General features: G+C 70.1%; 52 protein-coding genes and 4 pseudogenes (1 of these 56 only partly in view). 22 read left to right on the top strand and 34 right to left on the bottom strand.

The window, feature by feature from the left end; translation table 11 throughout:
- The 3 genes in view from phnE to IEJ02_RS00260 are tightly spaced (at most 3 nt apart) and all read right to left on the bottom strand, a layout consistent with a single transcriptional unit that may run on beyond the window.
- Positions 1–1,286, bottom strand: partial view of a phosphonate ABC transporter, permease protein PhnE gene (gene phnE, locus IEJ02_RS00270; RefSeq protein ID WP_317985682.1) — the 5' portion only. It extends 493 nt beyond the left edge of the window; only the first 1,286 of its 1,779 coding nucleotides appear in the window; it begins with the start codon at positions 1,284–1,286; its stop codon lies off the left edge, out of view.
- 3 nt (positions 1,287–1,289) lie between these two features.
- A complete protein-coding gene (phnC, locus tag IEJ02_RS00265; RefSeq protein ID WP_317985681.1) occupies positions 1,290–2,147 on the bottom strand; it encodes a phosphonate ABC transporter ATP-binding protein in 858 nt (285 codons plus the stop codon).
- Positions 2,144–3,082 carry a phosphate/phosphite/phosphonate ABC transporter substrate-binding protein gene (locus IEJ02_RS00260; protein WP_191062760.1) on the bottom strand — a complete coding sequence of 313 codons (939 nt, stop codon included), beginning with the start codon at positions 3,080–3,082 and terminating at the stop codon, positions 2,144–2,146. Before IEJ02_RS00260 ends, phnC begins: the two co-directional genes overlap by 4 nt.
- Positions 3,083–3,228: 146 nt before the next feature.
- Here IEJ02_RS00260 and IEJ02_RS00255 point away from each other — a divergent pair, with 146 nt between their 5' ends.
- Positions 3,229–3,495: a LysR substrate-binding domain-containing protein gene (locus IEJ02_RS00255; RefSeq protein WP_191062759.1), complete on the top strand. Its 267-nt coding sequence runs from the start codon at positions 3,229–3,231 to the stop codon at positions 3,493–3,495.
- 171 nt (positions 3,496–3,666) lie between these two features.
- On the opposite strand, the gene IEJ02_RS00250 is transcribed toward IEJ02_RS00255, so the two are convergent.
- The 4 genes from IEJ02_RS00250 to IEJ02_RS00235 form a co-directional block, all read right to left on the bottom strand.
- Complete coding sequence (locus IEJ02_RS00250) at positions 3,667–6,093, bottom strand: beta-glucosidase H (RefSeq protein WP_317985680.1); 2,427 nt, start codon at positions 6,091–6,093, stop codon at positions 3,667–3,669.
- A 99-nt stretch (positions 6,094–6,192) separates the two neighbouring features.
- Positions 6,193–7,005 (bottom strand): carbohydrate ABC transporter permease, encoded by an 813-nt coding sequence (locus IEJ02_RS00245; protein WP_191062757.1) that lies wholly within the window; start codon positions 7,003–7,005, stop codon positions 6,193–6,195.
- On the bottom strand, positions 7,005–7,985 hold the full coding sequence (locus IEJ02_RS00240; protein WP_191062756.1) for a carbohydrate ABC transporter permease: 981 nt from the start codon (positions 7,983–7,985) through the stop codon (positions 7,005–7,007). The genes IEJ02_RS00245 and IEJ02_RS00240 overlap by 1 nt, the downstream gene beginning before the upstream one ends.
- A 2-nt stretch (positions 7,986–7,987) precedes the next feature.
- Positions 7,988–9,364, bottom strand: coding sequence for an ABC transporter substrate-binding protein (locus IEJ02_RS00235; RefSeq protein WP_191062755.1), 1,377 nt, complete (start codon positions 9,362–9,364; stop codon positions 7,988–7,990).
- 136 nt (positions 9,365–9,500) lie between these two features.
- On the opposite strand from IEJ02_RS00235, the gene IEJ02_RS00230 reads away from it, so the two are divergent.
- Complete coding sequence (locus tag IEJ02_RS00230) at positions 9,501–10,244, top strand: GntR family transcriptional regulator (protein WP_191062754.1); 744 nt, start codon at positions 9,501–9,503, stop codon at positions 10,242–10,244.
- Between the two features lie 132 nt (positions 10,245–10,376).
- Here IEJ02_RS00230 and IEJ02_RS00225 read toward each other — a convergent pair whose 3' ends face one another.
- Genes IEJ02_RS00225 through IEJ02_RS00215 form a run of 3 tightly spaced genes read right to left on the bottom strand, consistent with a single transcriptional unit; the run spans position 10,377 to position 13,605 of the window.
- Positions 10,377–11,426, bottom strand: a complete 1,050-nt coding sequence (locus tag IEJ02_RS00225; RefSeq protein WP_191062753.1) for a BadF/BadG/BcrA/BcrD ATPase family protein — start codon at positions 11,424–11,426, stop codon at positions 10,377–10,379.
- Positions 11,423–12,724, bottom strand: coding sequence for a family 4 glycosyl hydrolase (locus IEJ02_RS00220; RefSeq protein WP_191062752.1), 1,302 nt, complete (start codon positions 12,722–12,724; stop codon positions 11,423–11,425). The genes IEJ02_RS00225 and IEJ02_RS00220 overlap by 4 nt, the downstream gene beginning before the upstream one ends.
- Positions 12,725–12,780: 56 nt before the next feature.
- Positions 12,781–13,605 (bottom strand): 6-phosphogluconolactonase, encoded by an 825-nt coding sequence (locus IEJ02_RS00215; RefSeq protein ID WP_191062751.1) that lies wholly within the window; start codon positions 13,603–13,605, stop codon positions 12,781–12,783.
- A gap of 281 nt (positions 13,606–13,886) precedes the next feature.
- Here IEJ02_RS00215 and IEJ02_RS00210 point away from each other — a divergent pair, with 281 nt between their 5' ends.
- Together IEJ02_RS00210 and IEJ02_RS00205 are read left to right on the top strand one after the other, a co-directional pair.
- The gene (locus tag IEJ02_RS00210; RefSeq protein ID WP_191062750.1) at positions 13,887–15,185 is read left to right on the top strand and encodes an alpha/beta hydrolase family protein; all 1,299 of its coding nucleotides are present in this window, start codon (positions 13,887–13,889) and stop codon (positions 15,183–15,185) included.
- 257 nt (positions 15,186–15,442) lie between these two features.
- Complete coding sequence (locus IEJ02_RS00205; RefSeq protein ID WP_191062749.1) at positions 15,443–17,032, top strand: tannase/feruloyl esterase family alpha/beta hydrolase; 1,590 nt, start codon at positions 15,443–15,445, stop codon at positions 17,030–17,032.
- Positions 17,033–17,131: 99 nt separating this feature from the next.
- Here the strand turns inward: IEJ02_RS00205 and IEJ02_RS00200 are convergent, their stop codons facing one another.
- Positions 17,132–18,430, bottom strand: coding sequence for a poly(ethylene terephthalate) hydrolase family protein (locus IEJ02_RS00200; RefSeq protein WP_191062748.1), 1,299 nt, complete (start codon positions 18,428–18,430; stop codon positions 17,132–17,134).
- A 647-nt stretch (positions 18,431–19,077) separates the two neighbouring features.
- A pseudogene (locus IEJ02_RS50690) lies at positions 19,078–19,203 on the bottom strand (HPr family phosphocarrier protein); the annotation flags it as partial.
- A gap of 342 nt (positions 19,204–19,545) precedes the next feature.
- Between IEJ02_RS50690 and IEJ02_RS00190 the strand changes: the two are divergent.
- Positions 19,546–20,424, top strand: coding sequence for a MurR/RpiR family transcriptional regulator (locus IEJ02_RS00190; protein WP_191062746.1), 879 nt, complete (start codon positions 19,546–19,548; stop codon positions 20,422–20,424).
- A 239-nt stretch (positions 20,425–20,663) separates the two neighbouring features.
- Here IEJ02_RS00190 and IEJ02_RS00185 read toward each other — a convergent pair whose 3' ends face one another.
- Together IEJ02_RS00185 and phnF are read right to left on the bottom strand one after the other, a co-directional pair.
- The gene (locus IEJ02_RS00185; protein WP_191062745.1) at positions 20,664–21,104 is read right to left on the bottom strand and encodes an exonuclease/endonuclease/phosphatase family protein; all 441 of its coding nucleotides are present in this window, start codon (positions 21,102–21,104) and stop codon (positions 20,664–20,666) included.
- A 76-nt stretch (positions 21,105–21,180) separates the two neighbouring features.
- On the bottom strand, positions 21,181–21,927 hold the full coding sequence (gene phnF / locus IEJ02_RS00180) for a phosphonate metabolism transcriptional regulator PhnF (protein WP_317985679.1): 747 nt from the start codon (positions 21,925–21,927) through the stop codon (positions 21,181–21,183).
- A 7-nt stretch (positions 21,928–21,934) separates the two neighbouring features.
- Between phnF and phnG the strand changes: the two are divergent.
- The 6 genes and pseudogenes from phnG to ctaD form a co-directional block, all read left to right on the top strand.
- Positions 21,935–22,441, top strand: a pseudogene (gene phnG, locus IEJ02_RS50685) (phosphonate C-P lyase system protein PhnG); the annotation flags it as partial.
- A gap of 52 nt (positions 22,442–22,493) precedes the next feature.
- On the top strand, positions 22,494–23,213 hold the full coding sequence (gene phnL / locus IEJ02_RS00170; RefSeq protein WP_191062743.1) for a phosphonate C-P lyase system protein PhnL: 720 nt from the start codon (positions 22,494–22,496) through the stop codon (positions 23,211–23,213).
- A complete protein-coding gene (locus IEJ02_RS00165) occupies positions 23,210–23,923 on the top strand; it encodes a DUF1045 domain-containing protein (RefSeq protein ID WP_191062742.1) in 714 nt (237 codons plus the stop codon). Before phnL ends, IEJ02_RS00165 begins: the two co-directional genes overlap by 4 nt.
- A complete protein-coding gene (locus tag IEJ02_RS00160; RefSeq protein WP_191062741.1) occupies positions 23,920–24,642 on the top strand; it encodes an amidohydrolase family protein in 723 nt (240 codons plus the stop codon). Before IEJ02_RS00165 ends, IEJ02_RS00160 begins: the two co-directional genes overlap by 4 nt.
- A complete protein-coding gene (phnN, locus tag IEJ02_RS00155; protein ID WP_191062740.1) occupies positions 24,639–25,850 on the top strand; it encodes a phosphonate metabolism protein/1,5-bisphosphokinase (PRPP-forming) PhnN in 1,212 nt (403 codons plus the stop codon). The genes IEJ02_RS00160 and phnN overlap by 4 nt, the downstream gene beginning before the upstream one ends.
- 180 nt (positions 25,851–26,030) lie before the next feature.
- Positions 26,031–27,698, top strand: a complete 1,668-nt coding sequence (ctaD, locus tag IEJ02_RS00150) for an aa3-type cytochrome oxidase subunit I (RefSeq protein WP_191062739.1) — start codon at positions 26,031–26,033, stop codon at positions 27,696–27,698.
- A 515-nt stretch (positions 27,699–28,213) separates the two neighbouring features.
- Here the strand turns inward: ctaD and IEJ02_RS00145 are convergent.
- Together IEJ02_RS00145 and IEJ02_RS00140 are read right to left on the bottom strand one after the other, a co-directional pair.
- Positions 28,214–29,137, bottom strand: coding sequence for a hypothetical protein (locus tag IEJ02_RS00145; RefSeq protein WP_223863175.1), 924 nt, complete (start codon positions 29,135–29,137; stop codon positions 28,214–28,216).
- A gap of 351 nt (positions 29,138–29,488) precedes the next feature.
- Positions 29,489–30,559 (bottom strand): S1 family peptidase, encoded by a 1,071-nt coding sequence (locus tag IEJ02_RS00140; protein ID WP_191062738.1) that lies wholly within the window; start codon positions 30,557–30,559, stop codon positions 29,489–29,491.
- Between the two features lie 247 nt (positions 30,560–30,806).
- Between IEJ02_RS00140 and IEJ02_RS00135 the strand changes: the two genes are divergently transcribed.
- Together IEJ02_RS00135 and IEJ02_RS50680 are read left to right on the top strand one after the other, a co-directional pair.
- Entirely contained in the window at positions 30,807–31,202 is a 396-nt protein-coding gene (locus IEJ02_RS00135) for a hypothetical protein (RefSeq protein ID WP_191062737.1), read from the top strand.
- 181 nt (positions 31,203–31,383) lie between these two features.
- Positions 31,384–32,052: an AAA family ATPase gene (locus tag IEJ02_RS50680; protein ID WP_369075638.1), complete on the top strand. Its 669-nt coding sequence runs from the start codon at positions 31,384–31,386 to the stop codon at positions 32,050–32,052.
- Here the strand turns inward: IEJ02_RS50680 and IEJ02_RS00125 are convergent.
- On the bottom strand, positions 31,974–32,699 hold the full coding sequence (locus IEJ02_RS00125) for a dienelactone hydrolase family protein (protein WP_191062735.1): 726 nt from the start codon (positions 32,697–32,699) through the stop codon (positions 31,974–31,976). The genes IEJ02_RS50680 and IEJ02_RS00125 overlap by 79 nt on opposite strands.
- A 318-nt stretch (positions 32,700–33,017) precedes the next feature.
- Between IEJ02_RS00125 and IEJ02_RS00120 the strand changes: the two genes are divergently transcribed.
- Positions 33,018–33,407, top strand: coding sequence for a hypothetical protein (locus tag IEJ02_RS00120; protein WP_191062734.1), 390 nt, complete (start codon positions 33,018–33,020; stop codon positions 33,405–33,407).
- A gap of 83 nt (positions 33,408–33,490) precedes the next feature.
- Here IEJ02_RS00120 and IEJ02_RS00115 read toward each other — a convergent pair whose 3' ends face one another.
- The 5 genes and pseudogenes from IEJ02_RS00115 to IEJ02_RS00100 form a co-directional block, all read right to left on the bottom strand.
- Positions 33,491–34,366, bottom strand: coding sequence for a universal stress protein (locus tag IEJ02_RS00115; RefSeq protein WP_191062733.1), 876 nt, complete (start codon positions 34,364–34,366; stop codon positions 33,491–33,493).
- Between the two features lie 99 nt (positions 34,367–34,465).
- Positions 34,466–35,356: a universal stress protein gene (locus tag IEJ02_RS00110; RefSeq protein WP_191062732.1), complete on the bottom strand. Its 891-nt coding sequence runs from the start codon at positions 35,354–35,356 to the stop codon at positions 34,466–34,468.
- Positions 35,357–35,526: 170 nt separating this feature from the next.
- Positions 35,527–36,183 carry a substrate-binding domain-containing protein gene (locus IEJ02_RS00105; protein WP_317985678.1) on the bottom strand — a complete coding sequence of 219 codons (657 nt, stop codon included), beginning with the start codon at positions 36,181–36,183 and terminating at the stop codon, positions 35,527–35,529.
- A gap of 36 nt (positions 36,184–36,219) precedes the next feature.
- Positions 36,220–36,324 (bottom strand): annotated as a pseudogene (locus IEJ02_RS50675) (hypothetical protein); the annotation flags it as partial.
- 131 nt (positions 36,325–36,455) lie between these two features.
- Positions 36,456–37,394, bottom strand: a complete 939-nt coding sequence (locus IEJ02_RS00100) for a LysR substrate-binding domain-containing protein (protein WP_191062730.1) — start codon at positions 37,392–37,394, stop codon at positions 36,456–36,458.
- A gap of 209 nt (positions 37,395–37,603) precedes the next feature.
- Here IEJ02_RS00100 and IEJ02_RS00095 point away from each other — a divergent pair, with 209 nt between their 5' ends.
- Positions 37,604–39,097: an MFS transporter gene (locus IEJ02_RS00095; RefSeq protein WP_317985677.1), complete on the top strand. Its 1,494-nt coding sequence runs from the start codon at positions 37,604–37,606 to the stop codon at positions 39,095–39,097.
- 181 nt (positions 39,098–39,278) lie between these two features.
- A complete protein-coding gene (locus IEJ02_RS00090; RefSeq protein WP_191062728.1) occupies positions 39,279–39,971 on the top strand; it encodes a response regulator in 693 nt (230 codons plus the stop codon).
- Between the two features lie 74 nt (positions 39,972–40,045).
- Here the strand turns inward: IEJ02_RS00090 and IEJ02_RS00085 are convergent, their stop codons facing one another.
- The 4 genes and pseudogenes from IEJ02_RS00085 to IEJ02_RS00070 all read right to left on the bottom strand — a co-directional run.
- Entirely contained in the window at positions 40,046–40,501 is a 456-nt protein-coding gene (locus IEJ02_RS00085; protein WP_191062727.1) for a cyclic nucleotide-binding domain-containing protein, read from the bottom strand.
- A 161-nt stretch (positions 40,502–40,662) separates the two neighbouring features.
- The gene (locus tag IEJ02_RS00080; RefSeq protein ID WP_191062726.1) at positions 40,663–41,100 is read right to left on the bottom strand and encodes a pyridoxamine 5'-phosphate oxidase family protein; all 438 of its coding nucleotides are present in this window, start codon (positions 41,098–41,100) and stop codon (positions 40,663–40,665) included.
- Positions 41,097–41,594 carry a hypothetical protein gene (locus tag IEJ02_RS00075; RefSeq protein ID WP_191062725.1) on the bottom strand — a complete coding sequence of 166 codons (498 nt, stop codon included), beginning with the start codon at positions 41,592–41,594 and terminating at the stop codon, positions 41,097–41,099. The genes IEJ02_RS00080 and IEJ02_RS00075 overlap by 4 nt, the downstream gene beginning before the upstream one ends.
- A 127-nt stretch (positions 41,595–41,721) precedes the next feature.
- A pseudogene (locus tag IEJ02_RS00070) lies at positions 41,722–42,015 on the bottom strand (hypothetical protein); the annotation flags it as partial.
- 10 nt (positions 42,016–42,025) lie between these two features.
- Here IEJ02_RS00070 and IEJ02_RS49670 point away from each other — a divergent pair.
- A complete protein-coding gene (locus IEJ02_RS49670; protein WP_263407887.1) occupies positions 42,026–42,154 on the top strand; it encodes a hypothetical protein in 129 nt (42 codons plus the stop codon).
- A 38-nt stretch (positions 42,155–42,192) separates the two neighbouring features.
- On the opposite strand, the gene IEJ02_RS00065 is transcribed toward IEJ02_RS49670, so the two are convergent.
- Positions 42,193–42,615 (bottom strand): pyridoxamine 5'-phosphate oxidase family protein, encoded by a 423-nt coding sequence (locus IEJ02_RS00065; protein WP_191062724.1) that lies wholly within the window; start codon positions 42,613–42,615, stop codon positions 42,193–42,195.
- 56 nt (positions 42,616–42,671) lie between these two features.
- Here IEJ02_RS00065 and IEJ02_RS49665 point away from each other — a divergent pair, with 56 nt between their 5' ends.
- Together IEJ02_RS49665 and IEJ02_RS00055 are read left to right on the top strand one after the other, a co-directional pair.
- Entirely contained in the window at positions 42,672–43,142 is a 471-nt protein-coding gene (locus IEJ02_RS49665; protein ID WP_263407886.1) for a hypothetical protein, read from the top strand.
- The gene (locus tag IEJ02_RS00055; RefSeq protein WP_317985676.1) at positions 43,108–44,808 is read left to right on the top strand and encodes a sensor histidine kinase; all 1,701 of its coding nucleotides are present in this window, start codon (positions 43,108–43,110) and stop codon (positions 44,806–44,808) included. The genes IEJ02_RS49665 and IEJ02_RS00055 overlap by 35 nt, the downstream gene beginning before the upstream one ends.
- 31 nt (positions 44,809–44,839) lie before the next feature.
- On the opposite strand, the gene IEJ02_RS00050 is transcribed toward IEJ02_RS00055, so the two are convergent.
- The 4 genes from IEJ02_RS00050 to IEJ02_RS00035 all read right to left on the bottom strand — a co-directional run bounded on the left by IEJ02_RS00050 (position 44,840) and on the right by IEJ02_RS00035 (position 49,723).
- Positions 44,840–46,459, bottom strand: coding sequence for a type 1 periplasmic-binding domain-containing protein (locus tag IEJ02_RS00050; protein ID WP_223863174.1), 1,620 nt, complete (start codon positions 46,457–46,459; stop codon positions 44,840–44,842).
- 5 nt (positions 46,460–46,464) lie between these two features.
- Positions 46,465–48,633 (bottom strand): hypothetical protein, encoded by a 2,169-nt coding sequence (locus IEJ02_RS00045; RefSeq protein ID WP_191062723.1) that lies wholly within the window; start codon positions 48,631–48,633, stop codon positions 46,465–46,467.
- 200 nt (positions 48,634–48,833) lie between these two features.
- Positions 48,834–49,100: an IclR family transcriptional regulator gene (locus IEJ02_RS00040; protein WP_191062722.1), complete on the bottom strand. Its 267-nt coding sequence runs from the start codon at positions 49,098–49,100 to the stop codon at positions 48,834–48,836.
- Between the two features lie 14 nt (positions 49,101–49,114).
- Complete coding sequence (locus IEJ02_RS00035) at positions 49,115–49,723, bottom strand: TetR/AcrR family transcriptional regulator (protein ID WP_191062721.1); 609 nt, start codon at positions 49,721–49,723, stop codon at positions 49,115–49,117.
- Positions 49,724–49,792: 69 nt separating this feature from the next.
- On the opposite strand from IEJ02_RS00035, the gene IEJ02_RS00030 reads away from it, so the two are divergent.
- Positions 49,793–50,239 carry an SgcJ/EcaC family oxidoreductase gene (locus tag IEJ02_RS00030; RefSeq protein ID WP_223863173.1) on the top strand — a complete coding sequence of 149 codons (447 nt, stop codon included), beginning with the start codon at positions 49,793–49,795 and terminating at the stop codon, positions 50,237–50,239.
- 123 nt (positions 50,240–50,362) lie between these two features.
- Here IEJ02_RS00030 and IEJ02_RS00025 read toward each other — a convergent pair whose 3' ends face one another.
- The 3 genes from IEJ02_RS00025 to IEJ02_RS00015 form a co-directional block, all read right to left on the bottom strand.
- Positions 50,363–50,905: a class I SAM-dependent DNA methyltransferase gene (locus IEJ02_RS00025; protein WP_191062720.1), complete on the bottom strand. Its 543-nt coding sequence runs from the start codon at positions 50,903–50,905 to the stop codon at positions 50,363–50,365.
- A gap of 108 nt (positions 50,906–51,013) precedes the next feature.
- The gene (gene murQ, locus IEJ02_RS00020; RefSeq protein WP_182473116.1) at positions 51,014–51,910 is read right to left on the bottom strand and encodes an N-acetylmuramic acid 6-phosphate etherase; all 897 of its coding nucleotides are present in this window, start codon (positions 51,908–51,910) and stop codon (positions 51,014–51,016) included.
- 45 nt (positions 51,911–51,955) lie between these two features.
- Entirely contained in the window at positions 51,956–52,903 is a 948-nt protein-coding gene (locus IEJ02_RS00015) for a MurR/RpiR family transcriptional regulator (protein WP_191062719.1), read from the bottom strand.
- A 214-nt stretch (positions 52,904–53,117) separates the two neighbouring features.
- Here IEJ02_RS00015 and IEJ02_RS00010 point away from each other — a divergent pair, with 214 nt between their 5' ends.
- A complete protein-coding gene (locus IEJ02_RS00010) occupies positions 53,118–54,113 on the top strand; it encodes an N-acetylglucosamine kinase (protein ID WP_191062718.1) in 996 nt (331 codons plus the stop codon).
- Positions 54,114–54,121: 8 nt separating this feature from the next.
- Positions 54,122–55,687, top strand: coding sequence for a sodium:solute symporter (locus IEJ02_RS00005; protein WP_275560014.1), 1,566 nt, complete (start codon positions 54,122–54,124; stop codon positions 55,685–55,687).
- Positions 55,688–55,869 lie beyond the last annotated feature (182 nt).

Below are 55,869 nucleotides of genomic sequence, written 5' to 3'. Positions count from 1 at the left end.
TTCCCCGCCGCCAGCACGCCCAGCAGCACGGCCGGCACCAGGCCGATCAGCGTGCCGGCGAGGGAGATCTGCAACGTGACCCACAGGTCGTCCAGGAGCGTGCCGCCGATTCCACCGGTGCCGGGCGGCAGGAAGTCGCCGAGGGTGGGCAGCAGGGAGTGGGCGGCGCGTGACAGGGCCTGCCAGGAGACACCGGACCGCACGGCGGAGGCCACGACGAGCCCCAGCGCTAGGACCAGCCAGACCGTACGGCGCGCCCGTGCCCCGCTCCACGGCGGGCTGGTCCGCGGGCGGACGGCGGCCGTACCGTCGTCGCCCGCGGGTGCGGTGCGGGACGGAAGGTGTCCGGGCGCGGTGGACTCAGCCGCAAGCGGGCCCTTCACCGTGGTGTTCCGTGCGGCCGGGCCGCGCCACCGCGGGCGGCGGGACCGGGTGGTCACCTCCGGCAGCAGGGTGCGCCGGACGGCGCCGGAAACAGACTCGAACGCGAAACACGTCAGCAGCACCACGAGGGCGAGTGCCATGGCGCGCTGGTAGTCGAGCTGGTTGACGGCGGTGGCGAGGCCGTAGCCGATGCCGCCGACGCCGACGAAGCCGAGTACCACCGATACGCGCAGGTTGATGTCGAGGCGGTGCAGGGCGGTGGCCACCAGGGAGGGCAGTACTTGAGGGAGGACGGCGCCGGTGATCTGCTGGAGCCGGCCGGCGCCTGTCGTCCTGAGCGCGGTGCGCGGACCCTCGTCGATCTGTTCGATGGCGTCGGCGGTGAGTTTTCCGACCATGCCGACGGAGTGCATGCCGAGGGCCACGACGCCGGTCATGCCGCCCAGGCCGAATACCCGGAAGGCGGCGATGGCGAAGACGACGTCGGGCACGGCGCGGCACAGCACGATGATGGCGCGCGCCGTCACCCGGGAGGGTGTGTTGAGTGTGGTGTTGCGGGCGGCGAGGAGAGCCACCGGCACGCTCAGTACGACGGAGAGGGCGGTGCCCGTGATGACGATGGCCAGGGTCTGCCAGAGCAGGCCGAGCAGTTCCGGCGCGGGTGGGAAGTCCAGTGGCAGCATCCGGCTGGAGAAGTCGACGGCGTTGCCCGCGCTGTCGATCAGGGTGGCGATGTTCAGGCGCAGACTGGTGACCGCCCAGATGCCACCGGCCAGACAGATCATCAGGGCGAGCCCGGCCGCCACACCCGGGACACGCGGACGGGCCAGCGTCCGGCGCGCGGTGGCCGGGCCGGACTCGGCGGCGGAGGTGAGCGGGGGGCGCTGGTCAACGGCGGACACGCCTCACCTCGTTCCCGTGTGTGGGACGACCGCCGTGGGGAGAGGTGCGGGGTCGGCGCCGACTTCGGTGTAGAGCCGCATCACTTCGGCGCGGTCGATGTCGCGTGTGGTGAGGTCCATCACCACCTGGCCCTGGCGCAGGCCGATGATCCGGTCGGCCCAGGAGAGGGCCACGTCCACCTGGTGCAGGCTGCACAGGACGGTGAGGCGGCTCTGGTCGGCGACGTCCCTGAGCAGCCGCATGATCTGCGCGGAGGATTCGGGGTCGAGTGAGGCGACGGGCTCGTCGGCGAGCAGCAGTTCGGGACGTTGCATCAGGGACCTGGCGACGGCGACGCGCTGCTGCTGGCCGCCGGAGAGGGTGTCGGCCCGCTGGAAGGCGTGCCCTGCGAGGCCGACGCGCTCGAGGCCGTCGAGGGCGCGCTCGCGGATGGCGCGCGGGTAGGTGAACAGGCCGAGGCGGGGGCCGCGCAGTGAACCGAGTGCCCCGGTGCACACGTTCTCCAGGACGGTGACCCGGCCCACCAGGTGGAACTGCTGGAAGATGAATCCGATCCGGCGGCGCAGCTGCCGCAGTCCGGCGTTCCCGGTGTCGGCCAGGTCGGTGCCGAGTACGGTGCCGGTGCCGGAGGTGGGCCGCTGTAGCCCGTTGAGCTGGGCGAGGAGGGTGGACTTCCCGGAGCCGGACAGGCCCAGGAGCGCGACCACCTCACCGCCCGTGACGTCGAAGGAGACCTGGTCGAGGGCGGTCCGGGCGTCGGGGCCGCTGCCGAACCGCTTGGTGAGGCCGGTGAGCCGGACCACCGGCTGGGCGTGATCCGCTCCGGCCGGGGCCTCGGACCGGGTGTCGAGGGCCGTCACGAGCCGGCCTTGCACTGCGGGTCCCCGGTGGTGGCGCACACCTCGCGAACGGTCTTGTAGTCGGAGTCCTTGGCCGGGACATAACCCCAATAGCCGTAGATGGAGCAGCCGTCGCCCGTGCAGTACCCCTTGGACTTCAGATAGTCGGCGTTGGCCTTCTTGGTGAAGACGTCGGCGAGCTGCCGGCGCAGTGTGCCGCTGAGGTCGGTGGAGACCCCGACCGGGGAGCTGGGGATGAGCGGCGACTTCCACACCACCTTCAGGTCGCCCTTCTTCAGCTTGCCCTTCTGGATCAGCAGCTTGTCGACCATCGTGTTGTCCGCGAAGCCCGCGTCGCAGTCCCCACCGGCCACCGAGAGCGCGGACGCGTCATGGCCGCCCGCCATCACCTTGGTGTACGAGCCGTCCTTCAGCCCGGCCTTCTTCAGCCCAGCGCGGGGGTACAGATAGCCGGAAGTTGAGTTCTCGTCGACGAAGCAGACCTTATGGCCCTTGAAGTCGGACAGGCTGTTGATGTCCTTGTTCCCGCCTCGGGTGATGCCGTACGACCAGTAGCCGGGGGTGCCGCCCTTGGTGAGGAGCTGACGGGCGATGGGCTCCACACCCACCCCGCTCTTCTTGGCGACCACATACGACAGCGGGCCGTAGACCGCGATCTGGGCCTTGTGCGCGCGCTGGGCCTCGATCACGGCGGCGTAGCTGGTCGCCTTCTGCAGGACGACCTTCTTGCCGGTCTCGTCTTCCAGCAGCTTGACGAGCGGCTTGTAGTGCTGGGCCGTCGAGCCGGCGTCCTCGGAGGGAATGACTGCCATCGTCAGGGTGCCGGGGTCTTTGCCGGAGGAGGTGTCACCGGCGGCGCTGCTGCCGCAGGCGGTCAGCACCAGCGGCAGCAGGGTGGCGGCGGCGAGCGCGGAAGGGCGCGGGGGGCGTGACATGAGGATGGTCCTTACGGGTTCTGGGCGGCGGGACACCGCCGGTGGTGCCGTAAGCCTCAGTACCGCGGATGAGTCCCCCCGCCCCACCAAGTGAAGGTCCGCTGAACAACCTCGGATGTGATGCGTGAGTTGGTCGCACAAGCGGGGTGCCGACGGAAGGGCCGGTTCCACTGGTCCTGGAACAGCCCGACGCCGAGCACATCCTGCGTGAGGTCGCGGGCCGTGTCGGCATCGCCGTACTGGACGAGCACCGGGCGCGGAAGCTCTGCCCGCCCGGGGTGCGTGTGCGACGGTTCGTCGAGCCCGTCCCGACCACCACGCTGGTGGTGGCGTGGCGGCCGCGGGCGGGGCACGCATCGGTGGACCGGTTCATCGAGCCGTGCCGGGAGCACCTGGGCCCCGTCGGCCGGTGACGGAACGCGGTGGCGACGGCGCGCGGCCCGGGGTACGGCCATGCGGCCGCATCCGGGCCTGAGGGGACGCCGTCGCGGTGACGACGGAAGCGGGCCCCCGCCGTCCTGGGCAAGTGCCCCGGCCCGGGGGTCAGGTCCCGGGCCGGGGCACGTAGGTGGGGGCGTCCCGGGTCAGACGTTGATCGTCGTCGCCAGGCGACGGTCCGTGATCGAGCGGCCGACCTCGATCTCGTACGAACCGTTCACAAGAGACCACGTGCTGGTCTTCTCGTCCCATATTTCGAACGCGCGCAGCGGGAGGCCGATGGTGACCTCGGTGCCCTCGCCGGGCCCGGCCTCGACACCGGCGAAGCCCGCCAGCCAGCGGGCGGGGCGCTCGGCGTCCGGCTCGCTGGGGGAGAGGTAGACCTGAACGACCTCGCGGCCCGCGCGCTCACCGGAGTTGTGGAGGCGGACGGTCACTGTGGTGCCGTCGGACTCGACGGACTCGTAGGTCCAGTCGGTGTAGCCGAGCCCGTGTCCGAAGGCGTAGGCCGGGGTGCGGCCCGCCTTCTCCCAGGCGCGGTATCCGATGAACACGCCTTCGGAGTAGGGGAGTTCACCGTCCTCCGGGACCACTTGGGTGACCGGGGCATCGTCGAGGGAGCCCCAGGTGGTGGGGAGGCGGCCGTCGGGTTCATGGGCACCGGTGAGCACGTCGGCGAGGGCCGCGCCGGCCTCCTGGCCGGGGAACCAGCTCAGCAGCACGGCGGCGACCTCCTCCCGCCACGGAAGCTCCACCGGGGAGCCGGAGTTGACGATCACCACGGTGCGGGGATTGGCGGCGGCGACGGCGCGGACCAGGTCGTCCTGGCGGCCGGGGAGACGCAGATCGGTGCGGTCGAAGCCCTCCGACTCGACCCGTTCGGTGGTGGCGACGACGACCACGGCGGTGTCGGCGGCGCGGGCGGCCTCGACCGCCTCGGCGATCAGTTCATCGGGGTCGCGCCGCGGCCCCTGGTGGGCGAGGGCGAAGGTGATGTCCCTCATGAGGGCCTCGTCCTCGGACACCGCGACGTCGTGGGTGAGGGAGACCGCGACGGGTTCGCCGGCGGTGAGTTCTGCCTCGGCGCGGGGCACCGGGGCGTCGAAGATCCCCGCGAAGGGGTCCTCGTTGTCGAGGTGCTGGATGTCGTCGTAGTACGTGATGCCGCCGACGCTGAGCCGGAACGCGCCGATCCCCTTGATGCCGAAGGTGTGCGGGCCGGTCTCGCGCGGGGTGAAGGTGCCGGTGAGCTCGATGGTGTGGAGGCGTTCGGGGGTGACGCCCTCGGGGAGGTCCGAACCGTTCCAGTGGATCTGCCCGTCGGGGACGCCGCGGGTGCCGAGGACCGTGCCGTCGGCGCCCCGGCAGACGGCGCGGAGCTCGAAGCCCTGGCCGGCGATGGCGGGTTCGGTACTGGGGTCGGCGCCGACGGCGTAGCTGAGGGTGCCCTCGGGGAGGGCGGCGGTCAGGCCGTCGAGCGGGGAGACGATCCGGGAGGGGAAGACGGTGGCGGAGCCGCCCCCGAGGACACGGGCGTCGCGGGCGGCGGCGCCGATCAGCGCCACCGTTCCGGGCTTCAGCGGCAGGGCTTCGCGCTCGTTGCGGACCAGGACGAAGGAGCGGCGGGCGATCTCGCGGGCCAGGTCCTCGCCGTCGATGAGGTCCGGCAGGTCGGTGACGACGGGGCTCGCGCCCTCCAGGATGCCGACGCGGGCGGCGAGCCGCAGCACGTTGCGCACGGCGTCGTCGACCGTGGCCTCCTCGACCCGGCCGTCCCGTACCGCCTGGGCGAGGGCGTCGCCGTAGACCGTCGTCGGGCCGGGCATGGCGACGTCGAGGCCGCCCTCGATGGCGCCCTTCGTCGACCGGGCGGCCGTCCAGTCCGAGACGTTGAAGCCGTCGAAGCCCCATTCAGCGCGCAGGATCTCGTTCACCAGGTGGCGGTGCTCGGTCATCGTCGTGCCGTTGACCGCGTTGTAGGCGGTCATGATGCCCCAGGGGCGGGCGTTCGCGACGATGAACTCGAAGGGAGCCAGGTACAGCTCGCGCAGGGCGCGCTCGGAGATCAGGTTGTTCACGGTGAAGCGGTCGGTCTCGGCGTCGTTGGCGACGAAGTGCTTGGCCGTGGTGCCGACGCCCCCGGACTGGACGCCGTTCACATAGCCGGAGCCGATGACGCCGGTCAGATACGGATCCTCGCTGTAGGCCTCGAAGTGGCGGCCGCCGAGCGGGGAGCGGTGCAGGTTGACGGTGGGGGCGAGCAGGACGTGCACACCCTTGCGGCGGGCCTCCTGGGCGAGCAGGACGCCGGCGCGGTGGGCCAGGTCCTGGTCCCAGGTCGCGGCGAGCGCGGTCGGGGACGGCAGGGCGATCGACGGGTCGTCGGCGGCCCAGCGCACACCGCGCACCCCGATCGGGCCGTCGGACATGACCAGGGACTTCAGGCCGATCTCGGGGAGCGCCGGCAGGGACCACCTGTCCTGCCCGGACAGGAGCCGGGCCTTCGCGCTCAGATCGAGCCTGGCGAGGGCCGCCTCGACGACCGCCTCGCGGGCCCGCTCCGCCTGTGCCACGAGGGCACCTCCTCGTTGAAAGCCATTCATCAAGCAACCATTCGCGGTGAAGAGGTACATTTCTTGGTGTTTTATTACATTTTGTAGCGGACCGGTGTCTCAGCCCTTGACCGCGCCGGAGAGCATGCCGCGGATGAACTGCCGTTGGCAGAACACATACAGCCCCACGACCGGGACGGAGATCAGCACCGCCGCCGCCGCGAGCAGGTTGACGTGCACCAGGTAGCGGCCGGAGAAGGCACCCAGGCCCAGCGTCATCGGCTGGTGAGCCGGGTCGGAGACCAGGATCAGCGAGAGGAAGTAGTCGTTCCAGGTCCACATGAAGTTGAGCAGCACAAAGGTGACGATCGCGGGCCGGGAGATCGGCAGATAGATCCGCCACAGCGCGCTCCAGGTGCCGGCGCCGTCCACCTGAGCCGACTCGCCGATGCTGGACGGCACCGTACGGAAGGCCGCGCGCATCCAGAACGCGCCGAAGCTCACGCCCGTGCCGACATGCGCGAGGATGATGCCCTGGTAGGTGTCGGTCAGCCCCTGCGACTGGAAGTCGTAGTACAGCGGGACGACGATCGCCTCCAGCGGGATCATGATCCCGAAGAGCATCACCGGAAAGAGTAGCTTTTCCCCCACCACCCCCAGCACTCCGAAGGCGTAGCCGCTGAGGATCGCCAGCACGGTCGAGACGGCCACCGCCGTACCGGTGATGATCAGGCTGGACTTCAGATATTGAGTGAGACCGGCCTGCTGCCAGGCATCGGTGAAGTTGGACCACTGCATATGACCGAGGTCCAGCGACCCGGTGATCTCGGGGCTCACCGCGACGCCCAGGGTCCAGATCACCGGGAAGAGCACAGCGGCGGCGAGCAGGGTCAGAAAGGCGTAGTTGAAGGCCTTTTCCCATGGGGAGATCATCAGTCGTCACCTTCGGAGAGCTTGACCACGGCCAGCGACACGATCAGCGCGACCACCGCCAGCACCACGCCGATGGCACAGGCCGCGCCGACGTCCGGATTGCTGAAGGCCCGCTTGTAGAGCACCACGGTGGGGGTGATGGTGGAGGTGCCCGGGCCACCCTTGGTGGTGAGCCAGACGATGTCGAAGACCCTGATCGCGCCGAGCAGGGTGAGGGTCAGCGCCACGGCGAGCTGTCCGCGCAGACCCGGCAGGGTCACCGTGAAGAACTCCCGTACCGGACCCGCGCCGTCCATGCGTGCGGCGTCGTAGAGCTCGTTCGGGATGTTCTGCGCCCCGGCCGCGAACAGCACCATGCACAGCCCGAACGCCCCCCAGGTTCCGGCCAGGCCGAGGGCGGGCAGCGCCCAGGTGAAGTCGCCCAGCCAGCCACGGGTCAGCCCGCCCAGACCGAAGGCGGTGAGCACGCTGTTGAGGGGCCCGCCCGGGGCGTAGATCTGCTTCCACACCACCGCGACGACGGCCGGGGTGAGCACCTGGGGAAGGAAGATGATCCAGCGGTAGACCCCGGCACCGCGCGTGTCCTTGCGTGCGGTCAGCGCCGCACTCACCATCCCCAGGATGACCGGCAGGAGAGAGAAGAAGACGATGAAGAACAGGGTGTGGCCGACCGCCTGCCGCAGCGTCGGATCGGAGAGGAAGTCGGTGTAGTTCTCCAGCCCCGCCCAGGTGGCCGCGGTGATTCCATCCCAGTGGTAGAAGGACAGCCGCACCCCCTGCCCGGCCGGTAGCAGCACCACGCCTGCGTAGATCAGCAGTGCGGGGGCGAGGTACACCAGCCCCAACTGGCGGCGGCGCCGGCGCGAGGACCGCCGAGGGCGGTTCGTGCGCCGTGGGGGACGGATGGCTTCGGGACCCGCGGTGGCGGGCGCGGCCACGGAGACGGCCTCGGAGGTATGGCTTTCGTTGAGTGTGGCCATGACTACCTCGCCAGGCCCTTCACAAAGGCGGTGGCGTCCTCGTCGGCGGCGGTGACCACCGCTTTCGGCGTGGACTTTCCGGCCAGCGCGTTCTGCATGGCGCGGTTGATGGTGTCCAGCATCGTCGGCGTGGTCCAGTCCAGATAGGGCACGGATGTGCCCTCCGCCGATATCTGCCCGGCGATGGCCACATCGTCGGCGAACAGCGGATCCCCGGCGGGGGCCTTCACATCCGGGTGCAGCAGCGGCATCGTCCCGTGCCGTACGGCGAGCTCGGCGGCCCGCTCACTGGCCGCGAACTGGAGGAAGGCCGCGGCGGCGTCGGCGTGCTTGGACTTCGAGGCGATGGAGAAGTTGGTCGCGGAGGAGGCCGTGGCCACCGGCTTGCCGCCGTCCGCACGGGGCAGGACGAACGAGCCGAAGCCCTTGGACTGCCCTGGCTTGAACGGCAGCGAGCCCGAGTAGTTGAAGTGGAACAGGCCTTTGCCATTGACGAAGGACTGGGCGGCGTCGTCCGAGGCGGTCCCGGCGTAGTCCTTGGCCAGGTAGCCCTTGTCGGACCACTGCTTGAAGGCGGACACCGCCTGCGGGAAGCCGGTCTGGGCGATCTTCACCTTGTCGTGCGAGTAGATGAAGTCGGAGATCTTGCTCTGTGCGCCCAAGGCGTTCATCAGCGAGAAGAGCGGCATGGTGATGCCGACCTGGTCCGAGGTGCCCACCGTGATGGGGGCGATGCCCTCCGCCTTGGCCTTGGCGAGAGCGGCCTGGAATTCGGCGTAGCTGTGCGGGACCTTGGCCCCGATCTTCTGGAGCAGGGCCCGGTTGTAGTAGACCTCGATCAGCGAGGCGCGGGCGACGGGGGTGCCGAACATCGAGCCGGTGCCCATCTGCTTGCCGTCGGGGCTGAACTCGTGCTCGCTCAGGATGGACTGCGGGAAGGACCGCTTCCATCCGTAGGCCTTGGCGTAGTTGTCCAGGTTGAGCACCAGCCCGCCGCGAACGAGGGTTCCCAGCGACTGCCAGCCGTTGTTGGCCGGAACGATGTCCGGGGGGTTGGCGGACTTCAGCTTGAGCGGCAGGGCGGCCATCACCTGGTCCCAGGGCAGCGAGTTCCGCTCGATGGTGATGTTGGGGTACTTCTTCTCGAACGCCGTGACGACGTCCTTCATCCAGGCGTTGTCGGGATCGCCGGTGAAGTAGTCCAGTATGTGCAACGTGACCTCGCCCATCGCGGCTGGATCGGTGGCGACCGCGCCTGGTTTCGCGGAGTTGTCCGCACTGTTTCCGTTGGTGCCCGGCATGCAGCCGGCGAGCAGGCCGGCCGCCGCCAAAGGCGCCAGCGCGCCGGCGATCCGTCGAGTTCTGCGGTGCGAGACCACGATGTCTCCTGTCCTCGATGGGTGTCCCGAAAGCCCGGATACGGGCGAGCCTAAAGCGCAGCAGACCACTTAGTCCAGATGTAGGAAGCTGGTTTGTTTACTCCACTCGGCAGACCAGTCTTGGTAACGTAAGGGCATGACGAGCGTGGAGGACACCAAGGCGGGGGCCGCCGTCGCGCAGACCTACCGCCGACTCAGCGACGCGTTGCGCCGAGGGGTCTATGCAGCGGGAAGCCGGTTGCCGGGGGAGCGGGACCTCGCCGCGGACCTCGGAGTCAGCCGCTCCACCCTGCGCCTGGCGCTGGGCCGGCTGGCCGAGGAGAACAAGCTGGAACGCTCCTCGCAGCGCGGCTGGTTCGTCCGCCGTAACGTCGTCGGCGAACCGCCGAGCACCCTGCAGAGCTTCTCCGAGATGGCGCGCGCCCGCGGGCTGCGCCCGGAGTCCGAGGTGCTGCGCCGCCGCGCCCGCCCGGCCACCTTCGAAGAGGCCGAGCAACTGTCCGTCGCTCCCGCCTCCCGGGTCCTCGAACTGCGGAGGCTGCGCCGTATGGACGGAGTGCCGGTGTGCGTGGACTCCAGCGTGGTGGTCCTGGCCCTCGCACCCCAGCTGGCCGGGATCGACCTCACCGACCGTTCCCTGTACGAGACGTTGGAGCAGGACTGCGGACTGCGCATCGCCCGCAGCTCCTACACCGTCCACGCGGCGGCGGCCGACCAGGCCACCGCCGAGCTGCTGGACATCGAGCCGGGCGACCCGGTGCTGATCGGCGAGGAGCTGACCTACGCCGACGACGGCTCGCTGTTGCTGACCGGACGGATGGTCTACCGCAGCGATGCCTACCGCTTCCAGGCCGACCTGTTCCGCCCGGTGCGCCCCTGACGCCGCCTTGAGGAGGCGGACGAACGCCGGGGCGCCGCGTGCATGTACGGCGAGTCGTGCGGATGGAACCGGCCCACCGACCCAGGTGGCCGGGCGTCTCAAGTGGCCGGGCGTCTCAGGTGGCCGGGCGTCTCAAGTGGCCAGGAACTCCCGGGGCGGCAGGCTCCCCGTCACCTTCTCCAGCGCGGCGTCGGCCACCACCGGGTCCGCCAACGCCACCCCGCCCTCGGCGAGGGCGTCCAGCAGCGCACCGGCCACCGGTGGCAGGGAGCCGCGGTGCAGCACCGCTCCGGGGACGTGCGCGGGCAGCTCCGCCAACAGCGCGTCGGCGACCGGAGAGCCCTCCGCCATCAGGACCGAGCCCGACAGCACGACGCTCACCGGCCCTTCCGCCCGCGCCAGCCCGGTTCGCCGCGCGGCCACCCCGGCGTACTGGGCCAGATGGCGTCCTTGGGCCCGGGCGATCTCCACCGCCGCCGGATCACCCGCCGCGGCCACCGCCGCGACCACGCGGGCGCAGCTGTTCCGCTCCCGGCCGGAGGCACGGCCCTGACGGCGAGTGAGCCAGTGGTTGAGGGCCGCCACGGTGGGCTTGCCGTAGTGCGCGAGCAGGGCTTCGGTCAGGGCGGTCGGCGGGGCGAGCCCCAACTCGGCCAGGAAGACCGCCCGGAACGCCTCGTTCGCCAGGCCCGTGGCGCCCATGGGGTACTGACCCCACCAGCCCATGTCCCACAGCTCACCGCCGGGCCCGCGGGCGGCGATCGCCCCCGACGTCCCGCCGGTCACCGAGACGCCGACGCCGCGGGCATCGCCGCACCGGATGGCGGCGTAGCCGTCGTTGAGGATGCTGCGCCTGGTCAGGACGCCGGGACAATGGCGCGTCAGGGCCGTGTCCCAGGAGCGCTGGTCCTCGGGCCAGTCGACCCCGGCCAGCCGGAAGGCCGCGCTCCCGACGGCCCGGAGGTCCGCCCCGGCCTGGGCCAGGGCAGCCCGCACCGCCGCCAGCACCTCGGACACCGCGATCTCGGGGGTCGGCGCCCCGTAGATGTCCCCACAGCCCGAACGCCCGGCGCCCACCACCTCACCGGAGGCGGTGGACACCAGGGCCGCGGTCTTGCTGTTGCCCGCGTCCACGCCCAGGTAGAGCGCGGACGCGGGACATGCCGTCTGCTCCCGCGTCACGGCAGCAGACGCTCCGGCAGCCAGGCCCGCTGCGCCGTGGCCAGCTCGGCGTACAGCGCCTCGGCCACCGGCAGCGAGGGCACCAGCGGATTGGCCGTCATGGCTCGGACGGCGTCCGCGGCGTTGCCCTCCCAGGCCGCCTTGGCGGTGAGGATCTGGTACTCGGCCAGCTGCTGGACGATGCCACGCACCGAGTGCGGCAGCGGCTTCTGCTGCTCGGGGTGGAAGCCGGTACCGTCCACGGTGCCCCACAGCTCGACGACGGTCGACTCCTCGAATCCGGGCAGCCAGCCGCCGGTGTTGGTGATGTTGAAGGGGAGACGCGCCGGGGCGTCGTTGTAGAACGCGCTGATCGCCTCGATGGCGAGCTCCAGCTCGTGGATCCCGCCGCGCGAGCGGTCCTTCTCGAGCTGCGGGGCGTCGGAGGCGGCCTGCTCCCGGTAGTGCTCCCAGTAGTCGGGCAGCGAGTCCAGGATGACCTCGGAGCGGGTCTTGGCGGCCAGCTGCCGCTCGCGCAGGATCTCGTCCTTGAAGTAGTAGTAGTTGAAGTAGTCCGAGGGAATGGACTCCATCGCCACCGCCAGGTGCAGCGCACGCATGCCGTTGCGGTCCTCGGTGGGCTTGTCCTTGAGCGCCTCGTAGCGCTCGCGCAGGATCGGGAAGGCGTCCTGGCCGTCGTAGGTCGCCTCGTTCGACCAGCAGTTGTGGTTGACGCCGACGAGGTTGGCCTTGAGCTTGTCCGGGTCGAGCCCGGCGGCCTTGGCGACGACCGGCGGGAAGACGATCGGGCCCTCGCAGAAGGAGACGATCGGGATGTCGGTGTAGTCGGAGACCGCCTGCGAGACGATGTTGACCGGGTTCGTGTAGTTGAAGATCCGGGCGCGGGGGGCGACGTCGGCCAGATTGGCGCAGACCTCCTTGATGATGTTGATCGAGCGCAGCGCCATCATCATGCCGCCCGGCCCCTGCGTCTCCTGACCGATGACCCCGTACTTGAGCGGGATCCGCTCGTCCAGCGCCCGGGCCTCGAAGCCGCCGGGACGGTAGCTGCTGAGCACGGCGTCGACGTCGCGCAGGCCCTCGCGCTGGTCGGTCGCGGTGCTGATGGTGATGTCGAGGCCCGCGTTGCGGGCCATCTTCTCGGTGATGGTCCGGACCACGTCGAGCCGGTCCTGATCGAGGTCGATCAGCACGAACTCGGAGCCGTCGAACTCCTTGCCGTGGTGCATGAAGGAGGCCATGGTCCCCGCTCCACGCGAGGAGCCCCCACCGAGGTAGGCAATCTTGACGCGAGCCATCGATCCTCCAGGATCTCTTGGTGATTCAGCTTGGGATTCCGATGTGAGCTGCGGCTTCAGAGCGAGGTGAGTGCCGCTGAGGCGGCCACTGCCGCCTGGTCGAGGTAGAGCCGCGGGTGCGCGCAGTCGGTGAAGACGGTGGCCGGCCAGTCGGCCTCGTACCCTTCCGCCCGGGCGAGCCGCGCCGCCGCCTTGCCCTTGTCGCCGCCGTGGGCCACCATCACCACCCGCTTGGACTGCGTACGGATGGTGTCGATGCCGACCGTGACCCCGTAGCGAGGAACGTCGTCCAGGCCCCCGAACGTCGGGAAGGTCGCCAGGTTGTCGGTCCTGGTCTGGTCGCCCAGCGGGACCACCCTGGTCCGCGAGTCCGCCGGGCTGCCCGCCGGGTTGAAAGCGATGTGTCCATCGCCCGCCCCGGAGGCCAGCAGGAACAGATCGATCCCGCCGAGCTCAGCGATCCGCAGGTCATAGGCTTCGGGATCGGCCGGATCCGGCCCCCACAGCCGCTCCGGCTCGATTCCCCGTCCCGGCCCCGCCGCGGCGTTCATCCGTGCCACGATCTCCTCCCGCCCGAAGCGGAGGCAGCTGTGCGGCAGACCTGAGTCGATCGCGCGGTACTCCCAGCCGGGCGACCCCAGCGGTGAGGCCTCGACGTACTCGTCCATCATCACGATGACGACGTGTCCCAGGTCCAGCCGCCGCGCGGCCACCTCGTCCGCCAGCGCCCGGTAGGTGCTGGCGGCACTGCGCCCGCCCGGGCACCCGAGCGCATACGGCCGTCCCGCTCGCGCGGCATTCTCGATTTCCACGGCGATCTCCGCGGCCAGCTTGCGCCCCAGGGCCTCTGGGTCCGGGAAGACGATCGGCGACACCCGCACAGGAGGAACTCCCTCTCGGTCAACTCTTTCGCAGACCAGTTACGCCACTGACCATACTGTGGTCTGACTGGTATAGGCAATGCTCAAAAGGTGACGTCGTGGCGGGGAGGGCGGCGGGAGACCAGCTCAGTCCCCGCCGTCACCCGGCTCGCGGTCGGTGCGCCACCGCGGGTCCGGTGGCCGAGGACGGGATCGTCTTGTCCATGGTGGGCTTGAGTGCACCATGGACACGGGGGCGTCTGGGATGTCGATGCGAACAGTGAGTCCGTAACGTCTCCGACATGAGTGATGAGAGATGCAAAACCCAAGAAAGACGGACCAGTTGGCCGATGCGGAAAAGGCTCTCCGGCGTGGCGGCCATGCTCCTCGCCGGATTCGCCGGATTCGCTGTCGCGCCGTTCGCCACGGCGGCGGAGCGCGACACCGCCCACCGCGGCACTGCCTACCGCGACACCGTCCACCGCGGCACTGTCGTCTCCGTCGTCCCGGTCGCCGACCGTGACGCCGGGCAGGTCAGGGAATTCCTGGCCGGGAGCGACATCGCGACCGATTCGGTCCGGTACGGCGTACGGGCGTACCGGCTGACGTACCGGACCGTGGACCCATATGGGAAACCCACGACGGCAACCGGTCTCCTCACCCTTCCCAAGGGCGGAACCCAGCGGCTCGACCTCGTCTCGGACACGCATGGCACCATGGTCAAGCGCACCTACGCGCCCTCCGCGAGCGAGGACTTGGGCCGCGTGCCGTCGTATCTGAACGCATCGGCCGGGCGTGCGGTAGCCGCGCCCGACTATCTGGGGCTCGGTGAGGGGCCGGGCCCGCACCCGTACATGGACACCCGCTCCGCCGTCACCGCCTCCGTCGATATGCTGCGCGCCGCCCGCGCGACCGCGGACCGGCTCGGCCGTCCGCTCACCGGTGACGTCTACGCGACCGGATTCTCGCAGGGCGGCCAGGTCGCGATGGCGCTCGGCCGGGCGCTGGACGGGGGTGCGGACCAGCACTTCCGGCTGAAGGCGCTGGCCCCGGTGAGCGGGCCGTACGACCTGGCGGGCCAGGAGGTCCCGGCCCTGTTCGACGGTCGGGTCAACGACACCAGCGGTGTCTTCTACATCGCGTACTGGCTGGTCGCCCAGAACCGGCTGCATCACTTCTCCAAGGACCCGGGCGAGGTCTTCCGTGCGCCGTACGCAAGCCACGTGGAGTCACTCTTCGACGGAACGCACGATGAGGATGACGTGATCAAGGGCCTCGCCCCGTCGGTGAAGCAACTGCTCACGCCCGCCTTCTACGACCGTCTGCGGCACCCGACCGGCCCGCTGCTGGACGCCATGCGCTCGGCCGATCACACCTGCGACTGGAGGCCCGACGCCCCGGTGCGGCTGTACGCGGGGGCGGCCGACACCGACGTGCCGATCGGGAACGCGCGCAGTTGCGCGCTCCAGCTTGCCGCTCACCAGGCACACGTTCCCGTCGTGAACCAGGGCGAGGTGGACCACTTCGGGTCCTTCGCGGTGTCGGCACCGCAGGTGGCGCGTTGGTTCAATGCGCTGGCCGGACGCGGATCGCCACGGTAACTCATCGCCGCGGTAACGACGTGAGCGAGTCGGCGGAGTCAGGACACTCGGGGTCAGTGACCCTGGTGAAGAGGTGCTGATTCCCTCGCGCCCGCTGAACCGAACAGTGCGCGACGATCTCGGGGCCGAGATTTATGTGCACATGGCATGAAGAGATGTCGGTTTGATGCTGGACGCCGATTCGGTGTTGTCCGGAGACTCTCGCGTAGCGCCCATGACCGCGCTGTCCATGCCCTGTTCCCCCTGATGGAGGACTGATGACGATCGCGTTCGCATGGTTTCGGCGCGTTCTGGCCACCCTGGCCTCCACCTCGGCGGTGCTGTTCCTGATTCTGCCGACCGTGGCCACGGCTGACGATTCTCGAAGCGGATGCGCCGATCTGACGGGCCTCCGGCTGCCGGACGCGACGGTGAGCGTCGCTGAGTCCGTGCCCGTCGGGCAGTACACCGCCCCCGACGGCCGGACGATGCCCGTACCGGCGTTCTGTCGGGTGCGCGGAGTCGCCAAACCAGTACCGGATTCGACTATCGGGTTCGAGGTCTGGCTGCCCCAGCGGGGCTGGAACGACCGATTGGTCATGTTCGGCAACGGCGGATACAGCTCGGCCATCGACTTCGGTTCCATGGGCCGTCTGCTGTCCGCCGGATACGTCACCGTCGGCACGGATACCGGGCACACTGGCGATGACCCGGACGTCTTCATGCAGGGCGCGGCCAACCCGGAGATCATCGTGGACTGGGGGCACCGTGCGGTACATGAGTCCATCGTGAATGCGAAGCGAGTGGTGAAGGCGTTCACCGGTGCGAAACCGGGCTATTCCTATTTCGTCGGCTGCTCCACGGGCGGTCAGCAGGCGCTGATGGAGGCACAGCGTTATCCGAACGATTTCGACGGCATCGTGGCCGGGGCGCCTGGCAACGACCGGATCAGCCTCAATGCCGGATTCCTCTGGCAGTACCTGAACAACCATGAGGCGGGCGATGACAGCCGTCCCGTCATTCCCGCCTCGAAGCTCCGCCTGCTCACCGAGGCCGCGGTGCGGCAGTGCCGCGGCCAGGACGGCGGGAGCGCCACCGATGGCTTCCTCACCGATCCGACGCGGTGCTCGTTCGACCCGGGGCGCCTGCGCTGTTCCATGGACGACAGACCGTCCTGTCTGACGGATGAGCAGGTGCGGGCGGCACGGAAGATGTACGCCGGGGCACGTGACCCGCGTACCGGACGGCAGGTCTACCCGGGCTGGCCTGTCGGCAGCGAGGCGCCGGTGGTGGATGCCTCGGGTGGCGTGCTGTCGGGTTGGAGCACGTACTGGGGCACCACCGAACCCGCGCGGGCCAACTTCTGGCGCTACTGGGTGTTCGGCGACCGGAACTGGAACTGGTGGAACTTCGACTACCACCGCGACCTGCGGTTCGCGCAAGCCAAGCTCGGCTCGATCATCGACGCGACGGATCCGGATCTGCGTCCCTTCCGGCGCGGCGGCGGAAAACTGCTGATGTACGCGGGCTGGGCCGACCCGGTCGTCTCGGCCTACGACACCATCAACTACTACCGACAGGTGATCCGGGCCACCTCCACCGGCCCGGCCGGGAGCGCCGACTCGGTCCGGCAGACGCAGCGGTTCGCCCGGCTGTTCACGGTGCCGGGCATGACCCACTGCGGCGGAGGCCCGGGGCCGAACGTGTTCGACGCACTCGGGCCGGTCGTGCGCTGGGTCGAGCAGGACATCGCGCCGACGGAGATCACCGCGACCAAGTACGTCAACGACGATCCAACACAGGGCACGGCCCTGACACGGACCCTGCGCCCCTATCCGTACGGGGCCACACGACAGGGGTGCGCATGACGTGGTCCCGGGGGCGCTCCGGAGTCCGCAGCCGAGGAAGTAGTGGGCATCGGCGGAGCGCTCCGGCGGCGGGCCGCGGAGCGCTCCCAGTGACCCGGTTCAGAACGGGCAGGTGTCCATCCAGCGCGTGACCAGGGAGGTGTTGTTCTTGTCGGCGTCGCGCACGGCGTCGCACAGGAACGGGCTGAAGCGGGTGTCGGCGCGCAGCCAGCGGCTGAGGAACGACACGATCCACTTGCCCTGCTTGGCCTTGTTGCCGGACCCGGTCATCGGGCAGAGGTGGTCGCCGGGAACCTCGATGTAGAGCTTCTCGGCCTGGGTCATGGAGTTGTACCAGGGCAGCGCGTACCTGTTGCCGGGTGCGGCGACATCGCTTTGACAGGTGAGGAAGAAGGTGGGCTCGGTGACACCGGAGAAGTTCGGGCTCGTGTGGAACGGGGCCGTGGGCACGCCGGCCTTGAAGCGGGAGTCGTCGCGGAGGGCCGCCATGACACCGCCGCCGCCCATCGAGTGACCGGCCGCGCCGAGTGTGCCGTTGAGCTTGCCGGAGACCGGGTTGCCGGTGGTGTTGCCGAGCGCGAGCAGTTGGGTGCCGGCGGCGCTGATCTGGCGGCCGCGCGATTCGGGATCGTCGGTCAGCGTATTGGTGCCGACGTTGATCACGACGAAGCCCCAGGAGGCGAGGCGGGGTGCGAGCCACTGCAGGTTCTGCTGGGTGCCCTGGTAGCCCGGCATCAGCACGACGCCCGGATATGAGCCCGTGGCCGTCGGGTAGGTGACGGTGCCGGACCCGTATCCGCTCGGGTTGGGAACGGTGTAGGCGGCGGTGGCCAGCGGCCCGTTCGTGGCCTCCAGCAAGGCGGTTGTCGGGTCCGGTATCCCGGCTCCGGGGGACGTGCCGCCAGCGGATCCGTATACCTGGAACTCCCGCAGCGAGTAGCCATGGGGAGTGCCGCGCTGCATGCCGTAGACGCGGACGTACCGGCCACTTCCGTTGACGTCGAGGGTCTGCACCCCGCCGGTGCCGGTGGTGGTCGAGTGAATGGTGGTCCAGGCCGTGCCGTTGTCCGAGGTCTGGATCTGGAATGCCCGGGCGTATCCGGCGTCCCAGCGCAGGACGATTCGGCTGATGGTGGCGGTGGTGCCCAGATCGACGCGTAGCCACTGGGGGTCGCTGAACTGGCTCGACCAGCGGGTCCCGGTGTTGCCGTCCATCGCCGCGGACGGGGGAGTGGACGTGTTCTCGGTGGACGAGGCGGTCGCGGGCTTGCCCTGCGACAGCAACTCGACCGCATTCGCGGTCTCGCCTTGGGACAACGGCACGGCAGTGGCCGTCGGCGGGGCAGAGACGGTCAGCAGGGCCAGGGCGATGGTGGTGGCCAGAGTGATCAGCAACATTACGGCGCGGGATCTGGTCCCTAAAGGCCACGTCGCGTCGGCCGGACAACGGGATGAGCGCATCAGTTTACCTCCGGTAAAGCACGCGGGTACATTCCGGGAAACGGAGTGCGCCCACACCGTAGGCTCCGCCGCATCTACCGTGAAGTGATTCCTTCGTCGAGCGGGAGGATAAATAAATGACCAGCACGCATCAATGACCCCTCATCGGAGATCGCCAATTATGCGGGAGGATCAGCCTGTTGTTCGGGTGCGGTGCCCTCACAGGAGCCGAGCTTCGACGCCGCCGTCGTATCGCAGGGAACCTGCGGGCGGCGCGCCCTGAGGCCAGTGGGGCGGGTCTCCCAGTTCGGAGCACACACCGCCTGACGCCCGGTCGTCGGTCAGCTTCCGCACCGCGAACTGTTCCAGCAACGGATCTTCATTGCGAGCCGAAGTGGTGGCCCAGGGCGAGGCTGGGGCCACAGCGCCGAGCGTGCCGCTGGTGCCGCGTGTGAGTCCGGACAGACCACACGCGACCTCGTCGAACACGCACGTGCGCCGGCCGCTTCGCCGCACCCCGCGGGTCAACGGGGGGGGCCGTGCATCGTCGCCCACAGGTGGGATCGGATAGGTCGCGCGACGGTACCCACGACCGGGCCCGTGGCCTATGCCGACTCCCGGGGACCGGCGGCGGGCGCGACAAGCACCCGTTCGGCGTCGGGCCCCTCGGCAGACACGACGACCTGCTCACCGTGCTTCACTGCCGTACTCATCACTTGCAGGACGCTCGCGGCGTCGCCTCGGTCAGAGGTGGGGCCTCGGGCAGGTCAATCAGCCCATGCCGCATCAGTACCGACCAACGGTGCGGCAGGAAGCCGTGCCGGGTGAGCAGGGCGGCTTGAGCGGTGTCGTCGGGACTCCCTGTGATGTCGAATCGGAACGCGGTGATTCCCTGCTGTTCTGGTACCGGTCCCTGTCCGAGCGCATCGACCGCCGACCATCGAGGCTAGTCGGCTGGACTTCTCCTACGGCGACCGGCGGATTCTGCACGACATCCACGTCCGCGTCCGGGGCGGCGAACGAACCGATCGCGGCGATGGCGCGTCCAGTACCGACAGTGCTTGGATATGACCATGTCCGCTGACCTGACATCGGCGCCGCACACGAGCCACGATCGCGGCACGCTCATCGCACGCATACGGGCGCTCTTCCCATCGATGTCACCCACCCAGGCAGCCGTCGCGAACGTCGTTCTCACCAATCCGGCGGCAGTCGTCCGCATGACGGTCACCGACCTTGCCACGGTGTCGCGAAGCTCCGTGGGCAGCGTGGTGCGGTTCTGCAAGGACCTCGGACTCAAGGGGTTCCACGAGTTCAAGCTGCAGCTCGCGTCGGAGGCGCCGGCCGACGCAGGTGATCGCGACGTCGCGCAGGACGGAACACCGAACTCGATCATCGCGTCGGTGTTCCAGTCGACGTCCCGGTCGATCGCGGCGGCGGAATCGAGCATCGACCCGAAGGAGTTCGAGCGCGCGGTTCACGCGCTCGACGCCGCGCAGCGGATCGTGCTCGTCTCGGCCGGCCCGTCCGCGCCGTTGGCGATGGACACCGCCCTGCGGTTCCGCAGCGCCGGCCTGCCGATCGAGAATCCCGCGGACCCGATCTCGCAGCACATCTGCGCGTCGATGCTCACCGGGGGTGATATGTGCCTGGCGATCAGCCACACCGGCAGAACGCGCGAGACGGTGGCCGCGGCGGAAGCGGCCCGTGATGTCGGCGCGACGGTCGTCGCGGTGACGAGCTTCTACCGCTCACCGCTGGTCGCGGCCTCGTCGGTGGCCCTCGTCGCGGGTTCCGGCGAGACCCGGTTCCAGCTCGAGGCGATGATGAGCCGGTTCATCCATCTCGCGGTTCTGGACGCGCTCTACTCCGCGGTGACCGCCGAGAACGCCGAACGCACCCTGCGCGGCGCGGCGCTGTCCGCGCGCGCCGAAGAGGCGCACCGGATCTGACCACCCGCTCCCGCTGCCCGGCACCGGCCGGGCAGCGGGAGCGGGTGGTTGTGCGCCGTGCGCCGGGACGCACGCGAAACGGCGCGGCCCCGGGGAGAAGGGGAGCCGCGCCGTGGTCGTCGCTGAGGCCTACGCCCACGCGGTGGGCTTGTCGAGTGCGTTGAACTCGAACTCGGCGAGCACGCCGTAGTGGTCGCTGGCGGTCGGGTACTCGTCGAACACGACCTTGCTGCTGTTGATCACGCTCTCCACCTCGAGGTGGTTCTCCGTCGAGCCGGCGAACACGTAGTCGATGCGGCGATGGTGCGGCTCCTGCACCCAGTAGTTCGGACGATGCCCTGGGCATCGACGACGCTGCGTGCCACCCACGGGCTGTCGGTCGTCCAGGTGTACCCGGGAGTGCCGTCACCGGCGATCGCCCAGCTGTCGCGGAACGCCGCGCTGCGGCCGTTGATCGCGGACTTGCCGGTGTAGAAGCGGATGCAGTCCTGGTCGGGGGCCGCGTCGAAGTCGCCGGCGAGGATCGTCGGCGCCGTCTGGCGTCGCTTCTCCTCGAGCTCGGTGATGAACAGCGCCTGCTCGGCGCGGGCCGCCTCGCGGGGGGAGTCCCGCTTCTCACGGTCCCGCGGATCCAGCCAGATGTTGAGGGTGAGCACGCGGAGGTTCATTTTCTTGGACATGGCCTCGACCGTAGGATCCTTCGATGAACTATCTTCCATTCGTTACTTAACGATGGAAGTAGACTCAGCCCCTTCGTCAGTGTCCGCCGAGATCGTCGAACGCGTCGAAATCGATGTCGAGCTCAACGCGATCGGCGCGGAAGCGCGCGCTCGTGTACTGCAGCGGCGTGCGGTCCACAAGCGTGTTGACAGACCGCACGACAAGGACGATCGATCCCGCCGGAAGGTTCATGTCCTCGGCTTCGGTCCCGTTCGCGATGCGGGAGCTGACCGCGCTCCAGGTGCGGACGTAGTCGTCGATGCCGACCGCGCGAAGCGCCTTGGTGATGGACCGGGTCTGCCGCAGGTGGATGTCGAGGTCCGGCGTCAGGGCTACGTCGAACCAGGCGGTCGACCGTGCGACCGTGGTCCCGTTGACGTCGGCGACCGTCTCGACCTGCAGCGCGGGCCGTCCGTCGAGTCGCAGGCGGGTGGCCACTTCGTGCGGTGGGTTTGCCACGATCTCCGAGGCGATCGGTCGGTGTGACGTCGCGCCCGGTCGGCCGATGCTCTCGCTGAGGCGCGTGCGCAGACTGATCCGGTGCACCAGGAGTGTGTGCGGGACGACGAACGTGCCGCTGCCCTGGCGCGTCGCCACCAGGCCCTCGGCGGCGAGAGCCGCGACGGACTGACGCACGGTGTTGCGGTGTACGCCGAATCGGTCGGCGAGCTCGCTCTCGGTCGGCAGTTTCGCTTCGGGCGGGAACGAGCCGTCGACGATTTCGCTGCGGAGCTGGTCGGCGATGAGGCGCCACGTCGAGTAACCGGTGGCGGAACGTGTCACATGAGGCATGGTGGCCGAACGGTACCGCCTGCCCATGGCCTCGCGGACAACCCGAGCGCGAGTTCATCTCGCATCCATCCGACAGTCGTCCAGCTCACCAGATAAATCTGCCGGAGCCTCGCTACGGTCGATTCATCCAAAAAGCTGGACGAATTTGGAGGTTGGAGTGACGAATTCGGCCGAGGACCACGCGGCGCGAAGGCGGTGGATGCGAACCCTTGCGCGGGCGTCGTCCCGTCAGCTCGCCGGCGCCTGGGGCGACTGGGAAGCCAAGCCCGAGATCGAGGCGATCCGGGGCCCCGAAGCGGGGCTGGTCATGGTCCGCGGCCGGGTGGGTGCCGGCGGGGACCGGTTCAACCTCGGTGAGGCGACGGTGACCCGCGCCACTGTGCGGCTTCACGGCGGCCCGCTCGCGGCGGACACCGTCGGCAGTGCGTACGTGTTCGGGACCGACTTCGAGCACGCCTGGTTCGCGGCGGCGTTCGACGCTCTGCTGGCGGACGATGGACGATCCGCAGGCCCCGTACACACAGCTGCTCGTCTCCTCAATCCTGCGAGGGTGACCCGTGACCACCGACCAGCCGACCCTCGCGGTCTCCGGTCTGGACAAGACCTTCACCATGCACGTGCAGGGCGGGCAGCGACTCGCCGTGCTGCACGGGCTCGACTTCGACGTGCGCGCTGGGGAGTGCGTCGTCCTCGGCGGCGCGTCGGGCGCCGGTAAAAGCTCGATCCTGAAGATGGTGTACGGCAACTACGCCGTCGATCGCGGCAGTGTCCTCCTTCGCGCCGGGAACATCGACATCGACATCGCGCCCGCGAACCCCAGGGAGATCCTCGCCGCCCGTCGCCACGCGATGGGGTACGTCAGCCAGTTCCTGCGCTGTGCGCCCCGGGTGCCCGCCCTCGAAGTCGTCGCCGAACCGCTCATCGCGCGGGGCGTCGACGCCACGGAGGCGGGTGAGCGCGCCGCCGAGCTGCTGTCCCGCCTCGGTATTCCGGACCGTCTCTGGGGGCTTCCGCCGGCGACGTTCTCCGGCGGCGAGCAGCAGCGGGTCAACGTCGCGTACGGTTTCATCGCCGACCTGCCGATGCTGCTCCTGGACGAGCCCACCGCCTCCCTCGACGCCCGCAACCGCCGCGTGGTCGTGGAGCTGATCGCCGAGAAGATCGAAGCGGGCACCGCGATGCTCGGCGTCTTCCACGACGCGGAGGTTCGCGAAGCCGTCGCGGACCGCGTCGTACCGGTCGAGGACTTCACCCCGATGGGCAAGGTGGCGGCGTGAGTCACCGGTACGCGATCTACGCCGCACCAGGCATGGGAAACACCGACGCCGCAGGAACGCTTCTGCGCGAGCGCGCGGAATCCTGGCTCGGGCGAAGCGTCACCGGCCGCGCCACCCCCCGGGGCGTGCCGGACGGGTGGACGCGCACGGCCGTCGACCGGATCACTCACGACGCGCGCCGGTACGGCTTCCACGGCACCCTCAAACCACCCTTCCGCCTCGCCCCCGGACACACCATCGCCGACGTCGCCACCGCCACCGCACGACTGGCCGCATCGAGCGCGCGGGTCACGATTCCGCGGCTCACGATCAGCCGAATCAACCGTTTCTACGCGCTCACCCCCGGCGAAGACGCCCCGGCCCTGAACGCGCTCGCCGCGTCCGTCGTGACAGAACTGGATCACTTCCGGGCACCGGCGACACCCGAGGAGCTCGCGCGGCGGAAACCACACACCCTCACGGAACGCCAGCGCACTCTGCTCACCGAACTCGGATACCCCTACGTGCTCGACGAGTTCCGGTTCCACCTCACTCTCACCGATCGTGTGCCGGACGACCGCCAGGACCAGGTCGAACAGACGCTGCGGCACTGGTTTCGCGACTGCCTCGACCGCAACGTCACCCTCGGCGCGCTCGCCCTCTTCGTGGAGACCGAACCCGGCGCCCCGTTCCGCATCCACTCACTGCACCCGCTGGAGGGCTCCCGATGACCAACGACGAACCCGTTCTGACCAATGCCCGCGTGGTGCTCGGCGATGAGGTCATCCTCGGCTCGGTGGCCGTCCGAGACGGCCGGATCGCCGACATCAGCACGGGCATCGTGGCGGCGGGCGAGGACCTCGACGGCGACTACCCGCTGCCCAGCATCGTCGAATTGCACACCGACCACGTCGAGTACCACCTCCGTCCCCGGCCCGGCGTGCACTGGGAGGCGATGCCCGCCGTGCTCGCGCACGACGCTCAGATGACGGCCGCCGGTGCCACCACTGTTCTCGACGCGGTCCGGCTCGGATCGGAGCCGAGCAACCGCGAGACGGTGACCCGCTCGGCCCGGCGGCTGGTGGACGCTCTGCGCGAGGCGGACCTCCACGCCGACCGCAACCGTCAGCTCGTCGCCGAGGGGGCGCGCCGACGCGGCATCACCCTTGCGGCGCACGACGACGCGACGACCGAGCCCTCCAGCCCCATACAGGCCGCCTTCCAGCTCGTCGCGGACGGGACGATCCGTCTCGAGGACGCCGTCAAGCTGATCAGCTCCAACCCCGCCAAGGCCGTCGGTCTGGACGACCGGGGCGAAATCACCGTCGGCAGGCGCGGTGACCTGGTGCGTGTCCGCACGCACGCGCTGCCCGGCACCTCGGAGCACCCGGCGGGGCTGAGGGTGCCGATCGTCCGCGCCGTGTACCGGCAGGGCGTGCGCGTCGCATGACCACCCGGAAAATCGGCCCGGGCACCTTCGTCGCGGTCGTCGGTGCGAGCGGCGTAGGCAAGGACGCGCTCATCGCGGAGACCCGACGCCATGCGGGTCCGGACGTTTCCCTGCCCCAGCGGCACATCACGCGTGCCCCCGGACCGGGCGAGAACCACCTGCCGAGGTCCGCGCGGGAATTCCGGATCGCCTCCGAGGCGGGCCACTTCGCGATCGAGTGGAACGCACACGGCCTGCGGTACGGGATCCCGATCGAGATCGACGACGACATCAGGGACGGACGCTCCGTTCTCGTGAACGTGTCCCGATCCGTGCTCGGTGAACTGGCGGCACGCTATGAGCACCTTGTCGTCGTCCGCGTCACGGTCTCCGAAGCCGTCCGGGCCAGCCGACTGCGGACCAGGGGCCGGGAGGACGCGGACGACGTGGCCCGACGGCTCCACCGCCCCGATCCCGCCCCCGACTACGCGGTAGACGCGGAGATCCGCAACGACGGAACCATCGCGGACGGCGCCGCCGCACTGCTGCGCGTCATCCGGACAACGCCGCGCCGCGCCTCCGCGCCGGCCACCGTCTCCGAATCGGTCATCGGACCGGGCGCGGTGCCGGTGGCGGGGATCGTGCACGAGGGCTCGACCGTCGTCGCCGGCACGCTCGGCCGGTACACGGAGGTCGGGCAGGGTTCTCGGCTCGCCGACGTGGAGCTGGGTGACTACAGCTACTGCGACCGGTACTGCGACCTCGCGAACACGACCGTCGGGAAGTTCTCGAACATCGCGAGCTTCGTGCGGATCGGCGCCACCGACCACCCGCTCGACCGGGCGAGCCTGCACCACTTCATGTACCGCTCCGCGAAGTACTGGCCCGACGCCGAGGACGACGCGCGGTGGTTCGCGAAACGGAGCTCCCGCCGGACGACGATCGGGCACGACACGTGGATCGGGCACGGGGCGCAGGTGAAGCCGGACGTGGTCGTCGGGAACGGGGCGGTGATCGCGTCGGGTGCGATCGTCACGAAGGACGTCCCGCCGTACGCGATCGTCGCAGGCGTGCCGGCGCGGGTCATCCGGTTCCGGCAGCCGCCCGAGATCGCGGAGCGGCTGGAGCGGCTCGCCTGGTGGGACTGGGACCACGCCACGCTCCGCGAGCGGCTCGACGACTTCCGCACGCTGAACGCGGTCGACCTGCTTGACCGCTATGAGCTCTGATTCCCGGCGCAACCGCGATCGGGGACCTTCGACCCTGCCACTGGACTCTTCGGCCCTGTGCGGCCACTGGCCCGACTGATGATCATGTGGTGAGCCGGAAGGAGCGGCGATTCGCGTGCTGCTCTTTCCGGCTGCTTCAGCATTGATCAAAGAAGCGGAGGGCGCGGCTCGGTGGACGGAATGAGTACCAAGGGGGACCACGTGAGGGGAACCGCTCCCGGAGCGGACTCCCCGCCGACGCGCAGACATCCGCTGGTGGAGTGGCTGACGACAACCGATCACAAAAGGATCGGGACGCTGTATCTGGTCTCGGCGTTCGCCTTCTTCCTCGTCGGCGGCCTGATGGCGCTGGTCATGCGGGCCGAATTGGCGCGCCCGGGGACCCAGCTCCTGTCCAACGAGCAGTACAACCAGGCATTCACGATGCACGGCTCGGTCATGCTGCTGCTCTTCGCGATGCCTCTGTTCACCGGGTTCGCCAACTGGATCATGCCGCTTCATATCGGGGCTCCGGATGTGGCCTTTCCCCGTCTGAACATGCTCTCCTACTGGCTGTTCCTGTTCGGCTCGCTGATCGCCGCGGCCGGATTCCTCACTCCGCAGGGCGCCGCCGACTTCGGGTGGTTTCTGTATGCGCCGCTGTCGGACGCCATCCATTCACCCGGTGTCGGCTCCGATATGTGGATCATGGGCGTGACGCTCTCCGGTTTCGGCTCCATCTTGGGCGCGGTCAACTTCATCACCACCATCACCTGCATGCGCGCTCCGGGCATGACGATGTTCCGGATGTCCATCTTCACCTGGAACGTGCTGCTGACCTCGGTGTTGATTCTGCTGGTCTTCCCGGTGCTGGCCGCCGCGCTCCTCGCGCTGGAGTGCGACCGCAAGTTCGGATCGCATATCTTCGACCCGGCCAATGGTGGTGCTCTGCTGTGGCAGCATCTGTTCTGGTTCTTCGGACATCCCGAGGTCTACATCCTCGCCCTGCCGTTCTTCGGTATCGTCTCCGAGGTCGTGCCGGTGTTCTCGCGCAAGCCGATGTTCGGTTATGTCTCGCTGATCGCCGCGACGATCTCGGTCGCCGGTCTCTCGGTCACGGTCTGGGCCCACCATATGTATGTCACCGGTGGTGTGCTGCTGCCGTTCTTCTCGTTCATGACGTTCCTCATCGCGGTTCCCACCGGCATCAAGTTCTTCAACTGGATCGGGACGATGTGGAAGGGGTCACTGTCCTTCGAGACACCGATGCTCTGGGTCACCGGCTTCCTGATCACTTTCACCTTCGGCGGTCTGACCGGTGTGATCCTGGCGTCGCCGCCGATGGACTTCCATGTATCGGACTCCTACTTCGTCGTCGCGCACTTCCACTACACACTGTTCGGCACCGTCGTCTATGCGATGTTCGCCGGATTCCACTTCTGGTGGCCGAAGTTCACCGGAAAGATGCTCGACGAACGACTTGGAAAGATCACCTTCTGGACCCTCACCGTCGGGTTTCACCTCACCTTCCTCGTACAGCACTGGCTGGGGGCCGAGGGCATGCCCCGCCGATATGCCGATTACCTGGCGGCCGATGGCTTCACCGCTCTCAACACGCTGTCCTCCATCGGCTCGTTCCTGCTCGGTCTTTCGGTCCTGCCGTTCTTCTACAACATCTGGAAGACCGCCAAATACGGCAAGAAGATCGAGGTTGACGATCCGTGGGGATACGGACGCTCCCTGGAGTGGGCCACCTCGTGCCCTCCACCACGGCACAACTTCACGCGGCTGCCCCGGATACGCAGTGAATCCCCGGCCTTCGATCTGCACCATCCAGAGATCCGCGAGCTCGAGGCCGCGCGGCGGTGAGCGGACCGCCACGGGCCGATGCCCTTGCCGATGCCCTTGCCGATGTCCAGGTGTTTGATGGAGGAGAGTGCCATGTCCCATGCCGTCCTCGCGCTGGCCGCCGCGGTGTCCTGCGTCGGCGGGTGCGTCTGGCTTGTTGACCGGAGTACGGGAGGACACACAGGGCGGGGGTGCATCCCCGCTCGGGCGTCGACGGCTTCTACGACTGGGCGGTGGCGTCGGACCGCCGCTTTGCCAGGATGCGCCGGTTCCCGCCCGGAGCCGGCCGGGTGGTCAGTCCAGTGCGGGGGGTGTGCGGCGTGCGGTGTGTGCGGGCCGCCCGACTGCGGCGGCCGACTGGCCGCCATGCACGACCGTGCCCCGCCGACGAACCCGATGCCGGCGGGGGACAGGGCCTGCTGCCCACCGACGTCTGGAGGACCCACCCGTGCTCATCCCTCGACGTCGCCGCCGGGTCGGTCGCTCCCGCAGCGCCCCGTTCGGCTGCCCCATGTCTGGAGCCTCTGGAAGGTGACTTAGCTCCAGCTCTGCGAGGTCTTGGGCCACCTGTTGTACGGCACTGGTCGGCCTGTGAAGGCATCCAGGAGAACTCGACTGCCGACTGGCCGATGCAGTTTCACCGTCAGCTCCTGGCCGTGCATCTCGCTGGTGCAGTCACCGTCCTTGGAGCCGGCGGTGTATGCCGACAGCACCACGCTGCCGCTTGTTTCCAGCACATCCACGGCAGGGCCGTTGTCGCAGGAGCCGTGGGTGGCGATCACGGTGACGGACCGGCCGCTGCCCGCAATTTTGATCAGCCCGCCGAGTGGCGCCAGCGCGTCGGTGGCTACCTGCCCCACCGACTTGATGGGTTGCTCGGGGAGCTTGGAGGGCTCGACAGCGGCCCGCTTGAGCGGGGTGTCGTAGCCCTCCAAGGTGAACAACCATGCCGGGATGGTCGCCGGGCCACGGCTGGTCATCAGGGTCATCTCGCCCAGCTTGGCTCCTCTCACCGTCAAACGGGGTCCGGGGCTGCTGTCGCGGTCGAGGGCCTTGAACGCCTCCTGAGCTCCTATCAGCTGCCTTGTGACCGAAGCTCCCCGCTCCCACGTCACACGCCCATCCTTGCGCGGGGCGGAGGGGAGGCTGGCACGCAAGTCGAAGTTTCCAGTTCCATAAGCGCGGCTGTCAGCTTCGTTGTGGAAACCGCCCTTCGGTGACTGGACCACCTCACCCATCGGGTAGTAGCCCTGGTGCCACTGCTGAGCGGCCTTTGAGCCGTCCCATGCGTCGGCGACTTGCCGCGCGCGGTGCCCCGGTTGTGGCGCGGACTGAGTGTTGCGGATCTGAGCGCCGCTGTCGTCGGCCTTCTCGCCGCATCCGGCGGTGACCATGGCTGTTACGGCGCAGAGGGCGACGCCGAGAAGTGGACGGACGGTGCGTGCGGTGTTGGCATGCATGGTTTCCCCATGGGCTGACCGTGATGAATGGAGGTTGTGCAGCGGGGGTGCCGAGTTCTTACCGTCCTTGTGACGTATCAGTCCCGGTCCGGGTTCGATCCGCTCAGCCTGCTCGTTTTTTGTTGCAGGCTACGTTGTGTCGGCCTGCACCGACCGGCGTCGGTGCAGGCCATCTCTCACCGGTTGGTGCACCATCGCGCTGTGACTGCACTCGTGGACTGATCTGAGTCAGACGCCTAGTCTGCCCAGACCGCCCTGTACCTGGACAGATGCAGATTTTTGCTCCCTGTGCCCAACAGGGCTGCGTGGGGCCAGCTGCGGTGGAGCGACCACTGCACTGTGGATCGGAGCTCAGTAGACGGCAAGGTTGTGACTGATGATCACGTCTTGCACCGGGTGGTAGAGGGAATGGCGGTCGGGCTGCGGATCGGTGTCGCCACAGGGCTCGTCGACATAGTTGCCGCCCGAGGTAATGCCCAGGGCGGCCGTTCCCGCGAACATGGCCCCTCCGCTGTCACCACGCACGCTGCAGTGGCTGGTCTCGATCATGTTGTAGAGCGTGACCCCGTCGTCGGGGTAATTGACGGTCGTGCTCGGCTTGAGCACGATGCCGTCGAGATCCTGACTGCGGGTGCCCGCACGCTTCGCCTTCTCCCCGTCTACGACCCAGCGCGATGACTTGATCTGTCCCTCCGAGCCATCCTTGTATTGGACCGTGCCGTATGGAGTGACGTCAGGATTGGTGTAGCCGACGATGGCCCAGTCTCCTGGCTCCCATTCCCAGTCGACCATCGTCCCGAGCTTGATGCCGCCGCCGTACCGGGACCAGGCGTAGTACCCACCGACCATGCAGTGTCCAGCGGTGAGCATGAACTTCTTACCGCTGTCGTTCTGCACGTTGAACGCCGAGCTGCACAGCCGGTTGTCGGAGACGATGCCGACGCCACCGCGCATTGCATAGTCAGTCCGTTCCAGCTTGCCCGAGAGCTTCTCGATCCGTACGGCGTCTCCGTGAGGCGCGGCTACCTCTTCGATCCGGGCGCGATCAGCAGCGGACACCCCGTCGAAGATCTCGACGGACACCTGGTTACTGCTCGGGTCGACGCCCCAGGCGGTGTTGGGGATGTCTGTCAGTCGGTCGAGCTCGGTGTGAATGGAGGCGAGCTCGTCTTTACTATGTGTGACGACCTCAGCTGTGCCGCCGGCATCTTGAACGGACTCTGCGGCGGCTGGGTCGGTGACCGCGATCGTAAGACGCCCACCCTTGTAGTAGATGCCGGCGGTACGGTCATCGCCGAGTTTGGCCGCTACCGCTGCCGCCTTGGCCGGGTCGGTGAGCGGTGCAGGGACCGCCTCGGCTCCCGGCGACAGGAACACGGTGAGTAAAGCGCCTACTGTCGCTGCGATTCCTGCGAGATGCATCCTGCGTCTTCGCATTGATTCCTCCATTTCGCGGGCCGATGCGCCCCGCGAGGCTCTCTACGCCTGTTTGCTGGACGATGAACGGAAAATAACAACTTGCATGACTGATGCAGGATTGGCTGATCTGACCATGCTTGTGGCGAGAAGTCGACCTTCATGACTGCGGTTGATGAAATGCGTATCGGCGTTCAGGACTCATGCGGCGCGTAGGTCCTCTTGGCGAGTCCGATCACGATGGCGATGTGTCGTGCCCGCTGCACGAAGCGGCCGCGCTCCTCACCGACAACGCCGGGCTTCGGGCCTGCTACGTCACCCGTGCTCTCGACCCGCAGGGAGAACGCGCCCCCTGATCCGGCCGGTCTCCGTCGGCCCCGTCTACAGCCTGCGGGCGTGGCACCAGCAGCAGGCCATCGTCCGCAACACCAGCGCACTGGCTGTCCAGCCCGGTCTGCCCGATGCCCGCGGCCGCATCCTCACCGAAGCCCTGTTCCTCGAGGGACACCTCGCCGGGGCCCGCGCGAACGGCCTCAGCCCCGAGCTGATCGAGGCCCTGGAGCGGACCGTCGACCCCAGCCACGAGCTGGCCGTGCTCCTGGCCACCGCCGCCCGCACCACCACCGAGCCGGAGATCACCGACCACTGAACCCCGTCACCTATGTCCTCGGTGCCGCCGACCGGATCTGCCGCGTGCTGGACCAGCTCACCGCCCCGTACGAGACGGCCGCGACCACCAGCACGACCCCGACGGACACCACCGCCTGAGCAGCACCTGGAACTCCCGGCCCCGGCCACTGCGGCCGGGGCCCCTTCCGCTGAAGGCCCCGATGCAACCGATGACCCTGCCTGCCGGCACCTTGTGTGCCCTGGTCGGCCCGCCCGGCTGCGGCAAGTCGACCCTCGCCCTGCGATACCCCGCCAGCTGGCGTATCTGCCTCGATCTCTTCCCGCTCGCCGCTACCGACTTTGAAGCCGACCAGATCGCAACCCCGGTCGCAGCCGAGATCCAGAACCTGCTCCTGGACGCCCGACTGGCCCGGGGCCTCATCACGCTCCTCGACTCCACCAACGTCATGCCGCACGTGAGAGCCGGACTGCTGGCCCGCGCCCGCTGCTGGCAACGCCCCACCGCAGCAGTCCTGTTCGACGTCCCGCTCGCCACGGTGGAAGCACAGAACGCCTCCCGCGACCGAGTGGTTCCGGCCCACGTCGTACGTGAACTCCATGGGCTGACGCCCACCCGCGAACAGCTGCTCGCCGAAGGCTTCGGCACCTCGTTCGGCTGCCTGCACCTCCCCACGGGCCCGGGCGGCGGGCCGATCCCGCCAGCCGCTGACCGCGTCGAGGGTGAGACCACCGGAGCCGGTGGCGGTCGACGGGCCTGGCCCGCGGCCCGGAATCGCGGTTGTCGACCAGATCACTCCGTTACGGTCAGGCACTCGGCGAGCAGGTCGACGACGTCGTCCCAGGCTCGCTGCGCGTGCCGTGGGTGGTAGCCGACGCCGGAGACCACGGGGTGGTCAACCGGCGGGTGGTGGAAGGCGTGCAAGGCGCCGCCGTAGACCACGAGGCGCCAGTCGACGCCCGCGGCCTGCATCTCGGCGGTGAACGCGCCCCGTTGCGCGGGCGGCATGATCGGGTCTTCCGACCCGACCCCGGCCCACACCGGGCAGCGAATGCGCGCCGCCTCGCCCGGTCGGCCCGTGGTCAGCGCGTTGACTGTCCCGATCGCGCGCAGGTTTACGCCGTCGCGCCCGAGTTCCAGCACGACGGCGCCCCCGGTGCCGTAGCCGACGGCGGCGATCCGGTCGGGGTCGGTCCGCGGCTCGGTGCGCAACACGTCGAGCGCCGCATGACCGATGCCCCTCATCCGGTCGGGGTTGGCGAGCAGCGGCATGCAACGGGCCAGCATCTCCTCGGGGTCACCCAAATAGCGCCCGCCGTGCAGGTCGAAGGCCAGCGCTACGTATCCCAGCTCGGCGAGTGCATCGGCCCGGCCGCGCTCGACGTCGCTGAGCCCCATGCCCTCTGGCCCGAGCAGCACCGCGGGCCGGCGATCGACTCCGGCTGGGAGTGCGAGGTGCCCGATCATCGTCAGACCGTCGGCCGGGTACTCGACCGTGCGCGTTGTCATCGTCGTCATGCGACTGGACAGTAGTGATCGTCGAGTCCGGTCGGGCCGCTGTTCTGCCGCTGGCAGAACAGCGCGGGTGTTCCTCTGAAATGCGGCGATGGCTCACGATCCGCCACGAACCCCGTTCCCTCGGCAGCGGTTTCGGATCACCTGCCCTGGCCACGGTGCTGGAGGTGGACCTGCCAGTTCTTCCGCCGGGGCATACCCCGCGCCGGACGAGCAGCCATCGGATGCGCCTTCGGTCGCCATAGGGCGCACGCCGCGGCGGCCGGATGCCTCACCGTCCGGGGCACGGTCGCGCTTCTCGCGCCGCTGCTTCTCACCCCGGTGTCCTGGAGCGTCATCGGTGTCGTGGCGGCGACGGGCGCGGCCGTGACCACGGCGCTGGCCGCCCGGTCCCGCGTTCACCGGGCACGCGAACTCCGGGAGACCGAGAGACACTGGGCGGCCTGGGGATATGGGACCCCGGTCCGGTCCGCCTCCTCGCGGTGCCGCGCTTTCCTGATATGGCTGCTGCCCGGACTCGTCGTGGCGACCGCGGTGGCCGTCGCGGTCCTGTGGACGGGGCAGGCGAACCCGGGCCGCGTGGCCGTGGCGGCGTTGACCGCGGCGGGCGTCGTCGGCCTGTTCCTCGTCGTCGCCATCGTCGAGGTGGCCCGGCCACACGCACACGCCGTGCGCCGTGGCAAAGCGCCCACGGGGTCGATCCGGCCGTAGGGGCTCGGGACCGTCATTGAGGCGGAGCGCGTGGACGAGGGCCCGGAGCGGGCCCTCGTCACGGTCCGGCGCACCGAGAGCTTTCAGTCGTGCGGTACGACGGCCACCGGAACGGTGGAGTGGTGGAGCACCGCGTGCGCGACCGGGCCGATGTGCGTACCCGGGACGGAACGGTGTGTTCGACGGCCGACCACCAGCAGCCCGGCCTCGGCGGTGGCCCGCAGCACGGCCCCGGCCACGAACGCCAGATCGATCGTGCGTTCCACCGTCACCCGCGGGTACTTCTCCCGCCACGGTTCCAGGGCCGTCTCCAGCTCCCGGTTCACCTGGCTCTCCAGATCGCCGTCCAGGTAGCCGGCGGGGGCCGTGGCGAGGCCGTACCCGTAGTCGGACGACGGCAGCTTGCGGACGTGCACGGCCCGCAACGTCGCCCCACGGGCGGATGCCGCGGCGAACGCGAAGTCCAGCAGCGGACCGGGGGCCTCCTTCAGATTCTGGAGCGCGACGACGACCTCGTCACCCGGCCGCTCGGCGGCGGACCGTTCGTTCGCCCGCACCATCACCACCGGGCACGTGGCCCGGGCGAGGACCTGCTGGCCGACGGAGCCGAGCAGGAAGCCGGTGAGGCCGCTGAGCCCACGCGAGCCGAGCACCAGCATCTCGGCGCCCTCCGCCCGCTCGAGCAGCGCTGTGACGGCCGTGGTGGATACGTGCTCGGCGGTGAGCGGAAGGTCCGGGTGGCGACCGTTCAGTTCCCTCTCGGCGTCGCGCAGGATGCGCTGCGCCCAGTGCCGCACGGTGTCCTCGCTGTCCGGGGTGGGAAGATCGCCGGTCCCCCGGAGCCAGGCGTGCACCAGGCCCAGCGGCAGCCCGCGGCGCCGGGCCTCGCGGGCCGCCCAGTTGGCCGCGGTGAAACTCTCGGGGGAGCCGTCGAGCCCGACGACGATGGGGCGAAGCATCACATGTACCTCCGCGTGTGAAGGGGTGTGCGGTGGTTGTTCCGCGCCGGGGAGATTCACCGCTCGACGGTGGTCGGGCGGATGGGTGGAGGCGGGGTGTCAGCCGTGCGCGATCACTGCGACCGGCGCGGAGGAGTGGTGCAGTACGGAGTGGGTGACCGGACCGACGCTCGGGCCGGGCCTCGGGCCGTGGGTGAAGCGGCCGACGACCATCAGGACCGCGTGGGCCGATGCGTCCACCAGGTGCCCCGCGGGGCTGCCGACCACGGCCTGTTCGCTCACCTCGACGCCGGGGAACTTCGCCTGCCACGGGCGCAGGACGTCAGTCAGCTCGCTCGCGATCTGAGCCGACTGTCCGGTGCCGAAGAGGGCCGGGCACCCGGAGGCGGAGGACGGGCTCCATCCGTGGATGACGCGCAGTGTCGCCGCCCGGCGGGCGGCGGCGTCGAACGCGAAGTCGAGTACCGGGGCGGCGGGCCGCCGGAGGTCGAGCCCCAGCACCACATCGCGGCGCGCGAGGCGCGGAGAGGCGGTGGCGGCCGCGCGGGTCCGACGGTCGCCTCCACGGTCGGCCCCGCCGGTCCGTACCAGGACGACGGGCGGTTCGGCCCGGGCCACGACCGACAGCGCCACGGAGCCGACCAGAAGCCCGGTGACCCTGCTCAAGCCCCGTGAGCCGAGCACCAGCAACTCGGCGTTCTCGGCGGCCGCCAGCAGCGACGGCACCGGTTCGCGGGCGACCTGCTCATGGACGACCCGTAAGCCCGGGTGGCCGCGTCGCAGCCGCGCCGCGGTGTCGCTCGGCAGGCGCTCGGCCCATCGGGTCAGCGATTCGACTCCGGTGAGTGGCGCGTAGGTGAACGAGTGCCAGTCCAGCGCGTGGACGAGGCGCAGCGGCAGTTCGCGGCGCTGGGCCTCGCAGGCCGCCCAGTCCGCCGCGGCGAGGCTCTCGGGTGAACCGTCCAGGCCGACGGTGACAGTACCGGGCATGGTGCGGACCTCCTTCCGGGACGCGCCTCCACCCTCTCGACGGGGACGGGGTGGCGGGATGGGCCCCAGGTCCCCTGAGCGCGGCCGACCGGCCCCATGCCGTGCCCGCTCCGGGTGGGCTCGGCTCGAGTTCCCTCAGGGCCGGCCGGGGCGTTCGGCCGCGGCGAGGGCTATGCGCTCCAGACGGTCGGCGAGGGGGTGGGGCGCGCGTGCGGGGTGGACGAGGACCAGGGGGACCGGCGGCGCGTCGGCGATGGCGATGTAGCGGACGTCGGGGTGTGGGTGGGTGCGTGCGGATTCCGGGAGGATCCGACGCCCCGGTCGGCCGCGACCATCTCGATCCACTCGTCGTACGTGCGGCAGGTGACGGCCACCTCGGGCCGGGCCCCGGCCGGCCACATGGTGGGGCCGACGGTGCCGCTGAGCTTGTTGACCACGAGGGCGTGGTCGGCGAGTTCCGCCCCGTGCAGACGCCTGCGGCGGGCGAGCGGGTGGCGGAGGCCGACGGCCGCCACGCGCTCCTCGGCGCCGAGCTCGACGATGCGCAGGCGATCGCCGGACGGGGGTGTGCCGTAGAGGACCGCGGCGTCGGTGTGTCCGGTGGCGACGCCGGCCGTGCGCTCGTCCCTGCGTACGAGTTCGACCCTTCCCCCGGTCGCCTGCTCGAATTGGGTGATGAGGTGCCGCGCCAGGCCGCTGGGCAGCAGCCAGGTGAAGCCCAGGCGCAGGGTCCGCTGGGAGCTCACCGAACGCAGGGCGGAGTCCACCTGCGGGAGCAATGAGCCCATTTCGGCATGGAGGCGGTGTCCGGCTTCGGTCAGGCTCACCCTCCGGGTGGTGCGGTCGACCAGGCGAACTCCCAGTGCCGTTTCCAGGCGGGCGAGAGAACGGGTCAGCGTGAGCTGGGTGACCCGGCACCCGGCCGCGGCGCGAGAGAAGTGTTCCGTGGCGGAGATCGCCGCGCCCACCTACATGCTGAAGGTGCTTCCCGGGTACGACGGGGGCCGGCGCATCTGCGAACTCGGTCCGCTGAAACGGGGCGCCTCAGGACGGGGGCCGGTCCACCACGGAATCCATGACCGACCGAGACGGTGCGGTCTCACCCCGTTCTCTCGGGACGGGTTCCCGCGACCCCCGCACGTGCCGGTTCGGCCGGCCAGCGGCGGGTGCCGTGGATGGAGCGGATGCGGTCGGTGTGCGCGAGGATGGCGGTGGTCAGCGCCTCGACGGGTTCGGCGGGGGCGTGCGGGTTGGTGAGCAGGACGAGGTCGAGTTCGCCGAGTTCGGGCAGGCCGGCGCTGCCGGGGAGCTCGACCAGGTCGCCCGGCAGGAGGCTGCGGACGAAGATCGCGAGGCCGAGCCCGGCGCGGGTGGCGGCCAGGACGGCGTTGACCCCGCGCGCCGTGCAGACCACGCGGTACTTGATGCCCGCCTGCTCCAACGCTTGCACGGCCAGGTCCCGGCTGGGACTGGGTGCCTGGTACACGATGAGCGGCACCGGCCGTTCCTCGTCCCACCGCGGGCCGGTTCCCTCGGCGGCTGCCCAGACCAGCCGGTCCCGGCGCACCAGCCGGCCTCGCCCGTCTCCGGCGTTCGTCTTGACGAAGGCGACGTCGACGTGGCCGGATTCCACTCTGCGTTGCAGATGTACCCCTTGGGAGACGGTGAGGTCCAAGGTGACACCGGGGTTGAGGTGCCGGAAATCCCGCAGGATCCGCGGCACTTGGGTCAATGCGAGATCGTCGGTCACTCCGAATCGCAACCGGCCCCGCACCCCTGTGCCGGTGAAGTAGTCCGCCGCCTGGGCGTGTGCGGCGAGGATGGAACGGGCGAAGCCGACCATGGCTTCCCCGTCGACGGTCAGCACCACGCTGCGCGTGTCCCGGACCAGCAACGGCCGCCCCACCGCCTGCTCCAGCTTGCGAATGTGCTGGCTCACCGTGGGTTGCCCGAGGCCCAGCGCCGCCGCGGCCTGAGTGAAGCTCAACGACTGTGCCACCGCGAGAAATGTTCGCACTTGCTCCGGAGGGAAGACCATGGGCTCCGATGCTAAGCGCTCTTATCGCGATCCACAATAAGAATTATTGGATCAATTCGCTTCCTAAATTGATGGAGGGGTCACAACGATGGAAACGCAGACCCGGCCAATGAAGGAGGCATTCCACGATGACCAGGGCGGCCGACGGACGCGGGCAACCCCACACCCGGCCGACACCACTCACCCCGCGAAGGCAACGAGATCCCGGGGTGGGCAGCACCCAGCCCGCGGTATGCGACAAGGCGACGGAGCACACCCCGCCCAGGAAGCGGGGTGCCGTCGTCGTCGCTCTCATGCTGGCCATGGCGCTGGCGGCGCTCGACTCCACCGTCGTCTCCACCGCCGTTCCGCAGATCGTCGGCGACCTCAGCGGCTTCTCCGCGTTCTCGTGGCTGTTCTCCGGCTATCTGCTCGCCGTGACGGTCTCCCTGCCCGTCTACGGCAAGCTGTCGGACACCTTCGGACGCAAACCCGTGCTCATCGTGGGCGCGGCCATTTTCCTGCTCGGCTCCCTGCTGTGCGCCACTGCCTGGAGCATGGTGGCGCTGATCGCCTTCCGCGTCGTACAAGGACTCGGCGGCGGCGCCCTCCAGGCCACGGTGCAGACGCTCGCCGCCGACCTCTACCCCTTGGCCGAGCGACCCAAGATCCAGGCACGGCTCTCCTCGGTCTGGGCGGTGTCGGCGATCGCCGGCCCGGCTCTCGGCGGCGTCCTCGCCGCGTACGCCGACTGGCGCTGGATCTTCCTGGTCAACCTGCCGGTCGGCGTGGTGGTGCTGTGGCTCGTCGTCCGCCACCTCCACGAGCCCGGCCAGCGACCGGCCGACCGGCCGCCCATCGACTGGGCGGGCGCGTGCGCGGTCTTCGCCTGCGGGGGAGTGCTGCTCAGCGCGCTGGTCCAGGGCGGGGTGGCCTGGCCGTGGCTGTCGGCCCCGTCCCTCGCCCTGTTCACCACCGGACTCGCGCTCGCCGCGCTCGTGGTCGTCGTCGAACGGCGGGCCCGCGAGCCCATCATGCCCGGCTGGGTGTGGCGCCGCCGCCCCATCGCCGCCGTCAACCTGGCCCTCGGCGCGCTGGGCCTGCTGACGGTGGCCCCCAGCCTCTTCCTCCCGACATACGCCCAGTCGGTTCTGGGCCTGGGACCGGTGGCCGCCGGATTCGTCCTGTCCGTGTGGACGCTCAGCTGGCCCGTCTCGGCTTCCTTCAGCCAGCACGTCTACCGGCGCATCGGCATCCGCAACACCGCGATGCTCGGCATCGGCGCGGCCACGCTGCTCCTGTTCGCCTTCCCCCTCCTGCCGTACCCGGGCCAGGCGTGGCAGCCAACGGCCCTGATGCTGCTGCTGGGCGCCGCGCTCGGGCTGTTCCAGCTCCCGCTCATGGTCGGCGTCCAGTCGACGGTGGGGTGGTCGGAGCGGGGTACGGCCACCGCCTCCGTGCTCTTCTGCCGCCAGACCGGCCAGACGATCGGCGCATCGGTTTTCGGCGCGATCGTCAACGGGGTGCTGGCGGCGCGGCTCGTGGGCATGGGCGACCTCGATTCGGCGGCCCGGGCGCTCCACGCCGGGACCGCGCCGGAGGTGGCCCGGCGGGCCGTCTCGGACGCCGTCCGCACCGTGTACCTGGGCGCGGGCTGCGCGGCGGCGCTGGCGTTCCTGGTCCTGCTGTTCCTGGCGCCGCGCCGCTTCCCGGCCACGGACTGACGCCGGCCCGCGGCCGTACCGGTCACTTCGGCCCGCGCGCTCCGGCCGGCGCGGCGGCGCGGGCGGAATGGGGCCGACCGGCCCTGGTACTTCGGCCCGAATGCGCGAAAGATCTCGGTTCGGTGCCCGATCCCCACGCGATCGGGCGTCGGCGGAACACGGAACCCACAGGGAGATATCCATGGCGGACAGCGAGCGGCCGGGACCCGGCAACCCCACCCGGGTCTTCCTGCTGGACGACCACGAGGTGGTACGGCGCGGTGTGCGCGACCTGCTCGACGACGAACCGGACATCAGCGTGGTCGGTGAGGCCGGGACGGTGGAGCAGGCCCTGGTCCGCGTCCCCGCGCTGCGACCGAGGGTGGCCGTTCTCGACGTTCGCCTGCCCGACGGTGACGGCGTGTCCGTGTGCCGGGAGTTGCGCTCGCGCATGCCCGAGCTCGCCTGCCTGATGCTGACCTCCTTCGACGAGGAGGAGGCCCTGCTGGACTCGATCATGGCGGGCGCCTCCGGGTACGTCCTGAAGCAGATCCAGGGCTCGGACCTGGTGTCCGCGGTACGCACCCTGGCCGACGGCCAGTCCCTGCTCGACCCGAGCGCCACCACCAGGCTGATGGCCCGGCTGCGCGGCGGTCAGCGGCAGGAGGAGGAGCCCGACGCTCTGCCCGGCCTGACGCAACGGGAGCGCGAGATCCTGGCTCTGATCGGCGAGGGGCTGACCAACCGCCAGATCGGTCAGCGGCTGTACCTGGCCGAGAAGACGGTGAAGAACCACATCTCCCGGCTGCTGGCCAAGCTCGGCGTGGAACGTCGTATCCAGGCCGCGGTCATCGCCACCCAGGCCCAGGACCGGCAGCGGCGGGAAGGGCGCTGAGGACCGAGGCCGGTGGACGCCACGACTTCTCGACGGACTTCCTCCGCGCTCTCCCCTCGTCGCCTTCCGCCCGGTCAGACGGCGCTGCCGGCGCCGTACGGGGCGTAGAGGTCCAGCAGCCGGGTCCTGGCACAACGCAGCCGGTGGGCGAGCACCTCGCCGACCCACTGGGTGACGGCCTGGCCGAGAGCCGGGTCGTCCTGGCACATGGAGCGGATAGCCGTGGCATCGAATTCGTAGGCCCGCACGGGTGTCGTCGCCGTGGCGCCCAGATGCCACACATGCGGTGCGAACAGCCAGGACCAGCCGACGAGTTCGCCTGCACCCAGCGTCTCTATGACGGCGGTACGCCGACCGGGCACCTGCGTGTCGAGCTCGACCGAGCCGGTGCGAAGGATCCAGAACCGGTCCGCGCGGGCACCTTCGTCGAACAGGCGTGTTCCCTGCGGGAAGGACACCTCCCGGGGGAGGCGCATGAGCCGTCGCCGGTGATCGGCGGGCAGTGCGCGCAGCATGGTGGGGGTGTTCATGACCTGCCTCCCGGACGGTGTTTGTCAATCTGCCGCCTCCAGCGTGCGGCAGTGGCCGGGCCCGGACGAGGGGCCATCGGGGTCGTAACGCGGGCCACCCGGCCCCGTCGTGGATCGCCGCGCGGTGGCCGTGAGGCGTCCGCCACCGGGACGCGGCCGCCTCACACCCCCGTCGGCTCCAGCCGGTAGCCGGTCACGAAGTCGGCACGGATGCGGACCACGTGCTCCATCTCCGTGTTGATCCAGGGCGTGAGCTCGGTGCGGTAGCGGGCGATCGTCAGCGGATCCGTGACGCGGCTCGCGGTGCCGGTGACCATCACGCTCCAGCCGGTGTGCGTGGCCTCGTCGATCTGGTCGGCCTCGTACACCACCACCTCGGACGCCGACGCGGTGGCCAGGAGCGCGGCACCGGCGTGGGTGCGGATGACGATGTCGCCGTCGTCGTTCACGAGGTGGTTGACCGGCCGGATCACCGGGAGCGCCTGGTGGGTGAAGCCCACCCGCCCCATGGACACGCGCATCAGCAGCCTGAGCGATTCCCTCCGGTCCAGCTCCACCATACGAGTGCCGGGAACGGGAGGAAGAGGCTGAACGGTCATGACCGTTCCCGGGATACGGTCCCGTGCAGGGCACCCCGCGGCCAGATCACCTCGACATCGGCCCCGTGGCTGCGCGCGTAGGCCACCAGATGCGCCGTGACGTCGCGGCCGTGGGACGGCGAGCCGTCCCACACCGCGAGCACGCGGGCGCAGTGGCGCAGCAAGCTCTCGTCCGCGGTCACGCACGAGCCGCGGTCGCCCGGGTCGTACTCCACCAGCCGCACCTGATCCGACAGCAGCAGCAGTTCGCCGGCGGCCCTGCGGTCGAGCCCGGCCAACTGCGTGGGCACGCCGTTCCGCGACGGCAGGACCGTCACCAGGGCCAGTCCGGCCCTACGGGCGGCCCTCCCGAACGCCGTCGGCAACCCCTTTCCGGCGCGGACCAGACCGGCTCTGCCCGCCCGGGCGAACTCGGCAAGCCGCGCCCGCAGTTCCTCCTCCACCAGCACGAGCGTCGACGCGCTGAGATCGGGATGGCCTACGACAGCGATCATCCCCGACTGTCCTTTCTCCTCACCGCCCACTGGTCCGCTTGATCGTCCCCGGGGCCGGGCACGGCGCGCCAGAGCCGGGCGGAACGCGGAAAGGGCCGGTCGGTCCTTGCGGAGCGCCGTCCCCTACGTGGTTGGTGCCCGCGCCCATCGCGATCATCGAACGGCCCCGGGTGCGCTCGGTGGTGACCGGCCGGCCGCCGATCCGGCACACGGGTACGCCGCGCAGCATGACCGAGCCGCCCTCGGTGGTGCCCACGCCGAAGCGGGGCAGGGCCACCGTCACGGTGTCCTCCGCTCGCTCCACCAGGCTGAGCTCGGGATCCGTGGCGCCGAGGTCGAGGTTCCAGCGGCCTCGCCCGATCTCCCCTGACCGGAAGCCGAGCGAGTCGCCGGGGACCACCGGCTCGCCGGTGGCCCGGTCCTTCTTCCTGGTGCCCACCGGCCGCGGCCGCCGGCTCGGCTCGCTCACCCCCGCCGACGCGGAGAACGTCCTGAACTTCGTGTACGACGTGGGCCTGACCGTGCCCGCCAAGCGGCGTGGACGGTCCCGGTCCCGGTGACACGAGTGTCCTTGAACGCGCTTGCCCGTCGCGCGCGGTCAGTCTGCGCCGCGCGTGCCGGAAACCTCCCGGCCGGTGACCATCTCGGACTCGATGTGGACGAAGACATCATCGTGCGTGACCACCCAGGAGCGTGGGCCGACCCGCGAGAGCCTTTCGTGTTGGGCGGGGTCGGTGACCACGGTTGCCCGGCCGGTGACGACGACGCTCCACCCGGAGCGGGTCGCGGCGTCGAAGTCGTCGGCCTCGAAGGCCACCACGACCCCGTCGACGGCGTGCACGAGACCCGAGCCGGCCGAGGTGCGCAGGAGCACGGAGGAGTCCGCGTCCAGGGAGAAGTTGACCGGGAGCACCGCGGGCAGCGCCTGCCGGGTGTACACGACGCGACCGACCGGCACCTTGGCCAACAGGCGCAGGCACTCCTGCCGATCGAGCACGCGAAAGCCTTCGTTGTGGAACATCAGTCCATGCTGCCTTCCCCGGCCGGGGCACCGTTAGGGCCGTAGGGCCTCTGTCCATGCGCCCGCTGTTCCAGCCGGGGCGCGCGGACGACCTCGTACCGGACCTCGCGATCCGGCCGGACGGGAAGCCGGGGACCGCCGGGCCGGATGGTGAGGCCGGATGGCCCACCCTCGGCGGACTCGGCGTCGTCGGCGCCGCGGGTGGCCTCGGAGGCTTCGTTCCGCCGCTGGTGATGGGCTCGCTGTACGGCGCGTACGGCTCGTACGCCCTCGGCCTGGTCCTGCTCGCGGTGGTGGCGGCCGCGGCGCTCGCCTTCACCGGTACGGGCGTGCGCCACGCGGTCACCCGGCGGGGGCCCTCGACCGAGGCGGTCCGTGCCCGGGGCGCCGTCGATCCGCGTCCACGCGTCGGGCATTCTGGTGAGGTCGGCGTGAGGGAAAAGGGGAGCAACTGTGGTGGACGAGTGCGGTCAGGGGCCCCGCGATACCCCGGTGTCCGGGGCCTTGCCCCAGTTGCGGCTGGATGAGCTGCTGGAGGGTCTGCAACAGCAGGTGGCGCAGGTGCGGTCGGCACGCGACCGCATCCATACGCTGCTGGACGCGGTGCTCGCCATCGGCTCCGACTTGGAGCTGCAGGTGGTGCTGCAGCGCATCGTGGAGTCGGCCGTCAGCCTGGTCGACGCGCAGTACGGGGCGCTCGGCGTGCTGGGTGAGGAAGGCACGATCAAGCAGTTCCTCACCGTCGGCATCGACGAGGAGACCATCGCGGAAATCGGTCACTACCCGCGCGGTGAGGGCATCTTGGGGCTGCTGATCCGCCACCCGGAGCCGCTGCGCCTGGCCAGTCTGGCGCGGCATCCCTCTTCCGTGGGTTTCCCGTCCGGGCACCCGCCGATGACCAGCTTCCTCGGCACCCCGATCAAGGTGCGCGAGCAGGTCTTCGGCAACCTGTACTTGACCGACAAGCAGGGCGCCGCGGAGTTCGACGCCGACGACGAGGCGGTGCTGCGCACCCTGGCCGCGGCGGCCGGTGTGGCGATCGACAACGCCCGGCTGTACGACGACGCCCGCCGCCGGCAGCGGTGGCTGGCGGCGAGCAACGAGCTGACCCGCACCCTGCTGTCCGGCACCGAACCCGCCGCGGTGCTGGAATCCTTCACCGCCACCCTGCGCGAGATGGCCGGTGCGGACCTGGTCACCCTGGCCATCCCGGTCGGCGACAGCGGGGAGCTGGTCATCGAGGCCGCCTCCGGAACGGGCGCGGAGGACGCGCGCGGTCTGGTACTGGGCGCCGCGACGCTGGCCGCGAAGGTCTTCGCCTCCGGGGAGACCATCACCAGCGACGCGGTCAGCGCCGATCCGCGCGCCACCGGTGGCAGCGCCGCGATCGTGGAGCTGGGCCCCGCGTTCTTCGTTCCCCTCGGCACCCGCGACCATGTGCGGGGCGTGCTGCAGGTGGCCAACGTACCGGGCGGCCCGGTCTTCACCGACGCCGTCATCGACATGGTGATCGGGTACGGCAACCAGGCGGCGCTGGCGCTCGAGGTCGCCGAGCACCGGCAGGACGCCGATCGCATGCTGGTCCTCAACGACCGTGACCGGATCGCCCGCGATCTGCACGACCTCGTCATCCAGCGGTTATTCGCCGGGGCGCTGACCTTGCAGTCCGCGCTCGGCCGCCTCGCCGACAGGCCGCAGGTGGGCGAGCGGGTCCAGCGGGTGGTCGACGACCTGGACGACACCATCAAGGTCATCCGCTCCACCATCTACTCGCTCCGCGAGCAGGAACGGTCCCGGAGCGAAGGGCTGCGCGCCCGGCTGGTGGCGGCCATGGAGAGGGCCGCCGAAGCCCTGGGCTTCGCGCCCGCGCTCCGCATGACCGGCCTGCTGGACACCAACGTCCCCGCCGGTCACGCCGAGCACATGCTGGCCGTGGCCGGTGAGGCCCTGTCCAACGCGGCCCGGCACGCCCAGGCCACCGCCGTCGACGTCAGCGTGGAGGTCACCGACACGGCGCTGCGGCTGAAAGTGGCGGACAACGGCCACGGCGTCGACCCGGCCGTCACCCGCCGAAGCGGCCTGGCCAACCTGAAGCGACGCGCCGAGGAACTGGGCGGCTCGTTCTCCCTCCGCCCGAACGAGCCGACCGGCACCGTCGTGGAATGGGCCGCGCCGCTGCACACCGCCCCGTGACATCCCGGCCGCCGTCCGGCCGTCGCGCTGTTCAGGGAACGCGGCTGGGAATCACACAGTTCTTCGGCTGTTCCCGGCCGGTGGGCCAGCCCAGACCGACGAACTTCAGCTTGCCGCGGCCTCCCCGGCCCGGATCCAGCTGGACCACCGCCACCGGTTTGTCGTACGCGTTCCCGCTGCTGGTCAGGCAGATCAGGCCGCTCGTACCGCGCACCCGGTGCCGGGACTGGAGCAGCGACCACTGAGCGCCGACGTCCTCACGGCTGGGCACCGCCCCGGCGCCTCCCTCCTGCGCCTGGTGCAGCGCCTTTCCGATGGTGATGAGGCCGTCGTACACGAGCATCGTCCGGGAGTCCTCCAGGTTCGGGGTGGAGCCCAGGTCGATGCCCTCCTCGCGTGTTGTCTCGATGCGTTTCCTCAGGGTGTCCAGGGCCGCCTTCGGCTCGGTGAGGTACTGGGGGAGTTCCGCCTTGGTGGGCTCGCGGTCGTGGTGGGCTCGCCACTCCCGCTTCCAGTCGGCCAGCGCGGTGCTCCAGGCGTCCGGGTGCGCGGGGGCGGCGTACTGCACCGTCACCTTCGCCTTGCCGTCCGCGCCGCGCAGCTGTTGCCAGTCCTTGTCCGTCATGTCCTGCCGCAGCGAGGCCGCGTCGGAGCCGCTGACGATCGTGTAGTGCCGGTTCTGGCAGTCCACCTGCGCGAGCTTGAGCGCGAAGATCCGCAGGTGCAGGGTGCGGCCCGCGAAGTAGATGGTGCTGGCGCCGGAGTCGCATATGTTGTTGGCCGTCTGGGTGAACTGGTTGCCGGTCGAGCCGGCCTCGTCGATGGCCGGGGACTCGAAGGGCATCGCGGCGGGACCGGGCGGGCCCTTCTCGTCGATGCCGCTGAACGCCTTCGCCAGCGACTCGTTGTAGGCGTCGCCGCGCTTGTCGTAGACCAGCACCGTCCTCCGGTTCTCCCGGCCCCGTTCGCCGCTGAAGTTGGCCAGGGCCTGGGCCGCGTCGTGGTTGGTGGGGATCAACCGGGCCAGGCCGGGGAACCGCAGCTCGGCCGTACCGTCCGTCCGGTCCTCGTTCGCGATCCCGTCCCCGCTGATCCGCGAGGCGAGGACCGGGACCTTGTGCTTCGTCAGCCGCTTGACCGCCTCTCGCGTGTCATCGAGGCTGAGGTTGAAGCCCGTGACCGCGCGCAGCCGGTCCTTGGGCGAGTCGGCCATCCGCAGCAGGGTGTCCACGACCTTCTGCTGCTGCTTGTACGCCCGTCCGGGGTTGGCCAGCACCAGCCGGATCCTCGGCGGTTCGCCCTCGCCCTCGTTCGCCTGCCGCTGCCCCAGGTACGCCCCCTGGAGGTCGCTGAGCATCTGCCGGCGCAGCGCGACCTTGTCCGACTGGAGTGGCAGCATCACCGCCACGGTGACATGTGGCTGGCCGTCGATCCTCTTGTTCTCGCGTGCGATGGCCCGGGAGACGTCATGGATCTCCGGTGTGCGGAAGTCGTAGCCCTCGCCGTTGACGCCGACGCACTCGCCACCGGTCCGCTCGACCCCGTCGGCGCAGGTGTCCGGCTTCTGGATGAAGTACAGCACGAGCCACACACACGCCGTGGCCGCCCCCACGGCCAGCAGCGCATAGAGGATCTTCTTCCATCTGGGCATCCCCGTTACCCCCTTCGCCCCAGTTGTTCGGTGCAGGCGCAGCGCAGCAATGGTTGCTCGTTCGCCGCCAGCCCGCTCCAGTAGGTGGCCACCTTGCCGAGCTGTGCCGCCCCGTCGAACTCCATGATCGAGAGAAGCTCCAGCAGCTTGGCCAGTGTGCGGGCCGTCTCCTGCCCGGTCGGCCTGGTCCGTTCCTCGCACAGCCACACCGCGTGCAGCAGCTGGTCGACGGTGCGGCGCAGCGCGGGTCCCTCCGGCGTCACCAGGCCCTGGGCGCGCTCCCGCCGGGCGTCCGCGCCGCCCGGATACGGTGCCTGGGCGATTTCCAGCAGCTCCGCGCACCACTCCCGGGGGCGCCCGGGCAGTGTGGCGGCCAGATGGTCGGCCACATCGTCCGTACCGCCGGAGACCAGATGGTGGTTCATACGGTGTGCGATGACCGAACCGAACGCCCCACTGTCCGGCGGTCTCCCGTCCGCCGCCCGTTCCGCGTAGTGGTCTCGCAGGAGGTGGTGGTCGGCGTACCAGGCGGCGCCGTCGGGGCGCAGCCCGTACAGCCGGTGCACCAGCATCTGGCGCAGTCCGAAGTCCCCCACGAAGTGCCGTTCGCAGCTGGGCCATCCGGTGTCGGTGAGCAGCTTCGACACCTGGTGCGCGGTGAGGCGGTTCACATGGCCCGACTGATGATGCCGCAGCAGGACATCGGCGCATTCCTCGTCGTGTGCCACCGACAGATGGGTGAGCAGATCCAGCCACTCGTCGCGGTGCTCGGTCGGCAGCCCCACCGGCAACTGGTCCATGAGCAGTTCCTGGAGCAGCACGTCCGCCACCGGCCGCTCGGGGGCGCTGTCGCCGGGGAGCCGCAGTGGGGCCTCCAGCAGGTCCCGGTCGTTGGCGTCGGCCGACATCCGGAAGGCGGCGGCGGCCTCGGCGAGCCGGATCACCGTGTGCGGCCGGCCGCCGCTCAGCCGAGCCACGGCGGCGTCGATGCGACGGCGGCGCGCGCCGCCCTCCGGCTCCCCGCGCGTCTGTCTGCGCTCGGTCTCCCGGCGCAGCTGGTCCCCGGTGAGGAACGGCATCCGCAGCAGGAGCACCCCGTCGGCCAGCGGAGCCCGTTCCGACCCTCCGCCCAGGCGCCGGGACCACTCGGGCGGGCCGCAGTCGGAGGGGCGGAACTCCGCCGGGGACACCACCTCCTCCGGCGGCAGGCCGCCGTGCAGGAAGGCGCCGCCGTCCGCCCGGCGCGCGGTGCCCACGATCACTACGCGGTCGCGTTGCCCGCCTCGGCGGTCGGTGAGCACGGCGCGCAGCAGCCGTTCCCCCAGCGACGACTCGGCGTGGTCCAGCAGCAACGCCGGACGGCCCACCCGGCGCAGCCAGCCGGACGCCGACGCGTAGGCCGCCTCCAGATCCTCGCGCAGCGCCCGGAAGAGGAAGCCCTCCGCCAGCTCCCGTGCCTCGCCGCGGGCCTGGAAGTCGGCGGCCAGATTGCTCAGCCCATGCATGGGCTGGCCGGCCGCGCCGGGATAGCCGCCGTAGATGCGCTCCAGTTCCACCTTGCCCCGGGGCGCCAAGGACTGGAAGAGGGCTTCCAGCAGCGCGTTGCCCACTGCCGCGGAGTACGTGTCGAGCGCTTGCCCGGCCATGGCCGTCAGGAGGTTCTGGAGGGATCCGGAGATCACGCCCTTCCAGAAGTCACCCGTCCTCAGACCGGGCAGGCGCCGCTTCTGGGGCAGCTCCTCATACCGTTCGACTTCCGTCGCGACCGCAGCGGGGGTACCTCCCGCGGCGCCGGTCGCGATCACCGCGAGGCCCGCGAAGAGCCGGGGGAAGGCGAACGAGCCGCCCGTCCCCTGCCAGGTGCACAGCCGCCGGGCCATCTCGACCAGGGCCTCGGTCGCGGCCGAGCGGGCGCCCGGCTCCGGTCCCGCCCGGTGCGCGTACACCGGCGAGCCGCAGTCCAGACGGACTACCGGCACCTTGGTCGCGAAATGGTCCTGCACCGCGTGCAACAGCCGTCCCTTGCCCATGCCGGGCCCACCGGTGAGCAGCACCACCGGGAGGTCGGGGCCGTACAGCGGATCGCGGCCGGCGCCCGACGGTGACCGCCCGAGCAGATGCGAGAAGAAACCCTCCTCGCCGAGCAGCTTCTCGAACCCCAAGTCCTCACGCACGAACTCCTCCCCCGTGGAGTGCTCTCCCGCCCGGGATCGGGCGGCTGGCGCTGATGAGTCAGGAAGATTAGTGGAAAGTTCGACCGATTTTTGTAGACAATGATAAATCCCTGGGGGGAGTTGACGGATCGGTCGTGGCGGCATATTGCGGCCGGCGCCGCAATCGTGGCCGCGCTGTTATCCCCGGTGTCGTACGGCGTTCATGGCGATGTGCCGGGCCCGCGGGCGGCCGATCGGCCGCCCGCGGGGCGAGGACCCGGGAATGTCAATGCCTCACGGACGCTGACGATCGGTGCCGTCGGGGCCCATCGCGTGGCGACCCCGGAGATCCCCTCGGCGTATGCCTCCTCGTTGAGGGCGTAGCCCGGCCCGCGGATCTCCGGGAAGAGCGCTTTGAGTTCGCTCTTCGTGCCCAGGCTCCGCGCCGTCACCGGGGGCGGCACCTCGTCGGGGAGCAGGCTGTCCATGGCCGGTGAGGTCGCTACTCGCCCAGCACCGCGGCCGCGAGGGTCTGCTTGAGCCAGGCCTCATAGTCGTCGTAGGACCAGCCGGCGTCCGCGACAAGGCTGTCATGGACACCGGCGCTCAGCAGGGCGACCGCGATGTCGGCGGCACGCGGGTCGATGGCGTGGCCCGAGGTGCGGATGCGGTCGATGATCATTTCGACGCCGAGGCGGTGACGCCGCCCGGCTTCGTTCTGCGTGGCCGCGATGTCGGGGTCGACCGCGGCGCCTGACGCGAGGATGGTGACGATGTCACCGCAGCGTTCCCTGACTTGACGGCCGGCCTTGGCCAGCATGCCGAGCAGTTCGCCCGAGTCCGTCATTCCCTCCGAGGCTGTCATCAGATCGGGGATGCCGGCTTCGTCGTCCAGCAGGTCGACGAGTCCGGTGAGCACACCAGCCTTCGAGCCGAAGTGGGCGTAGATGGTCTGCGGCGCGACGCCGGCCTCTTGGGCGATGAGGCGGATCGGCGTACGGGCATAGCCTCGCTCGGCGAACAGACCGCGTGCCGCGTCAAGGACCGTGCGGAGCGTCAGCTCCTCACGCCTGTCACGCAACCGGACGATGCCGGGCAGGTCGGATGGCATGTATGCTCCAGCTAGAACGTCGTTCTAAGTAGTAGATCGAAGGTCTAAGTTAGCAGGAGTGAAGACGTCATGACCATTTCCATGCCTGTCGACGAGATACTCGCCGGGATGACGCACGCCTGGAACGCGGGTGACGGGGCCGCCTGGGCCGCGCACTTCGCGGAGGACGCGGACTTCGTCGACGTAGTGGGTCGCGTCCAGCGCGGCCGGGACGTGATCGCCACGGAGCATCAGAAGATCTTCGACACCGTCTACCAGGGCAGCCGGCTCGCGATCCGGTGCCTCGACAGCCGCCAGCTCGCGGACGGCGTCCTGCTCGTACACACCGTCTCGACCCTGCGGGTTCCCGAAGGACCGCGAGCGGGGGAGTGGCATGCGATCCAGACGAAGATCGTGCGGGACGGAAAGATCCTGGCGTTCCACAACACCGGGCGGATGGACCTGGCGGACTTCGTGGGAGACGACGAGGGCTTGGCTCGCCGGTCTCCTCAGGAGTGGCGGCGACAGGACTCCTAGTTTCCGCGCTGCGGCGTTCGGGATCGTCGCACTCCGGGCGCAACCTGCTGCGTGACCGTCCGGTGGGGTTGGCCGACGCGCTCCGGCACGCGCTGCCCCGAGTGCGGGCCCGGCGGCGGGCGGTCAGAGCCTGCGGTGCACGGAGACGGCGTACTCGCCGCCGGTGTAGGGGTTCCGGGACCAGGTCGCGTACCTGGCTTCGAGGGTGAGTCCCGCCGCGCGGCAGTGAGCGTCGTAGTCGTCCAGCGTGTAACCGCGGTCCAGGGAGAACCCGGCGACGAGGCGCCCGGCCGGCCGGATGTGACTCGCCGCCCCGGCCACCAGGACCGGTTCCGTCCCCGGTGGGGTGAACAGGGGGACGTTGCCCGCCATCACCACAACGTCGAACGACTGTCCGAGGTCGAGTCCCACCAGGTCGCGCTGGTACCAGCTGATCCACGGCGCCCGGCGCCGGGCGGTGGCGAGCATCGACGCGTCGACGTCCACGCCCGCCACGGCGATCCCGTGGCGGGCCAGCTCGATGGCCACCCGCCCGGTGCCACAGCCCGCGTCGAGGACCGTGGCCGGCGCGAAGGAACGGACCAGCGCGGCTTCACCATGGACATCGCCTCCCTCGACGGCGATGCGGTCGAACCGGGCCTGGTACTCCTCACCGTTCCACGTCATACGATCACCATGGCACACCCGCTTACGACGGCCGGACCGGCCGGCCACCGCCGGCTGGAGGCTGCCACCGGCCACGTCGTTCACCTTGGTTCAGTCGTTCGCCTCGGCTCATGGGTGGCCCACGGCGGTGCGCGTGTCGCCGTGCGCCAGGTTCAGGCGCCGGGCCGCCTCCTCGGCGGTGCAGCGGGCGAGCAGCATGACGATGGCCGTCTTGGCATGTCCGTCGGCGGCTCGCAGTGCCTCCGCGGCGGTGTCGGCATCGGTCCCGGTGGCTTCGACGACGATGCGTCGGGCCCGGTCGACGAGCTTTTCGTTACTGGCCCGGACATCGACCATGAGGTTCCCGTAAACCTTGCCGACCCGCACCATCGACGCGGTCGAGAGCATGTTGCAGACCATCTTCTCGGCGGTGCCGCCTTTGAGCCGGGTCGATCCGGTGAGAACCTCGGGGCCGGTGGGGACCTCGATGGGGATGTCGGCGTAGCGGCTGACCACCGTGTCGCGGTTGCAGGCGACCGACACGGTGACGGCACCCTGGGCGGCGGCGTGCTTCAGTCCACCGACGACGTAGGGAGTACGGCCGCTGGCGGCCAGCCCGACGACCGTGTCGCGGTCGTTCACACCGATCTTCTCGAGGTCGTCGACCGCCCTCGCGGGTTCGTCCTCGGCCCCCTCGACCGCCATGACGAAGGCGCCCGGGCCGCCGGAGAGCAGGCCCACGACCTGATCGGGGGAGGTGCCGAAGGTCGGGGGGCACTCGACGGCGTCGAGCAGTCCGATGCGGCCGCTGGTGCCGGCGCCGAGGTAGATGAGCCGTCCGCCCCGCCGCAGGGACTCGGCGACCGCCTCGACGGCGGCCTCGATCTGCGGGAGGGCGTCGCGGACGGCGAGGGCGACGGTCTGATCCTCGGCGTTCATGACCGAGAGCAGTTCGGAGACCGGCATGCGGTCCAGTTCGGTGGTCCGCTCGTTGCGAGCCTCGGTGCCGAGTGTGCTCAGGTCCACGGCGCGGGCGTCCTTTCGGAGAAGGTGTTGGTCGGCGAACGGGGTTCAGCCGTCGGCCGGGGTGCGGCGCTGGGCCTGCGGGCGCCGGCGACGCTGGACGGCCCCGTAGGTCTCCTCCAGGGCCGTGGTCGTGGCGTCGAAGGATCGCTGGGCGACGCCGACGAACAGGCAGTCGATGAGCGCGAGTTGGGCGATGCGGCTGACGGTGGCCCCGGAGCGGAAGGGGGTCTCCCGGGCGCGGGTCGTCAGCACGACCTCCGCGCTCTGCGCGAGGGTGGAGCGCGGGACGTTGGTGAGGGCGATGGTGGTGGCGCCGCGTTCGGCGGCGGCCCGGAGGGGCTCGACGGTGTCCTCGGTCTCCCCGGAGTGGGAGATGGCCAGGGCGACGTCGCCGGGCCCGAGGAGGGCCGTGGCGGTCAGGGCGGCGTGCCGGTCGGTCCAGACGAAGGCCATGTGACCGATGCGGTGGAGTTTCTGGTGCAGGTCCTGGCCGACGAAGGCGCTGGCGCCGACGCCGAATATGTCGATGCGGCGGGCCTGGGCCACAGCGGTGACGGCGCGGCCCAGCGCCTCGACGTCCAGCCCCGCACCGGTGTCCTCCAGAGCGCGCACCTCGTTGTAGATGATCTTGCCGACGATGTCGCCGAGTGTGTCCGTGGCGCTGATGTCGGTGCCCGGTACGGGGCGCTCGCCGCCGAGAGCGTGCTCGCGGGCCGCGGCGGCGGCCAGGGCGAGGCGCAGCTGCGGGTAGTTGGGGATCCCCACGGCCCGGCAGAAGCGGGTCACCGTGGCCACCGAGGTGTCGGCCCGTTTGCCGAGCGCGCTGATGGACAGCTCCGACGCCTGAGCCGGGTCGGCCAGGGCGATGTCCGCCACTCGCCGTTCCGCGGGGGCCAGGGACGGAAGTGCCGCGCGGATGCGCGCCAGGGTCTCGGCGGGGGAGGTTTCCTCCGCGGGCCGGGCGGCGGTGCGGGGTGGTTCCCGGCGGGCCATGGGTCGCTCCCTCCTGAGTGGCTGGGCCACACGCTAACCGCGCCGCAAGGGGAAGGTCAAAAAGTTACGGAAAGAATCTCGCGAGGTTAGTTATTGACATGTGGAGGTCGGCCTTCTGATACTCGCTGGACCGCGATCCGCGCCGGTCACCGATCAGCCACCTGCCCCGTGACCGCCCGATGCGGCGGATCCCCACCGACCGAAGGCATGCCGTATGACAGCAGCGATAGCGGTGGACCTGGGCAAGACCGGCTGCCGTGCCGTCGTACGGGCCGACGGTGCCGGTCCCGCCCGTACCGTCCATGAGGTGCCCGGAGCTCCTGGGCTCGCCGCCGAAAACGGGGTGGCGACGGCCCGTGCGGCCGTGCGCGCCGCCGTCCTGCCGCTCCTGGAACGGGACCCCTCGCTCCGGCCTGCCACGGTCTGCGTCGGTGCGGCGGGGGCGGCCGCCGCACCCGAGGCGGCCCGCGCCCTGGCCGTCCGGCTCCTGGAGGACCTGCCCGTGCATGAGGTGGCCGTCACCAGCGACGCCGTCACCGCTCACGCGGGCGCCCTGGGCGGTCACGTGGGCGTGGTGCTCGCGATCGGCACCGGTTCCGTCGCCGTCGGTATCGGGGACGACGGGTCGTACGCCCGGGTCGACGGCTGGGGTCCCTGGCTCGGCGACGAGGGGGGCGGCGCCTGGATCGGTGCCGCCGGATTGCGGGCCGCGCTGCGCGCTCACGACGGGCGCGGACCGGCCACCGCGTTGCTGGCCGCCGCCGTCGAGCGCTTCGGCGACCCCGACCGGCTGCCCTCGGCCGTCAGCCGGGACGGCAACCAGGCCCGCACCATCGCGTCCTTCGCCCCGGACGTGGCACGGGCGGCCGCCGAGGGTGACGCGACGGCATCCGCGATCGTCCGGGATGCCGCCGGAGCGCTCTCCGAGGCCGTACTCGCCGCCGCCCGCCGAATCGGCGGCGACGCCCACGCCGTCACCGTCACCGGCGGACTCACCGGCCTCGGCGAACCGCTCCTCGGTCCGCTGCGGTCGGCGCTCACCGGCTCCCCGCACCCCCTTAAGTGGCGGTCCCCGCTCGGGGACCCGCTGGACGGCGCGGGCCTGCTGGCGCTGGACGCGTCGGCACCGCACGAACCCCACGTCGCCCGTGTAAGGCGGGCGGCGCCCATCGTCCCCGCCCCGCCGTTGACATCGTCGGCCGCTGTTTAGGAGTGAGCGTGCGCCAACTCGACCTCGTCGTGGTCGTCGTCTATCTGGTCGCCATCGCGGTGATCGGACTGCGGCTGGCCGGCCGGCAGAAGACGTCGAAGGACTATTTCGTCGGTGAGAGCCACGTGCCGTGGTGGACGGTCTCGTTCTCCGTGGTGGCCACCGAGACCAGCGTGCTCACGGTCATCAGCGTGCCCGGCGGCGCTTACAGCGGCCAGGCCTTCGGAAACGTCGAACTCGCCTTGGGCTACGTCATCGGCCGCGTCGTCGTGGCCATCGTGCTCATCCCCCTCTACAAGCGTGGCGGGTTCGTCAGCGCCTACCAGTACCTGCGTGACCGGTTCGGGCTCAAGATGCAGGGGCTCGCCTCGGTGACCTTCGTCTTCACGCGGCTCCTGGCCGAGGGGGTGAGGCTGTTCGCCTCCGCGCTCCCGATCAAGCTGCTGCTCGATGAGTTCGGACTGCACGTCGGCTACCGGGTCATCATCGTCGTCCTCACGCTGATCACCGTCGTCTACACCTACCTCGGCGGCATCAAGGCGGTCATCTGGACCGACGCCATTCAGATGGGTCTGTACCTGGGTGGCGCGATCCTCGCCATCGCGGTGCTGTCCAGCCACGTCGGTGGTGCCGGCTTCGCGGACGCCCTGCACTCCGGCAGGTTCCAGCTGTTCGACACCGACTTCGGGCTCGCCCACATCCTCACCAGCCCGTTCGCCCTGCCGACCGCGATCGTCGGCGGTGCCATCTTCGCGATGGCCAGCCACGGCTCCGACCAGCTGATCGTCCAGCGCATCCTGGCCACCCGGACCCTGCGCGACGGCCAGAAGGCCATGATCGCCTCCGGTGTCTTCGTCACCGTCCAGTTCGCCGCCTTCTCCCTGGTCGGTGCCCTGCTGTGGTCATACAACCAGGGCCGCAGCTTCAAGGAGCTGGGCCTGGCCAGCTCCGACAACCTGTACCCGGACTTCATCCTCCACGGCCTGCCCGTCGTGGTCTCCGGTCTGATCGTGGCCGGAATCCTCGGCGCGGCGATGGGCTCGTTGTCCTCGGCGCTGAACTCGATGTCGAACTCGACGGTCGCCGACATCATCCACAGCTTCTTCCGCAGCGCGCCCACCGAGGAGTTCCTGCTCAGGCTCGCCCGGGTGATGACCCTGGTGTGGGCAGTGCTGATGGCGGTGTTCGCCTGCGCCTTCAGCACCAGCACCGGCAACGTCTATCTCACGGGCCTGACCATCGCGGGCTACACCTACGGCGCGCTCCTCGGCGCGTTCCTCCTCGGACGGCTCGTCAGGCGCGCCAACGAGGCCGACTCCATCGTGGCGTTCGTGGTGACGGTCGCGGTCATGACCTACATCGTGCGCGAGGTGAAGATCGACGTCACGGTGGCAGGGGCCACCGTGCCCACCGCGATCGCCGCCCAGTGGCTGGTCCCGATCGGCGTGGTGGTCACCCTGGTCGTCGGTGGCCTGATGAGCCTGTTCCACCGCGGCCCCGGGACCGCCGGGGCCGCTCGGAGCGCCGGCAAGTCCGGACCCGACCGTGCGGCGGCGGCCGTCGGCCCGGAGTGACGAAGCACGCACCCGGCCCGGTGCGGGGGTCTCTCGGCCCCCGCCCCGTTATGTTTTTCGCGGTCCCGCAAGGGGATCGCTGGCCTCCGGGCCCGGTATGACTTTTGCCCCCTGTCGAAGGCATGACCTGGGGGGTGGTGTCGCCGGGCCTGGGAGGTGCCGTCGGAGACGCTGATCAGAGG

The organism is Streptomyces sp. 5-10 (assembly GCF_014712245.1).
Taxonomy (GTDB): domain Bacteria; phylum Actinomycetota; class Actinomycetes; order Streptomycetales; family Streptomycetaceae; genus Streptomyces; species Streptomyces violaceusniger.
This window is presented reverse-complemented; position numbering and strand designations above follow the sequence as displayed.

What these genes read in the sequence shown, in the direction of transcription:
- IEJ02_RS00010 (WP_191062718.1), top strand. Translation starts at nt 53,118, where the DNA reads ATGACAGCAGCGATAGCGGTGGACCTGGGCAAGACCGGCTGCCGTGCC.
- IEJ02_RS00040 (WP_191062722.1), bottom strand. Translation starts at nt 49,100, where the DNA reads ATGGACAGCCTGCTCCCCGACGAGGTGCCGCCCCCGGTGACGGCGCGG.
- IEJ02_RS00110 (WP_191062732.1), bottom strand. Translation starts at nt 35,356, where the DNA reads ATGCCCGGTACTGTCACCGTCGGCCTGGACGGTTCACCCGAGAGCCTC.
- IEJ02_RS00190 (WP_191062746.1), top strand. Translation starts at nt 19,546, where the DNA reads ATGTCCGCTGACCTGACATCGGCGCCGCACACGAGCCACGATCGCGGC.
- IEJ02_RS00050 (WP_223863174.1), bottom strand. Translation starts at nt 46,459, where the DNA reads ATGCCCAGATGGAAGAAGATCCTCTATGCGCTGCTGGCCGTGGGGGCG.
- IEJ02_RS00230 (WP_191062754.1), top strand. Translation starts at nt 9,501, where the DNA reads ATGACGAGCGTGGAGGACACCAAGGCGGGGGCCGCCGTCGCGCAGACC.
- IEJ02_RS00160 (WP_191062741.1), top strand. Translation starts at nt 23,920, where the DNA reads ATGACCAACGACGAACCCGTTCTGACCAATGCCCGCGTGGTGCTCGGC.
- IEJ02_RS00240 (WP_191062756.1), bottom strand. Translation starts at nt 7,985, where the DNA reads ATGGCCACACTCAACGAAAGCCATACCTCCGAGGCCGTCTCCGTGGCC.
- IEJ02_RS50680 (WP_369075638.1), top strand. Translation starts at nt 31,384, where the DNA reads ATGCAACCGATGACCCTGCCTGCCGGCACCTTGTGTGCCCTGGTCGGC.
- IEJ02_RS00220 (WP_191062752.1), bottom strand. Translation starts at nt 12,724, where the DNA reads ATGGCTCGCGTCAAGATTGCCTACCTCGGTGGGGGCTCCTCGCGTGGA.
- IEJ02_RS00080 (WP_191062726.1), bottom strand. Translation starts at nt 41,100, where the DNA reads ATGACCGTTCAGCCTCTTCCTCCCGTTCCCGGCACTCGTATGGTGGAG.
- IEJ02_RS00085 (WP_191062727.1), bottom strand. Translation starts at nt 40,501, where the DNA reads ATGAACACCCCCACCATGCTGCGCGCACTGCCCGCCGATCACCGGCGA.
- IEJ02_RS49665 (WP_263407886.1), top strand. Translation starts at nt 42,672, where the DNA reads ATGCGCCCGCTGTTCCAGCCGGGGCGCGCGGACGACCTCGTACCGGAC.
- IEJ02_RS00115 (WP_191062733.1), bottom strand. Translation starts at nt 34,366, where the DNA reads ATGCTTCGCCCCATCGTCGTCGGGCTCGACGGCTCCCCCGAGAGTTTC.
- IEJ02_RS00015 (WP_191062719.1), bottom strand. Translation starts at nt 52,903, where the DNA reads ATGGCCCGCCGGGAACCACCCCGCACCGCCGCCCGGCCCGCGGAGGAA.
- IEJ02_RS00200 (WP_191062748.1), bottom strand. Translation starts at nt 18,430, where the DNA reads ATGTTGCTGATCACTCTGGCCACCACCATCGCCCTGGCCCTGCTGACC.
- IEJ02_RS00030 (WP_223863173.1), top strand. Translation starts at nt 49,793, where the DNA reads ATGACCATTTCCATGCCTGTCGACGAGATACTCGCCGGGATGACGCAC.
- phnN (WP_191062740.1), top strand. Translation starts at nt 24,639, where the DNA reads ATGACCACCCGGAAAATCGGCCCGGGCACCTTCGTCGCGGTCGTCGGT.
- IEJ02_RS00145 (WP_223863175.1), bottom strand. Translation starts at nt 29,137, where the DNA reads ATGCATGCCAACACCGCACGCACCGTCCGTCCACTTCTCGGCGTCGCC.
- ctaD (WP_191062739.1), top strand. Translation starts at nt 26,031, where the DNA reads ATGAGTACCAAGGGGGACCACGTGAGGGGAACCGCTCCCGGAGCGGAC.
- IEJ02_RS00205 (WP_191062749.1), top strand. Translation starts at nt 15,443, where the DNA reads ATGACGATCGCGTTCGCATGGTTTCGGCGCGTTCTGGCCACCCTGGCC.
- IEJ02_RS00125 (WP_191062735.1), bottom strand. Translation starts at nt 32,699, where the DNA reads ATGACGACGATGACAACGCGCACGGTCGAGTACCCGGCCGACGGTCTG.
- IEJ02_RS00090 (WP_191062728.1), top strand. Translation starts at nt 39,279, where the DNA reads ATGGCGGACAGCGAGCGGCCGGGACCCGGCAACCCCACCCGGGTCTTC.
- IEJ02_RS00100 (WP_191062730.1), bottom strand. Translation starts at nt 37,394, where the DNA reads ATGGTCTTCCCTCCGGAGCAAGTGCGAACATTTCTCGCGGTGGCACAG.
- IEJ02_RS00025 (WP_191062720.1), bottom strand. Translation starts at nt 50,905, where the DNA reads ATGACGTGGAACGGTGAGGAGTACCAGGCCCGGTTCGACCGCATCGCC.
- IEJ02_RS00185 (WP_191062745.1), bottom strand. Translation starts at nt 21,104, where the DNA reads ATGTCCAAGAAAATGAACCTCCGCGTGCTCACCCTCAACATCTGGCTG.
- IEJ02_RS00075 (WP_191062725.1), bottom strand. Translation starts at nt 41,594, where the DNA reads ATGATCGCTGTCGTAGGCCATCCCGATCTCAGCGCGTCGACGCTCGTG.
- IEJ02_RS00065 (WP_191062724.1), bottom strand. Translation starts at nt 42,615, where the DNA reads ATGTTCCACAACGAAGGCTTTCGCGTGCTCGATCGGCAGGAGTGCCTG.
- IEJ02_RS00210 (WP_191062750.1), top strand. Translation starts at nt 13,887, where the DNA reads ATGAGTGATGAGAGATGCAAAACCCAAGAAAGACGGACCAGTTGGCCG.
- IEJ02_RS00035 (WP_191062721.1), bottom strand. Translation starts at nt 49,723, where the DNA reads ATGCCATCCGACCTGCCCGGCATCGTCCGGTTGCGTGACAGGCGTGAG.
- IEJ02_RS00245 (WP_191062757.1), bottom strand. Translation starts at nt 7,005, where the DNA reads ATGATCTCCCCATGGGAAAAGGCCTTCAACTACGCCTTTCTGACCCTG.
- IEJ02_RS00140 (WP_191062738.1), bottom strand. Translation starts at nt 30,559, where the DNA reads ATGCATCTCGCAGGAATCGCAGCGACAGTAGGCGCTTTACTCACCGTG.
- IEJ02_RS00260 (WP_191062760.1), bottom strand. Translation starts at nt 3,082, where the DNA reads ATGTCACGCCCCCCGCGCCCTTCCGCGCTCGCCGCCGCCACCCTGCTG.